Raw genomic sequence first — 54,267 nt, 5'->3', positions numbered from 1 at the left:
GACTTCCTACCCACCGCCGAGGAGATCGTGACCACCAATCTGCTGGGCCCGATCCGGCTGATCGCGGCCTTCATGGAGCACCTGCTGGCCCAGGAGTCGGCGACGATCATGACCGTCTCCTCGGGTCTCGCCTTCGTCCCCCTGCGTGTCACCCCGACCTACAACGCCACCAAGGCCGCGATCCACCTGCTCTCGGAGTCCCTGCGCCTGCAGCTCGCCGGCACCGGGGTCGACATCCTCGAGCTCGTCCCCCCGGCGGTGCGCACGGATCTCATGCCCGGCCAGGCCACCAGCGCGACGGCGATGCCGCTGGCGGAGTTCGTCGACGAGGTGATCGAGATCCTGGAGAACACCCCGGAGGCCGCGGAGATCCAGGTCCAGCGGGTCTCGGTCCTCCGCCATGCCGAGGCTCGCGGGGACTATCCCCAGGTGGTCGCGGCCCTGAACGGGAGCGAGCTCCACCACCGCTGAGAACCCTAGGATGAGTCGATGACCGCCGCGCTGACCGATCTCTCCTGGCCCGTCCGCACCGAGCGCCTCCAGGTGCGCCTCGGTCGGGCCGACGACGCCGCAGCGGTCTGGCCCTGGTATCGCCTGCCGGAGGTCCAGGAGTGGACCACCACCCTCAGCGATACCCTCGATGACCACCAGCAGTGGTGGGACCGAGGTCTCGGGGACTGCGTCGTCGGAGAGTTCGAGGGCCGGATCGTCGCCGCCGGGAAGGTGCAGCGGCAGGACCCCTGGTCCCAGACCGACATGGCCGAGCAGGCCCGCGGACGGCAGGCGGAGCTGGGCTGGGTGCTCGACCCCGGGGTCCAGGGCCGGGGCCTGGGCACCGAGTTCGCCGCGGCTCTGCTGGACATCGCCGTCGACGGTCTCGACGTGCGCCGCGTGGAGGCGCAATGCTTCGCCGACAACGTCGCCTCCCGACGGATCATGGAGAAGATCGGGCTGCGGTTGGAAGGCGTGTTCCTCGAGGAGTCCCTGCACCGCAGCGGGCGCTGGCTGGACGGGATGACCTGGGCTCTGCTGGCCCGTGAGCACCGGGCCCGACGCGAGCGGGACGAGCACCGCGCCTGAGCGCTCAGCCCCAGGCGGCGGCGTCGGTCAGGCAGAACGGATGCCCGGCGGGATCGCGCAGCACGACCCAGGTCTCGCCGGGCTGGGGATCCGCACGCTCGGCACCGAGCTCCACGCAGCGCGAGGCAGCGGCCTCGAGGTCGTCCACGGCCAGGTCGAAGTGGAACTGCTTGCGGCCGTCGTCCGGCCAGGCGGGGCGCTGATGGTCCGGGATCATCCCGATGCCCAGGGCATGTGAGGGGCCCTGCAGCATCGCGTACTCGGGCGTGAGGGCGAGGATCGGCCAGCCCAGCACGGCCGACCAGAACCGGGCGATCGGCTCGGTCTCGGTCGCGTCCAGGGTGATCATGGCCAAGCGGGCGATGGCGGTGGTCTCTGTCGAGGAGTGTGCGCTCTGAGTCATGAGGCCATACTCATCCCATGGTTCCGCCGGAGGATTGGACGAACGCGACAGCTCCCGCCGTCGAGCCCGGGCACCTGTACGGGCATGTGCTGCGGCCTGCGGAGTTCCTGCGGCACGCGGTCTACGACCATGCCGCCCCCGACCCCCGTCTGCGCCGCTGGATCGACCGCTACTGGTCGGTCACCTGGGACCTCGGCCCGGGCCGGATGCACCGCGTGGCCACGCTCGACGAGCCCTCGATCCACCTCACCCGGGAGTGGGGCCGGATCCGCCGTGCCGGGGTCGACGGGGCCGGCACCTGGATCACCGGGCCGGTCACCCGCGGGCGGTTCGACGTCACCCAGGTCGACGCCGGCGGGGTCCTCGGGGTGCGCTTCCATCTCGGCGGCACCACCGCTTTCACCCGTACGGACCTCGCCGCCCTCCGCGACCGCACGGTCTCGGCCGCCGGCTGGTTCGGTCCCGACCTCCCGCCACCGGAGCTCCCGTGCACGGCCACCGGCGCGGCACCCGCTCTCGACGCCTGGCTGCTGGCCCGCGAGCCCCGGGACGCTCCGGGCGCTGCCACGTTCCGGGAGATCCTGACGCTGCTGGAGGACCCCGAGGTCACCGGTGTCGCCGAGCTCGCGCGGCGCTCGGACCGCTCCATCCGTTCCCTGCAGCGGATGTTCCACCGATTCGTCGGCGTCGGCCCCAAGCGCATGGTGGTGCGCGCGCGGGTGATGGACGCCGTGGCCGCGATCGACAGAGGCGACGCGAGGTCGCTCACCGATCTCTCCCAGGGCCTCGGCTGGTTCGACCAGTCCCACTTCATCCGGGACTTCCGCACGGTGACGGGACAGACTCCCTCGTGCTACGCGGGCGGAGCTGGGATACTGGCCCGATGACCTCCATCACCGCTGCCTTCACCGTCGACCTGCGCCCCGGGGAGGACGTGCCCGGGGCGGCCGGCGGCTTCGAGCTGACCAAGACCTGGACCGGTGCCCTGGACGGCACGAGCGTCGGCACCATGCTCACCGCGGGCGATCCCGCCACCGGCGACGCGGGGTACATCGCGAGCGAGATCTTCGAGGGCACGCTCCAGGAGCGCTCCGGGACGGTCGCCCTCCAGCAGCTGGGCACCATGGCCGGCGGCGAGCCGGCCCTGGAGTACGTCCTGGTGCCCGGCTCCGGCACCGGAGCCCTCGCGGGGATCCGCGGCACCCTCACCATCGAGGGCATCGATGACGACGGCGTGCACCATGTCGGGATCTCGCTGTCCTGAGCCGCACTACAGTGGCGTCATGACCACCGTCGTCCTGCCCGGCTCGTTCGACCCCTTCACCCTGGGCCACCTCGACCTCACCCGTCGCGCCGTCGCCCTGGGCCACCACGTGATCATCGCCGTCTCCCACAACCCGTCCAAGCGCGGCCTCCTCGACCTCGAGACCCGCCAGGCGTCGATCCGCGCCGCGATCGTCACCGAGGGACTGGCCGACGACGTCGAGGTGGCCCCCCTGCCGGGAGGCCTGTTGGTCGACTTCTGCCGCGAGGTGGGCGCCGGGGCCGTCGTGCGCGGCCTGCGCTCCCAGCTCGACCTCGCCTACGAGGAGCCGATGTCGCGGATGAACCATCATCTCGCCGGGCTCGAGACGGTCTTTCTCCTGACCGACTCCGACTACGCCCACATCTCCTCGTCCCTGGTGCGTGAGGTGCACTCCCTCGGCGGTGACGTCTCCGACATGCTGCCGGTCCCCTCCCTGGACGCACTGCGCGCCGCCTCGCCGGTATCCTGACGGCATGTCCGCCGACACCCCGCCCGTCTCCCCGCTCGATACGGCCCTGCGCGTCGACGCCGTCGACCTCATCGGCCGCCCCGGCGCGCACCGGCATCTGACCCGCACCGTCCCCGCCCCTGCCCGCGAGGTGGGCGGGGCCGCGATGCAGGCGCCCGAAGGACAGCCGCTCGAGGTCGAGGTCGAGCTCGAGTCCGTGGTCGAGGGCATCTTCGTCCACGGCACCGTGAGCGCCCACCTCGACGGCGAGTGCTCCCGCTGCCTCGACCCGGTCGAGCAGGACGTCGTCGCGCGTCTCGACGAGCTGTTCATGTACCCCGAGAAGGTCAAGGCCGACGAGCGCGAGGACACCACGATGCTCAGCGACGACGCCGTCGGGCTGGGTTCCCTGGTCCGCGACGCGCTCGCCGAGGAGGCCGACGACCGGCCCCTGTGCCGCGAGGACTGCCCGGGGCTGTGCGCCCAGTGCGGCGTCCGCATGGAGGACGACCCCACGCACCACCACGACGTCATCGACGACCGCTTCGCCGCGCTGCAGGGCATGTTCGAGGACTCCGCCGATGCCGAGAACTCCGACGCAGAGGATCCCGACGGCGAGGACTCCGGGCCCCAGGGCCAGGACCGCTGATGGCGCGCAGGCGCCGCGCCACCGAGGCCGCCGATCCGACGCAGCTGCTCGAGGGCCTGCCGCTGGACGGCGCGCAGGCGGCCGACCTGCGGGAATCAGGTCTGCTCGATCTCTCCCTGACGCACCGTTCCTACTCCTACGAGCATGACGGGCTTCCGCACAACGAGCGCCTGGAGTTCCTCGGCGACGCGGTGCTGCAGCTGGCGGTCACCGAGCAGCTGTACGCCACCCATCCGACGCTGCCCGAGGGGGACCTGGCCCGGCGCCGCGCCGCGACCGTGAGCACCCGGGCCCTCGCCGTGATCGCCTCGAAGCTCGACCTGGGCGCGTACGTGAAGCTCGGCCGCGGGGAGGATCTCACCGGAGGCCGGGCCAAGTCCTCCATCCTCGCCGACACGACCGAGGCCGTGATCGGCGCGGTGCACCTCGCCCTGGGCCAGAGCGTCTCGCGCCGCTTCGTGCTCGACCTCATGGCCCCACTGCTGGACTCCGACGAGTTCCTCGAGACCAGCTACGACTTCAAGTCCCGGCTGCAGGAGATCGCCGCCGCCGCGGGAACGAGCCCCACCTACCGCCTCACCGAGGACGGCCTCGAGCACGCCAAGGTCTTCACCGCCTCCGTCAGCGTCGAGGGCGTCGTGGATGCGCAGGGCGAGGGGGCCTCCAAGAAGGACGCCGAGCTCGCCGCCGCCCAGTCCGCCGTGCGCACCGTCCTGGCCGAGCGCGGCGAATCCCTGATCCCGCGGGGCTGAGTCCGTGCCCGAGCTGCCCGAGGTCGAGGTCGTCCGTCGTGGCCTGGAACCCCGCACCGTCGGCCGTCGGATCGAGTCGGTCGAGGTGCTCGACCCCCGGATCCTGCGCCGCCAGAGCGGGGGAGCGGATCGCCTGCGCGGCGCCCTGGCCGGCACCCGGATGACCGCCGTGGTGCGCCGCGGGAAGTTCCTGTGGTGGCGCCTGGCCGACGAGACGGGTGAGGACACCGGCGAGGCGCTGATGGCGCATCTGGGCATGAGCGGGCAGCTGCGCGTGCGCGACGCCGGGGCGCTCACCGCCGCCTCCGGCGTTGCCGCCCCGTCCGAGGGCCCCGCCTCGGATCCGCTGCGCCACCGCCGACTGACCCTCCACCTCGACGACGGCACGGCGATCGACCTGATCGACCAGCGGATCTTCGGCGGGATCTGGGCCAGTCCCCTCGAACGCGCCGCCGACGGCGCCGCCGCCGGACTCGGCAGCCCGGACGCGCTGCTGCCGGCCGACGCCGCACGGATCGCCCGCGACCTGCTCGATCCCGCGGCCGATCTGCCCGCGATCGCCCGCACGATCCGTTCCCGACGCGCCGGGGTGAAGTCGCTGCTGCTCGGCCAGGACCTGGTCAGCGGCATCGGCAACATCTACGCCGACGAGGCGCTGTGGGAGGCCCGCACCCGCTACGACACCCCCGGCGCGGCACTGACCCAGCGCAGGGCGTTGGGGATCCTGCGCGCGGCCGGCGAGGTGATGGAGCGGGCGCTGGCCGTCGGCGGCACCAGCTTCGACGCGCTGTACGTCAACGTCGACGGACGCAGCGGCTACTTCGCACTGAGCCTCAATGTCTACGGGCGCGCTGGGCAGCCGTGCAGGCGTTGTGAATCCCCCATCGTGCGGGAGAAGTTCGCGAACCGTTCGAGCCACTTTTGCCCGTGCTGCCAGCGGATACGCTAGCTCGCCGCTTTGCTGATGGGACTGGTGCACGCTCAGGTGACAGCTGGGGTTAGGCCGCCAGGGAGACAGTCGGGTTCATGATGGTCTCGTACTCGATGGGGGTCAACTTGCCCAGCCGGACTTGCCGGCGGCGGCGGTGGTAGGTGCGTTCGATCCAGGTGATGATCGCGATCCGGAGCTCTTCGCGGGTGCGCCAACGCTTACGGTCCAGGACGTTCTTCTGCAGCAGCGCGAAGAAGGACTCCATCGCCGCGTTGTCGCCGGCAGCACCGACCTGACCCATCGAGCCGATGAGGTGGTTGCGGTCCAGGGCCCGCACGAACTTCCGGGATCGAAATTGAGATCCGCGGTCCGAGTGCACGACGCAGCCAGCAGTATCCCCACGCCGGATCATGGCGTTGTCCAGCGCGTTCACCGCGAGCCGGGCCTTCATCCGTCCGTCCATGGAGTAGCCGACGATCCGGTTCGAGAACACGTCCTTGAACGCGCAGAGGTAGAGCTTGCCCTCATCGGTGGGGTGCTCGGTGATGTCGGTCAGCCACAGCTCGTTGACGTCATCCGATGTGAAGTCACGCTGGACCAGGTCGTCGTGGACCGGCGGGCCGGGACGCTTCCCGTTCTTGGCGCGCTTCTTGCTGAATGCGGACCACCACTGGTTGTCCCGGCAGATCCTCCACGCGGTCCTGCCAGACATCACCTCGCCGTCGTCTGCGGCCTCGTCGGCCAGCAGCCGATACCCGAATGTGTCGTCATCACGATGGGCGTCGAACAGGGCGTTGACACGGTAGGCCTCGACCAGCCCGGCGTCGGTGACCTGCTGTTTCCGCCAGCGGTAGTAGGGCTGGCGGGAGAGCTTCAGGACCCGCAAGGACACCGCGACGGGAATGCCGTCGGCGGCGAGCTCGCTCACGAGCGGGTAGAACCTTTTCCCGGCAGATTCGCCTGGGACAGGTAGGCAGCAGCACGACGCAGGACCTCGTTCTCCTGCTCCAGCAGCCGGTTCCGGCGCCGCAGGTCGCGCAGCTCAGTGCTGTCCTCGCCGGTGGTTCCAGGACGTTTGCCGTCCTCGACGTCGGCCTGGCGCATCCAGTTCGTCAGGCAGGACTCGGAGATCCCGAAGTCCCGCGCGATCACCGATAGCTTCTGGCCGGATTCACGGTTGTTCGCGACGCGGACGACGTCCTCGCGGAACTCATGGGGGTAGGCAGCAGGCATGGTGCACATCCTTCCCTGCAGCACTCGATAGCACCACAGGTCGTGTGACCTATCCGCGCACCAGTCCCACGTCGGTGACGTGGAGACCCGTGCCCAGTGAGCAGCCCCATCACGGCTGGGGTGGCGACTACTTGTGTTGACCGCGTCGGCTGGGGAATCCGATGCTTTCGAGCACCGCTTCGACGTAGGCTCTCGGGTCGGCGTTCGTCGCGTGGTCGCCCCAGAGCAGCATTTTGTGGATGAGGGCTCCGGCGAGCAGATCCTGCATGATCTCCGGGTCGAGTGAGCGGTCGATCTGGCCGTCTGCTTGGGCTTCGCGGATCTTCGCGGAGAAGGCGTCTCGTCTGGGGGTGAACATCTCCGCGAGGTAGGTCTGTGTGATCGCGTCGCCGTCCGGCCCGAGGGCGACGAGCTGACGGATGAGGTCACGGGCGAATCCGTCATTCAGTGCGGCGGCGGCACGGCGGACGAACTGATCGAGGATCGCTAGCAACGGCCAGTTGGTCCAGTCCTCCAGTCCGGCTTCGGAATCCGCCCGGAACGAGCGCAAGGCGGAGGCGACCAGCGCCTCACGAGTGTCCCACCGGCGGTAGATCGCGGTGCGGCTGGTCTCGGCGCGCTTGGCCACGTGATCAAAGCTCACCGCGGCGCGTCCACCCTCGGCGAAGAGCGCCAGGGCGGCTCGCTCAAGTCGTCGATCGACGTCGGTGCTACGGGGTCTGCCAGCCATGAACCGATCGTCTCACGACTCTTTACGATTACGCTACACAACTGTACCGTAATGGGGGGGTGGTAGCAGCCCTCGTCCCCGATGCAAGGAGAACTCCGATGCAGACCGTTTCCGACACCACCGCATTCATCACCGGCGGAGCCAGTGGTATCGGCCTGGCCATGGCCCGCGCCTTCGCCGCCGAGGGCGCGAGACTGGCGCTGGTCGACCTCGATGGCGAGGGCCTTCGTGAGGCGAAACGTGAGCTGGAGGCAATCACCGAGGTGATCGCGATTTCCCTGGATGTCCGTGACCGTGAGGCGATGGCCGCGGCGGCCGACCGGACGGAGCGGGAACTCGGCCCTGTGCGCATCCTGTGCAACAACGCCGGAGTCGGTAGCGGGATGGGCGGGATGAATCTCGAGACGATGCGCTATGAGCACTGGGACCACACGCTCGGCGTCAATCTGGGCGGTGTCGTCAATGGCATCCAGACCTTCGTGCCGCGCATGGTCGAGCGGGGCGGACCGGCGCATGTCGTCAACACGTCCTCCGGTTCCGGGCTCGCAGTGATCGGCGGTGCCCAATTCATGTACTGCGCCTCAAAGTTTGCCGTGACCGGCTTGTCCGAAGCGATCGGCAGTCTGCTGAAGTTCCACGGGATCGGACTGACGCTGGTGAGCCCGGGCTTCGTGGACACTCGGATCGCTGAGACCACCCGGAAGCTCGACCCGGCTGCGGCTGAGGTCCATGAGATGGACCCGGAGTACAGGGAGAAGCTGGAGCGTTTCGAGGAGCTGTTCGACCCGTTGGGCCAAGACCCCGACGAGGTGGGCACGATGATCTTGGACGCCATCCATCACGGCCGGCTCTACTGTCAGCCCGACCGCCTCATGGCCGAACCCATCCAGGCTCGATGCCAGGCACTTCTCGAGGCCATGCCCCCGGAAACCGAGCGCGACCGCCAGATGGCCGAGATGATCGATAAGACCCGTCAGTAGCGTGCACGGAACCTTGGCCGTGCTCGGTCGCACGTGCCGCTGCCCGCTTCCGATCGGCCAGAAATCTCGATCGCCGGGCATATGGCTGCACATCGTCGCCCACACCGGAGTGGCAGCTGTTCAGTATCGTGACGTCTTCACCGACATTTTTCACAGCGAGTTCGTCGGGACTGATGCACGCTCAGGACACCTCTCCGTGCGGCAGTCCGAGCGATCATCGTGGCGTAGCTGGAGCGCAGCTCCGCGAGGGCAGCTTCCACTCGAAGAACGATTCCCCTCCACGCTCTCCCGCCCTGCGGCGCCTTCGTCGCTCACCGGGCGTCCGCCGTGGCGCTGGGGGTCGATCGGTCGTTACTTTCCCGCCTCGTCGAGTTCGGCCTTGAGGGGGAAGTACCAGTTCATGATCTCGCGCAGGTTGTCCGAGTCCGGTCGCGCCCAGTTGCGCATCAGCTCGCTGGCGAAGGCGATCGCGGTGATCGGGGTCGCACCCGCAGCGGTCATCCGCTCCACGGCCCACCGATGGGATTCCGGGCTGATGCCGCCCACCGCGTCGGTGACCGGATAGACCTCGAAACCCTCGGCACGCATGTCGAGCGTGGGGAACGTCAGGCACACCTCAGTCCAGAGACCGGCCATCACGATCTTGCGGCGACCGGTCGCTCGGATCGCTGCGCGGAAATCGGGATCCTCCCAGGCATTCACTCCGGTGCGGTCGATCTCCTTCACGTCCGGCAGCTCCGACGTGATCGCCTCGGCGGTCGGTTGGTTGACGCCGAGATCCACGCCGACGGTCGAAAGGACGACAGGGACCTGGTATTTCGTCGCGGCCTTCGCCACGGCGAGGACATTGAGGTCGATGCGCTCCTTCGTCGACGAACCGACCGTGCGGTACTGCTCGGGCTGGTAGTCGATCAGGGCGACCGCGCAGTTCTGCGGGGTGAGCAGCCGGTCTGATTCCGGATCGCGGACGAGTTCTTGCTGGGTCTTGGGCATGGCGCCTCCTGGGGACCTGGCCTCGGTCGAGACCTTCAGCCTGTTGCGTCAGCAACAGTTTCAGAGTTCGATGGTGGTGTCCAGACCCGGCGCGGCGACCGGTCGACGTCGACGCACTCCGCGCACCCGACGCACTCCGCGCACCCCGAGGAGGTCGTTCCATGCGCACGCCCGTTCCCGACTACCTCACCGAGATCCTCGAGTCATCGCGGGACGACGGCGAGGGCGCGGTCGCCGACTACATCCCGGTTCTCGAGTCCGCGGACCCGGATCGACTCGCCATCGCCCTGACGACCGTCGAGGGACGGACCTACGCCGCCGGTGACAGCGATGTCGAGTTCTCCATCCAGTCGATGTCGAAGCCCTTCGCCTACGCCGCCGCCCTGACTGACCGCGGCGAGGAACTGGTCGCGGGGAAGGTCGGCGTCGAGCCCTCGGGAGAAGCCTTCAATGAACTATCGCTCGAGACCGGGACCTTCCGCCCGAAGAATCCGATGATCAACGCCGGGGCGATCACCGTCCACCACCTCCTCATCGGGGCGAACGCATCGAGACAGCAGCGGGTGGACCGCGTGCTGGGTTTCTTCTCCACGTTGGCCGACCGGCAATTGTCGATCGACGAGGAGGTCTTCGAATCCGAGATGGCCACCGCCGAACGTAATCTCGCGATCGCCCACATGCTCGCGAACTACGGGATCATCGAGGACGAACCGCATGAGGTGGTCGCAGGCTATACCGCGCAATGCTCGATCAACGTCACCGTCCGGGATGTCGCGATGATGACGGCGACCCTGGCCGCGGGTGGGATTCAGCCGGTGAGCGGTGAGAGGGTCATCGAACGTGATGCAGCCCGCCAGACGTTGTCGGTCATGGCCGCAGCCGGTATGTACGACGCTGCTGGTTCATGGTTCACGGAGGTCGGCATCCCGGCGAAGAGCGGCGTGGCCGGTGGGCTGCTCGGTGCGCTGCCCGGTCAGGTCGGAATCGGATCGTTCTCTCCCCGGCTCGACGAACACGGCAACAGCGTGCGCGGAGTCAAACTCTTCCGTCGGCTCTCCACCGACATGGGCCTGCATCTCATGGAGACCGATCCGTTCAGGTCGATGGTGCTGCGCGGAACCCAGGTCACGGGAGCGACCACGGTCATCCACCTCCAGGGAACCATCGATTTCAGCGGTGCCGAGATCGTTCTGCACCACCTCGACGAATCGACCCCGGCGACCCCAGCCGTCGTCTTCGACATCAGCCGGGTCGACAGCTTCACCGATGTCGGCCGCCGCATGGTGCTCGAAGGTATGCGCCGGCTCAGGACCGACGGAGCGAGGATCGGACTGATCGATTCCGAGCAGAAGCTGCCGGACCCCGACATGGGAGACGGCACCTTCCCCTTCGACGCCGAACGAGCCGATGCGAAACCGATACGGGATCCCGCCCCGTGATCCGCTGCGCACACCGGTGGCGTCGGCGGGCTGGACGATGCCGACGCGATGGCGCAGAGATCGACCACGCTGCGCTCCCTGGCTCCTCGGGTCACTGCTGACGGTCCCCGAGCAGCGGGGTCCACGTCGTCCCGCGGCGCCAGCGCCCGCCGTCCCGGCGCGGACAGGAGGCGACGGATATGCTGAGGGCGGCCCCGACGCGGAAGGACGTCCCGTGACAGCTTCGCCCGAGCAGGTCCGCGTGATGCTGGTCGATGACCACGAGGTGGTCCGTCGCGGCATCGTCACGGTCATCGACGCCCAGGACGGGTTGAGCGTCGTGGGGGAGGCGTCCTCCGTCGCCGAGGCGACGCGGCGTCTGCCCGCGATCCGCCCCGACGTGCTGGTGGTCGACCTGCAGCTGCCCGACGGGACCGGTGTCGACGTGATGAAGGCCGCTCGCAGCGCCGACCCCGAACAGCGGATGCTCGTGCTGACCAGCTTCGACGACGACGCCGCGCTGCGGGAGTCGCGCTCGGCCGGCGCCGCCGGGCTGATGCTGAAGTCCGCGCGGTCCCTGGAGATCGCTGCGGCCATCCGTGCGGTGCACGAGGGGCGGGACGTGTGGCCCGCCGACCATGTCGCCGACGGCCCGGAGCTGTCCGAGTCCGACCAGCGCATCGTCGACCTGATCGGCGACGGGCACTCCAACCGCGAGATCGCCGACGAGCTCGGAATCGCCGAGAAGACCGTCAAGAACCGGGTCACAGTGATCCTGCAGACCTTGGGCATGCAGCGTCGCACCCAGGTCGCCGCGATGGTGGCCGCCCGCCGGCGCGTCGGGTGGAAGCAGGATCCCTCCTGAGCATCCCGGGCCCTGTCGCCCGGTGCTGATCACGCCGGCGGCAGGGTGACGCGCCAGGAGATCATCGTGCCCGGCTCGAGGGTGATCGCGTCGACCCATCCCGAATGACGCCGGGCGCGGCTGGACATGTTCGCCAGCCCGCTGCGCCGCTGGACCGTGGGGTCGATCCCGCGCCCGTTGTCGGAGACGTTGACCTGCACCACGCGGTCCACCCCCTCGCTGAACACGCTCACCGAGACCGCGACGGCGCTGGCGTGGGCGTGCCGTGCGGCGTTGGCCAAGCCCTCCCGCACCACCGCGACCACGTCCTCAGCGATCTCGGAGGGCAGCTCGGCGTCCATCTCCGCCGGATGCGGGGGCAGCCGGAGCGCCGGGACGAACCCCAGCCCGGCGGTGGCCAGCCCCACCTCGTGGCGCAGCTGCTCGGTCAGGGTCGCCTCGGGTCGCTGACGGCGCAGCGACTGCACGATCTGGCGGATCTGCGCGACCGCGTTCTCCACTCCCTGCACGGAGGCGGCGACGGAGGACCGGATCCGCGTGTTCGAGGGCGGCTCCCCGGGGGAGGCCAGGGCATCGGTGAGACCCTCCAGCTCCATCCCTACGGCGAACAGCTCCTGGATGGCGAGGTCGTGCAGGTCGCGGGCGATCCGCCCGCGTTCGTCGTCCAGGTCCCCGGAGACGCCCAGGGTCGGGGCGCGCAGGGTGAGGGCGAGGAGACCGGCCAGGACGTCGAGCCGTTCGCGGTCGGCCGGGGTGAACGGGGTCGAGGTGACGTCGGCGGCGCTGCGCAGCACGACCAGGACCCCCACGCCGTGCTCGGCGGCGTCGATCAGAGCCAGCAGTGCAGGGTGCTCCTGGCCGTCGATCGCGAGGCTGCCGATCTCCTCGAGCGCCGCGGCGTCGGCGTCCTCGAGGGCGCGCCCGGCGGGGGAGTCCGATGCGACGGGCTCCCCGAGCAGGGCCGGGGCATCGGGGCCGTCGACGATCTCGTGCGTCCACGTGCCGACGCCCAAGGGCAGGGCGAGGGCCGCGGTGCGGGCGTCGAGGTCCGTGCGGGCGGAGCGGACCAGCAGGTCCAGCAGGTCCTCGGTGTCGCCGCCGGCGAGCACGGCGCCGACGAGATCCTGGACCCGGGGGCGGTCGGGCCGGGGCGGCGGGATGGTCGTGCTCATCAGCTCTCCTCGAGGCGGGTGCTCGCATTCTCGCCGATGCGGAGCACCGGGACGCCCGCCGGGATCGCCTCGGGACGGTGGGTGACCACCACGACGGTGCTGGCGGCGGGCACGAGGGTCTCATCGGCCGCGTCGAGCAGGGCCCGCAGCAGGTCGTCCCCGCGGGCCGTGTCGAGATGCTCGGTCGGCTCGTCCAGCAGCAGGACAGGACCGCGGCGGATCACCGCCCGGGCCAGCAGCAGCCGGCGTCGTTCTCCCCCGGAGACCGTGGTGCCGTCCGGTCCCAGCAGGGTGTCCAGACCGCGGGGGAGGATCGCGACCCAGTCCGCGAGGCCGACGGCCTCCAGCGCGTCCCGGGCGGTCTCGTCCGTGAGGTCGCCGCGGACCACCTTGAGGTTCTCCCGCAGCGTCGTGGCGAAGACGTGCGCGTCCTCGGCGAACATCGTCACCGCCGAGCGCAGGGGAGCTCCGTCGGTGAGCTCGACGCGGCCGGCCAGCGGATCGAGCAGCCCTGCCAGCGTGGCCAGCAGGGTCGACTTCCCGCTGCCGGAGGGCCCCACCACGGCCAGGCGCGAGCCCGGCGGGAGCTCCAGGTCGAGGCCCGCCACCCGCGCCGCATCCTCGTTCCATCCGGCGCTGAGCCCGGTGGCCCGCAGCGTCGGGGTCGCCGGTTCCGCCCGGGCAGACATGTGGCCTGAGGCCCGATGCGAGGCGCCGTGTCGGTCGTGCGGGGACATGTCTGCGTCCGGTTCCGACCGGGAATGGGCCGGCCGCGGCCCGGCGGGTCCGACGATCTCGGCCAGGCGCTGGGCGGCGGCGCGGGAGCGAGCGTGCTGGGAGGCCGCGGCGGGCAGGGTCGTGGCCGCCTCGAAGGAGGACAGCGGCAGCAGCAGGAGCACCCCGATCTGGCCGGCCGAGGCACCGCCGTCGGTCCAGGCGGCCCCCGCGGCCAGCAGCGAACCGGCGACGGCCAGGACCATCGCCACCGGCACCGCCGCCGAGGCCACGGCGGCCGGCAGCGCGGCCCGGTCCAATGCCGCATCGTGCGCCTGCTGGCCCGAATCCAGCTCCGCCAGCGACTGCTCGAGCCGCCCGTCGACTCGCAGCGCGGTGGCGTCGTCGAGGATCTCCAGCGCCGAGGAGCCCACGGCCGAGCGGGTGGTGACCACGGCCCGTTCGGTGATCCGAGCGGCGCGATAGGCGGCGAGCGGGGCCAGCAGGCTCGCGACCACCAGCGCCACCAGCATGGTCATGGCCGCCAGCAGGGACATGGGGGCGATGGTGGCCACGACGACCACGCCCATGACCGCAGCGACCAGTGCCGGCACCCGTGCCGTGATGATGTGATCGCCGAGTTCCTGGGCGTCGTCGCCGAGGCGGGAGAGCAGATCACCGCGGCGCAGCCGGGTCAGGGCATCGTCGGTGCGAGCGGCCAGGGCTGTGAAGAGGTTCGTGCGCAGGGAGACCACTCCGCGCAGAGCGACGTCATGGATCAGCATGCGGTCCAGCCAACGGAACACGCCGCGGGCGATGCCCAGTGCCCGGACCATCACCACGGCGACCGTCAGGTCCAGCACCGGCGGCATGGTCCAGGCCCTCGTGACCAGGTAGGCGGAGACCGCGGCGAGAGCGAAGGCGGCCGCGAGGGTCGCGCAGGAGGCGAGCACGGCGGCCAGCAGGCGGGCTCGGGGGATCTCCAGGGCGCGTTCGGCGCGGCGCAGCGGGGTGGCGGGAACTCTCATCGGGGCACCTCCGCATCGGTCGGCCTCACCGCGGTGCTCCCCACGGTGGTCGACCCCACCGTGGTCATCCCCACGGCGGCGACGTCGTCGGCGACCTCCACCAGGGGTGAGCGGTGGGCGATCACCAGCACGGTGCGTCCCTGCGCGCGCAGGTCCCCGATCAGGTCGAGCACCACCTGCTCGGCGGCGCCGTCCAGGTGCGCCGTCGGCTCGTCGAGCACCACCAGCGGGGCGGGGGAGAGCAGCGCCCGGGCGAGAGCGAGGCGCTGGCGCTGGCCGAGGGACAGCCCGCTGCCGGCCCGCCCCAGCTGTGCCTCCCAGCCGCGCTCGGCGACCACCGCGTCCAGGCCGGTCGCCGCCGCGACGGCCGTGAGCTCGTCGTGGCCCGCCCCGGGCCGTGCGGCGGCGAGGACCTCGCGCAGCGAACCCGCCGGCAGCACCGGTCGTTGGGGGAGCAGCGCCACCTGGTCCCACAGCTCGCGCCGCCGCAGCGCCCGCACGTCGGTGGCCGTGCCCTCGGCGTCGATCACCTCGGCGCGTCCCTCGTCGGGCTCCAGCAGGCCCAGCAGCACGTGGGCCGCGGTGGTCTTGCCCGCTCCCGAGTGGCCGGTCAGCGCCAGCACGCGCCCGGGGCGGACGGTCAGCTCGGCTCCGGCGGGCGCGTGGCCGTCGCGGGAGCGCACGGAGACTCCGCGCAGGGCGAGGGTCGAGGTGCGCAGGTCCGGGGCGGGGACCGTCCCGTCGGCCATCGGCTGTTCGTCCAGCACCGCGAAGGAGGCGCTGACGGCGGCCAGCCCGTCGGTGGAGGCGTGGTACTGGGATCCGACGTTGCGCAGCGGCAGGTAGACCTCCGGGGCGAGGACGAGGACCGCGAGGGCGGGGGCGAGGTCCATATCGCCGTACACCAGGCGCATGCCGATGCTCACGGCGATCAGGGCGACGCACAGCATGGCCAGCAGTTCGAGCACCATGGAGGAGAGGAAGGCGAACTTCAGCGAGCCCATCGCGGAGGCGCGGTGGCGGTCGCCGAGGGCGTGCACCATCTTCTCCGGGCCCTGCTCCCGGCCCAGCGCCCGTAGCGTCGGCAGCCCGTCGACCAGATCCAGCAGCTGGGTCCACAGCGAGCGCATGTCCGTCAGCAGCTTCTCGGAGCGGCCCACGGTGAGCTTGCCGACCAGCACCATGAACAGCGGCACCAGCGGCAGGGTGATCGCGGCGATGAGCGCGCTGAGCGGGTCGAGGACCCCGATCGTCACCAGGCACAGCGGGGTGACGGTGACCGACAGCATGAGCTGGGGGACGTAGCCGACCAGGTAGGGCCGCAGCTGTTCGACGCCGGTGGTGGCCAGCGCCGTGAGGTCGGCTCCCCGGCCGGCACCTCCGCGCGGTCCCAGAGCCGCCGCATGCGCGACGATGCGGCCCCGCAGCTCCCCGATCGCCTCGGTCGCCGCCCGATGGGCGGTGCGCTGCTCGACCAGGACGGCCACGGCGCGCAGCGCGAGCGCTCCGAGCAGCACGGCCAACAGGCCTGGAGCATCCTGCGGCAGCTCGCGGTGGGTGAGCAGCTGCGCCCCGATCCGGGCGATCACCAGCGCCGTGACGATCACGCACGCGGTCTGGACCAGCCCCAGCAGCACGGTGCGCAGCACGTGGTGGCGGGCGGAGCGGACCTCCCGCACCAGGCGGGGGTCGAGCGGAGCGCGACGGGTGCTCACTCCTGGTCGAACGCCTCGCGGTAGCCCTGCTTCGCCCTCGCCAGCAGCTGGGAGCCGGGGGCGGGGCCCTGCTCGTCGGTGATGCGGTGGCGGAACACCCGGTAGGTCCACACGGTGTAGGCCAGCACGAGCGGGAGCAGGATGGCGGTGGCCACGAGCATCACGGTCAGGGTGTGCTCGCTGGAGGAGGCGTTCGCGACGGTGAGCGAGTTCGCGGGGTCACCGGTCGAGGGCAGCACGAAGGGATACAGCCCGCCGAACAGGGCGACGACCGCTCCGATGATCGCGGTGGCGGTCGCGGCGAAGGCGAGACCCTCCCGACGGCGGCGATTCAGCGGGACGACCGCCACCAGGGAGACGGCCGCGAGCAGCAGCGGCACCCAGGTCCAGCTCGCGTGCGCGTGCGCCAGCTGGTTCCACACGAGGAAGGCGGCGGCGGCCGCGATCGTCGGCCACACCAGGATCCCGGCGCGACGGTTGGCGACCTCCCGCAGCGCCCCGGTGACCTTCAGCGCGAGGTAGAGACTCCCGTGCAGCCAGAACAGCAGGACGAACGTCACCCCGCCGAGCAGCGCGAAGGGGGTCAGCAGGCCCAGCAGTGAGGTGGTCACCCAGTGGTTCTCGTCGATCTCGACGCCGGCGACGATGTTCGCCATCGCCACCCCCCACAGCAGGGCGGGGACGAAGCCGGCGAGCACGTGGACGATGTCCCAGGTGCTCGTCCAGCGGGGGTCGTCGACCTTGTCGCGCCACTTGAAGGCGCACACCCGCACGATCAGCACCAGCAGCAGCAGCAGGAGCGCGAGGTAGAAGCCGGAGAACAGCGTCGCGTACCACTCGGGGAAAGCGGCGAACAGGAGGGCGCCGCCGGTGATGAGGAAGACCTCGTTGCCGTCCCAGACGGGCCCGACGGTCTTCAGGATCGTGCCGCGGGTTCCGGGACCGCGCCGCCAGGAGGCGGCCACGTTCATCTGCACCCCGAAGTCGAATCCCTCCAGCACGAAGTAGCCGAGGAAGAAGAAGGCGACGAGGCCGAACCACAGGGTCTGCAGGGCCGTGGGGTCGATCAGCGAGTCCATGAGCTGCATCCGTCCCTTCTCAGTAGTCGAACGAGAGCGTCGGGGTGTCGAGCTCCTCGGTCTCCGGGTCCCGCTGCGGCAGGGGCACGCCCTTCAGGGCGGCTCTGCGCATCATGAGGAACCAGACCACGGCGAGCACGCCGTAGACGAGGGTGAAGGCCGACAGGGAGGTCGCGACCATCCAGGCCGGGTGGCTGGAGACGCCCTGCATCGTCATCAGCCGGACGGTCGGGTCGTCGGGGTTGGGGTGGACCACCCAGGGCTGGCGGCCCATCTCGGTGAACACCCAACCGGCGGAGTTCGCGAAGAACGGCATCGGGATCGACAGGACGGCGAACCACTGGAAGAGCTTCGATCCCGTGGTCCGCGCGTTCTCGCCCTTGCCGCGGGTCACCCACAGCGCCCAGAGGGCGAGGATCCCGCTGAAGGCCGCCAGGCCCATCATCAACCGGAACGACCAATAGGTGACGAACAGATTGGGGCGGTAGTCCGCGGCGACCTCGTTGCCGTGGATGTCGGTGACGGTCTCGCCGAACTGCTCCTTGTACTGGGCGTTGAGGTCGTTGACGCCCTGCAGCTCCGCATCGAAGGTGTGGGTGGCCAGGAAGGAGGTGACGTAGGGGACCTCGATGAGGTGGGTGACCTCGTCGCATTCGGTCGCGAAGGCGTCCGGGCCGCCGACCGTGAGGATCGAGAAGGAAGCGCCTGTCTCGGTCTCGCACAGCGCCTCGGCAGAGGCCATCTTCATCGGCTGCTGCTTGAACATGATCTGCGCCTGGAAGTCCCCGGAGATCACCAGCACCACGGCGGAGACGAACATCGCGACCACGCCGAAGCGCACGACGGGCCGGAACAGGTCCTTCGCCGCGTGATGGTGGTCGGTGCCCTCGGTGGTCCCCAGGCCGGACTCCCGGGCCTTCCGGTGATGGCGCACCATGTGCCAGGAGGCGATGCCGGTGACGAAGGCGGCCGCGACCAGCCAGGCGCCGGAGACGACGTGGGGGAACGCGGCCAGCGTGGTGACGTTGGTGAGCACCGCGAACAGGGACCCTTCGGACGGGTCGAGCTCGGCGCGTCCGGTCTCGGGATTCAGGCTCGCGCCGACGGGATGCTGCATGAAGGAGTTGGCGGCGACGATGAAGTACGCCGAGGCGGTGGTGCCGACGGCCACGGCCCAGATGGTCAGCAGGTGGATCTTCTCGGGCAGCTTGCCCCAGCCGAAGATCCACAGGCCCAGGAACACGGACTCGAGGAAGAAGGCGGCCAGTCCCTCCAGCGCGAGCGGCGCGCCGAACACGTCGCCGATGTAGCGGGCGTACTCGGACCAGTTCATGCCGAACTGGAACTCCTGGACGATGCCGGTGGCGATGCCGATGCCGAAGTTCACGATCAGCATCGAGCCGAAGAACTTCGTCATCCGCGTCCAGGCGTCCTTGCGCCCGGGGTCCTTCGAGAACACGGCGGTGGTCTGCATGACCGCCACCAGCAGGGACAGTCCGATGGTCAGCGGCACGAAGATGAAGTGGTACACGGTGGTGATGCCGAACTGCCACCGTGCGATGTCCAGGGCTTCCATGGATCCTCCTGGGGGTATGACACGCCGCGATACAACGTAGGCGGTCTCATCGGCGAGCCCCGGGGACCATGGTCCTCCCCGTGCCTGCACGGGTCGAGAGGAGTCCGGGATCCGAGGCCTCCGCGGTCGCAGGAGAGTGCTGTGCCATACTGACGGAGGCACTCTCCTGCCCCGTACCGGGTGGGGGAACCTCCCGGTGTCGCCGCGTCGGGAGCACCGGCAACGCGTGTCCGCGACCGCTGTGCTCCCGCGATCGACATCGCAGCGCTTCCGACCAGGGAGCTGCGCGACGGTGAGGGCCTCAGACTTCCGTCCCCAGGGACGATGACATGCGGGACCAGGGTGCGCTGGTTTCCCGGAAGGAGACGGCCCTATGGCTGACAGCACCCATCTTCCCGAGAACGACTCCTCGGAGCAGAGCCCCACCCCGCCCGTGCGACGTCGGCGACGCGCCGGCGCACCGGCCGGGGCCCCGGTCGCGGCCCCGCCGCCGCAGCCGAGCGAGGACACCGCGCCCGCGGCCCCGCGCACCGTCGTCGCCCCGCAGGGAGAGACCGCCCCCGAGTCCGCCCCGGCCCCCGCGCCCACGCGGGCCCGGCGCCGCGCCGGCGCTCCTGCGGGAGCGCCCGCTGCCGCTGCCGAGCCGTCGCCCCAGGACACCGTGACCGGCGAGGAGGACGTCACCGAGGACGCCCCGGCCGAGCAGACCGCCGAGCAGACCCCCGCCGAGGAGCCGACCGCCGCCGAGGACCAGGGATCCGCCGAAGAGGAGACCCCCGCCGAAGAGCAGACCCCCGCCGAAGAGCAGACCCCCGCCGAAGAGCAGATCGGCGCCGAGGAGCCGGCGCCCATCGAGGAGTCGGGGGAGGACGCCGACGGCAACCCTGTCGTCGATGATCTGCGCGCCCTCGCCTCCGCTCGTGGTGCGAGCGGGACCGACGGCGAGGCCGACGAGGACCGCAGCCGCCGTCGCGAGCAGGTCCAGATGGATTTCGCCTCGCTCCTGTTCCAGGCGCCCACGCCCGCGCCCCGGACCACCGTCGGGGCACACGACGCCCCGGTCGGCTCGGCCGAGCTCTCCTTCGAAGCCGGGGAGGATGCGGAGGACGAGACGTCCTCCGAGGGCTCCGGCAGCTCCGGGGACTCCGAGGAGTCCTCCCCCTCCCGGTCGCGCTCGCGCCGCCGCGGGTCGCGCCGCACCGGGCAGCGCGACCAGGACGACCAGGACCGCTCGGACGAGAGCGCCTCCGAGCTGGACGATGAGAACTCCTCCGATCAGGACGACGAGGACGACTCGGACCGTCCCTCCGGGGGCTCGGGCAGCTCCCGTCGTCGCCGGCGCCGCGGAGGCCGCGGCCGCCGTGGCCGCGGCCGCGGGGACGACGACGAGTCGGACTCCGAGGACGGTTCGGGCTCCGAGTCCGATGCCCGCGAGGGCCGCAGGGGCTCGCACGATGCGCGCCCCGACGGCGAGGACGGAGAGGACTCCGACGGCGAGGACTCCGCGGGCGGCTCCTCGGGCTCGTCCAGCTCCCGTCGTCGTCGCCGCCGCCGCCGCTCCGGGGGAGGCGGCGACAATTCCTCCTCCTCGACGGATGATCCGCCGAACACGGTGGTCAAGGTGCGTGAGGCGCGCGACGAGGTCAAGGCCGTCAAGGGCTCGACCCGGCTCGAGGCCAAGCGCCAGCGTCGACGCGAGGGGCGCGACAACGGCCGCAAGCGCAATGTGATCACCGAGTCGGAGTTCCTCGCTCGCCGCGAGTCCGTCAAGCGTTCGATGGTGGTGCGCGAGCGCCCCGGACGCACCCAGATCGGCGTCCTCGAGGACGACGTGCTGGTCGAGCACTACGTCGCCCAGAAGTCGCAGACCTCGATGGTCGGCAATGTCTACCTGGGCAAGGTCCAGAACGTGCTGCCGTCGATGGAGGCCGCCTTCATCGACATCGGCAAGGGGCGCAACGCCGTGCTGTACGCCGGCGAGGTCAACTGGGACGCCGTCGGCCTCGACGGCCAGCCCCGCCGCATCGAGCTCGCCCTCAAGAGCGGGGACCCGGTGCTGGTCCAGGTCACCAAGGACCCGATCGGCCACAAGGGCGCCCGCCTCACCAGCCAGATCTCCCTGCCGGGCCGGTACGTCGTGTTCGTGCCCGGCGGCTCCATGACCGGCATCTCCCGCAAGCTGCCGGACACCGAGCGCTCGCGTCTGAAGAAACTCATGCGCCAGCTCATCCCTGAGGACGCGGGCGTCATCGTGCGTACCGCCGCCGAGGGGGCGAGCGAGGCGGAGCTGACCCATGACGTCGAGCGCCTGCGCGGCCAGTGGGAGAAGATCCAGAAGGCGCAGAAGGCGAGGTCCGCGCCGGTGGCCCTCTCCCAGGAGCCGGACATCGCGATCAAGGTGGTGCGCGACGTCTTCAACGAGGACTTCACCTCCCTGATCGTCGAGGGCGGCAAGGTCTACGACGAGGTCCACTCCTACGTCGCCGACGTCGCCCCTGACCTGCTCGAGCGCGTCACAGCCCACGTGGGCGAGAAGGACGCGTTCGCCAAGCACCGCATCGACGAGCAGCTGCTGAAGGCGATGGACCGCAAGGTCTACCTGCCCTCGGGCGGCTCGCTGGTGATCGACCGCACCGAGGCCATGACCGTGGTCGACGTGAACACGGGCAAGTTCACCGGCTCCGGCGGCTCTCTCGAGGAGACCGTCACCAAGAACAACCTGGAGGCGGCCGAGGAGATCGTGCGCCAGCTGCGGCTGCGCGACATCGGTGGCATCATCGTCATCGACTTCATCGACATGGTGCTCGAGGCCAACCGGGACCTGGTGCTGCGTCGCCTGGTCGAGTGCCTGGGCCGGGACCGCACCAAGCACCAGGTCGCCGAGGTGACGTCGCTGGGACTGGTGCAGATGACCCGCAAGCGCGTCGGCCAGGGTCTGCTGGAGACCTTCTCCACCACCTGCGAGCACTGCAACGGGCGCGGTCACCACGTCGACATCGACGGGGACCACACGAGCGCAGGCGGCAACGGCGGCCAGGGCGGCGACGACTCCTCGAAGTCCTCGTCCTCCAAGCGCCGCAATCGCCGCTCGCGGGGCGGCGGGGGTGGGAGCAACGGCTCCGCCAAGGAGGGCTCGGACTCCGAGGAGAGCTCGACCGAGGACCCCGCCCAGGACGTCCACCGCCTCGAGGACGACGAGACCAGCCGGGCCCAGGCCCGCGCGACGATCGCGTCCATCGCGGCGGCCTCCGGCAGCCACACCCCCGCCGAGGAATCGGACTCCTCGAACCCGGCGTGATGCGTTCCACAGCATGTGACGGCGTTCTCGCAGGTCGGACCGCTTCTGCTGGTTGACCCGGGGTTCCGCGGACCGTAAGCTGTCCCTCGGCGCAGAACGCGTCGGCGTCGTGTCCCGGTGAGGATCGCGCGACCGCATCTCCCGCCTGCGCCCCCACGGGGGCGCGCAGGACAGGTTGACGGTCGCAGGTCCGCGGTCCCACCGCTGAGGGCGCATGACTCAAGGGCAGATCCGATTCACAAGATGGAGCAGTGACGTGGTGTACGCAATCGTCCGCGCAGGCGGTCGTCAGGAGAAGGTGTCGGTCGGTGACACCATCGTGATCAACCGCGTGGCAGGCGAGGCGGGCGACAGCGTCGATCTCGCTCCCGTGCTGCTGGTTGACGGCGACAAGATCACCTCGGCCCAGGCCGAGCTGGCCAAGGTGAAGGTCTCCGCCGAGAAGGTCGAGGACCTCCGCGGCGACAAGATCCGGATCCTCCGCTACAAGAACAAGACCGGGTACAAGAAGCGCCAGGGCCACCGCCAGGAGCTCACCCGACTGAAGATCACGGGCATCGCCTGAGCGATCCCTTCGAACACAGAGAAGGATTGATTCCAGATGGCATCAAAGAAGGGCGTCAGCTCCTCCAAGAACGGGCGTGACTCGAACGCCCAGCGTCTCGGCGTCAAGCGCTTCGGCGGCCAGGTCGTCGGCGCGGGCGAGATCCTCATCCGCCAGCGCGGCACCAAGGTCCACCCGGGCGACGGCGTGGGCCGCGGCAACGACGACACCCTGTTCGCGCTCACCGCGGGCACGGTCGAGTTCGGCCGCAAGCGCGATCGCCGCGTGGTCAGCGTCGTCGAGACGGTCTGAGCACTCGCCCCGGGCACCCGGGGCACCAGCTGCCTTCGAGGGGCGGAGCCGAACGCTCCGCCCCTCGACGCATATCCCTACTGTGTGGAGGACCCCATGGCCACGTTCGTCGACCGCGTCGAGCTGCAGGTCGCCGGTGGATCGGGCGGCCACGGCGCCGCCTCCATCCGGCGCGAGAAGTTCAAGCCGCTCGCCGGGCCCGACGGGGCCGACGGCGGCCGCGGCGGGGACGTGATCCTCGAGGTCGACGCCTCGACGACCACCTTGCTGACCTACCACCACCGGCCCCACCAACGGGCCACCAGCGGCGGTTTCGGCAAGGGCGACCTGCGCCATGGGGCCCGCGGCGAGGACCTGGTCCTGCGCGTGCCCGACGGCACCGTGGTCACGGACGAGGACGGCACCGTGCTGGCCGACCTGATCGGCATCGGCACCCGATACGTGGCAGCCCGCGGCGGCACCGGCGGTCTCGGCAACGCGGCACTGGCCACCACCAAGCGCAAGGCCCCCGGTTTCGCCCTGCTCGGCGAGCCCGGCCAGGAGCGCACTCTCGTCCTGGAGCTGAAGTCCGTGGCGGACGTCGCCCTGGTGGGTTACCCCAGCGCCGGCAAGTCGTCCCTGATCGCCGCGATGAGCGCCGCCCGGCCCAAGATCGCCGACTATCCCTTCACCACGCTGGTGCCGAATCTCGGTGTGGTCGAGGCGGGTCAGTTCCGCTACACGGTCGCCGATGTGCCGGGCCTGATCCCCGGCGCCAGCCAGGGCAAGGGTCTGGGCCTGGACTTCCTGCGCCACATCGAGCGCTGCCACGTCCTGGTCCATGTCCTGGATGCCGCGTCCCTGGAGTCCTCCCGCGACCCGTTGACCGATCTGGAGACGATCGAGCAGGAGCTGGCCACCTATGCCGGCAGCCTGGACGAGGAGGCCGGGGCGAGGGTGCCGCTGATGGAGCGGCCCACCGTGATCGTGCTGAACAAGACCGATCTGCCCGACGGCACCGACATGGCCGAGATGGTCCGCGAGCGCCTCGCAGAGCGCGAGGTGCCGGTGCTGGAGGTCTCCGCGATCTCCCACAAGGGGCTGCGCGACCTCTCCTTCGTCCTCGGCGAGCTGGTCGATACGGCGCGCACCGAGCTGCCCGAGCCCGAGGTCGCGCCCATCGTGCTGACCCCGGCCGCGGTCGACGCGGAGCAGTTCCGCGTCGTCACCGAGCAGTTCGACGGGGCCACGGCCTACCGAGTCCAGGGTGACAAGCCCGAGCGCTGGGTGCGCCAGACCGACTTCGCCAATGACGAAGCGGTCGGCTTCCTCGCGGACCGCCTGGCGAAGCTGGGGGTGGAGGACCAGCTGCTGAAGGCCGGTGCCGTCGCGGGCTCGACCGTGCTGATCGGGCCGGGCGACGACGCGGTCGTCTTCGACTGGGAGCCGACGATGGTCGGCGGCGCCGAACTGCTGGGCATCCGAGGCACCGATCGGCGGATGGAGGACCACCACCGCCCCACCCGCGACGAGAAGCGCGAGCTGCAGCGGCAGCGCACCGCGGCCCGCATGAACCGAGTCGCCGCGATGGAGGCGGAACGCCGCGCCGGCCATTGGTCGGATCCCTCCCGGGACGACGAGACCCGCGGATCGTGAGCGGCTCCGGCAGCACGGGCGGTGCGGGTCCCCGCCAGCCCTCCCGCATCGCCGCCCGCGGCTCCCTCGCCGGGGCCGCGCGGGTCGTGGTGAAGATCGGCTCCTCGAGCCTGACCGACGACCGGGGTCGACTGGACCAGTCCCGGGTCGCCGACATCGCGGCGACCGCGGCTTCGCTCGCCGCCGGCGGCTCCGAGGTCGTCATCGTCTCCTCGGGGGCGATCGCTGCGGCGCTGGGCCCACTGGGCCTGCCCGAGCGGCCCACCTCCGTGCCACTGCAGCAGGCGGCCGCGAGCGTCGGCCAGGCGCTGCTGGCGACGGCATGGTCGAGCGCCTTCGGCGACCACGGGCGCCGCACCGGTCAGGTGCTGCTGACCGAGTCCGACGTCATCCGCCCCCAGACCTACCGCAACGTGCGCAGCGCCCTGGAGTCGCTGCTGGATCTCGCGGCGATCCCGGTGGTCAACGAGAACGACACCACCGCGACCCACGAGATCCGCTTCGGCGACAACGATCGTCTGGCGGCCCTGGTCGCCCAGCTGCTCGGCGCCGATGCGCTGTTCCTGCTGACCGACGTCGACGCGCTGTACACGGCACCGCCCACGGAGCCGGGCGCCGAGCGGATCGGCCTGGTCGAGGACCCGGCGCGCCTGACCGGGGTGAGCATCGGCTCGGTCGGCTCGAAGGTGGGCACCGGCGGCATGGTCACCAAGCTCTCGGCCGCCCAGCTCGCCTCGACCACCGGCACCGCCGCCCTGCTGACCTCGGCCGGGCAGTTCGCCGCCGCGGCGGCGGGCGAGGACGTCGGCACCTTCTTCCCCGGACAGGAGGGCCGCCGCCGCTCCCGTCTGGTGTGGCTGCGCTTCGCCACCCGCGGCGCCGGCACCCTCACCCTGGACGAAGGGGCGGCCGAGGCCGTGGCCACCCGTCGCCGCTCGCTGCTCGCCGTCGGCATCACCGCCGTGGCGGGCACCTTCCCCGACGGGGTCCCGGTGGACATCGCCCGGCCGGACGGCGCGGTGATCGCCCGCGGTCTGACCTCCTTCAGCAGCGACGAGCTGCGGGCCATGGCGGGCCGCGGCACGCACGAGCTGCGCGAGGTGCTGGGGGAGCGGTTCCGCCGTCCCGCCGTGCACCGTGACCAGCTGGTCGTGCTCTGAGCGGTCGTGCTCTGAGCGGAGTGGTCGTGCTCTGAGCGCTCAGCGGGACCCGAGCAGCTCGCGCTCCGCGGAGGGCTCGGAGCGCGAGGCGCCACGACGCTCCCGGGCGATGCGCACCTTCTCGATCGCCGTGCTGATCACCAGGGCGAGACCCACCCCGAGGAGAACGCCCAGCAGCGGCTGCTCCCGGAAGAGGTAACCTCCGGCCATGCCGATGCCGATGTTGTACAGCGCCCACGCGGTCGCGGCCAGCAGGGCGAAGCCGAGGAACCGCGGTCGGGGATAGCGGATCATGCCCGAGGTGAGTGAGGTGGCCGTGCGGCCACCGGGGATGAAGCGGGCAGTGACGATGATCGCCCCGCCCCGGGTGTGCAGGCCGTTCTCCGCCCAGGTGAGGAGGCGGTCGCCCGCGCGACTGCGGCGGATCCTCCGGGCGATCGGCCCCGCTCCGCGGCCGAGGTGATGCGCCGAGAGATCCCCGGCGACGGCGGCGAGGATCGTCACCGGCACCAGGATCCACGCGCTGGGCGCGTCCTGCACGACGGCATACGCGCCCGCGGTGATCACCACCGTCTCGCCCGGGAAGATCGGCAGCACGGAGGCCCCGGCGACCACCGCGAACAGGAGCACGTACAGCCACGGCGATGACATGACCACCTCGACCAGGTGCAGCACGGATTCCATGGGCGCTCACAGTACGCAGTCAACCCGGGCGACTGCTGGGCGGACGCCCCGGGCCGGCTGGACGTGCTCCTCGTAGACTCGGCGCCATGAACTCATCCGTGTCCGCCGCCGTGCTCGCCGCCACCCGCGCCGCGAAGGACGCGCAGCCGGTGCTCGCCCGCCTGCACCGCGAGGCCAAGGACGACCTGCTGCTGGCGATGGCCGAGGCCCTGGTCGAACGGGCCGGCGAGATCGTCGACGCCAACGTCCGGGATCTCGAGGCCGCCGATGCCGCGGGCATCGAGCCGGGCCTGCGCGACCGCCTCGTCCTGGATCCCGAGCGGGTCGCGGCGATCGCCCAGCAGCTGCGCGACGCCGCCGCCCTGCCCGACCCGGTCGGCGAGGTGATCCGCGGCTCGGTGCTGTCCAACGGCCTGGAGCTGCGTCAGGTCCGCGTCCCGCTCGGCGTGATCGGCATGGTCTACGAGGCTCGTCCGAACGTGACGGTCGACGCCGCAGGGCTCGCCGTGAAATCCGGCAATGCGGTGGTGCTGCGCGGCGGCTCCGCGGCCCTGCACTCCAACACCGCGCTCATCGCGGTGCTGCGCTCGGTGCTCGCGGATCAGGGGCTGCCCGAGGACCTGATCGTCGGCATCGACGAGCACGGGCGCGAGGGCGTGGACGCCCTGATGCGAGCCCGCGGGGCGGTCGACGTGCTGATCCCGCGCGGCGGCGCCGGCCTCATCCGCCGCATCGTCGAGAACTCCCTGGTCCCGGTGATCGAGACCGGCACCGGGACCACGCACGTCCTGATCGATGCGAGCGCGGACCTCGAACAGGCCGAGGGGATCGTCGTGAACTCCAAGACCCAACGAGTGGGGGTCTGCAACGCCCTGGAGACCCTGCTGGTCCACCGCGAGATCGCCGACCGGGCCCTGCCCCGGATCGCCGCCCGCCTAACCGGGGCCGGGGTGCGCCTGCACACCGATGCGGCCGCGCAGGAGATCCTCGAGGGGGCCGGGACCCCCGCCGAGGTGATCGCGGCCACCGCCGAGGACTGGGACGCGGAGTACCTCGCCCTCGAGCTGGCGGTGGCGGTCGTCGACGATCTCGATGCGGCGCTGGAGCACATCCGCGCCCACTCCAGCGGGCACACCGAATCCATCCTCACCCGGGACCTGCTCTCCCAGCAGCGGTTCCTGGCCGAGGTCGACTCCGCCGTGGTCATGGCCAACGCCTCCACGCGCTTCTCCGACGGCGGGGAGTTCGGCTTCGGCGCGGAGATCGGCATCTCCACCCAGAAGCTCCATGCCCGCGGACCCATGGGACTGACGGAGCTGACCTCCGCCAAGTGGTTGGTGGTGGGCCAGGGCCATGTCCGTCCGTGACTGCGTCCGTCCGTGACTGCGCTCCCCATCACGGCCGGGGGTCCGTGACCTCGGCCCCTGCTGTGGGATGATGGGACGGTCACTCGAGGAAAGGCCCCCACGAACATGATCGACCAGCTCATGATCCTCGCCGAGACCGGCGAACACGCCACCGGCGGCGTCACCCCGCCCATGGTCGGCATCGGCATCTTCATCATCCTGATGATCCTGCTCGGCTTCACCTACCTCACCGGGGGGACGCACCAGCGCAAGCAGGGGAAGTCCGACAAGCACGGCGACGACTGATCGGCGTGGAGCAGCAGCGACGCCGGATCGGCGTGATGGGCGGGACCTTCGATCCCATCCACCACGGCCACCTCGTCGCCGCCAGCGAGGTCCAGAGCGTCTTCGGCCTGGACGAGGTGGTGTTCGTGCCCACCGGGCGTCCGTGGCAGAAGGCCTCTCGCGAGATCTCCGACCCGGAGCACCGGTACCTGATGACCGTGGTGGCCACCGCCGCGAACCCGGTGTTCACCGTCTCGCGCGTCGACGTCGACCGGCCGGGCTCCACCTATACGATCGACACGCTCCGGGACCTGCACGAGCAGCAGCCCGCCGCGGACCTGTTCTTCATCACCGGCGCCGACGCCCTGCAGTCCATCCTGACCTGGAAGGACTCCGAGGAGATCTTCTCCCTTGCGCACTTCGTGGGCGTCACCCGTCCCGGGCACGAGCTGGACACCTCCGGTCTGCCGGCCGACGGGGTCACCCTCATCGAGGTCCCCGCCATGGCGATCAGCTCCACCGACTGCCGGGTACGGGTCGCCGCCGGTGAACCCGTCTGGTACCTGGTGCCCGACGGCGTGGTCCAATACATCAACAAGTACGCCCTCTACACAGGAGGTGACGGCGATGACTGAGCCCGACACCACCCCACGGCGCGGCCGGCGTGCCCGAGCGCTGAGCCCCGAGGAGAGTGCCGCTCTGGACGAGACCCGCACCGCGGAACCGGCCGTGCGGGGCGCCGTGGCCCCGCCGTCGGCCGACGCCCCCGTGCCCACCCTGCGCAAGTTCGGCCGCCGCGCTCGCATCATCGAGCTCAGCGAGGACCCGACGAGCACCGCCCCGGGCGGTGAGTCGGCCACGGAGAGGACGACGGAGCTGAGCGGCGCCTCGAACGCCGAACCGACCACGACCCCGGACACGACACGCACCGCGGGCGACCGCGACCACGACGGCGTCGAGCTGGGGGAGCTGGCGGTCACCGACGCCCCCGAGCCCCGCCCGGCCCCGCGCTTCGACGGCAAGGTGCTGCATCGGCCCGAGCGGTCCGGCAGCCGCCCGTTGCTGTGGACCGTGTGGGCGCTGATCGCCGTGGCCCTGATCGTGCTGGTCATCCTGCTGCTGACCGGCGTGCTCGGCCCCGATGCGGCCTCCGCCCTGGGGGCGGGCGCCCCCGACCTGTTCGTCGACCACCCCCTGCTGGAGGAACCGATCGCGTGAGTGCTCCCGAAGAATCCCTCGACCTCGCCCGTGTGGCCGGCCAGGCGGCCGCCGACACTCTCGCCGAGGAGGTGATCGGCCTCGACGTCTCCGAACAGGTGGTGATCACCGACGTGTTCCTGGTCTGCAGCGGGGACTCCGAGCGCCAGGTCTCGGCCATCGTCGACGGCGTCGAGAAGGCGCTGCTGACCGAGCGCCGGCGCAAGCCGCTGCGCCGGGAGGGCGAGCGGGACGCCCGCTGGGTGCTGCTGGACTACGGCGACATCGTCGTGCACGTCCAGCATGCCGAGGATCGTGCCTTCTACGCGCTCGAGCGGCTCTGGCGGGACGCCCCGGTCCTGGACCTGCAGATCGACGAGGGCACCCCGGCGTGAGGTCCTCGCACGCCCCGGGCGGCCACGTGCGCACCCGGCTGATCCTGGTGCGCCACGGGCAGACGGAGTACAACCGCCAGGGGAGGCTCCAGGGCCAGGTCGACATCCCCTTGAACGAGGCCGGGACCCGGCAGGCCGCGGTGCTCGCCGCCACGGTCGCCGAGAACCCGCCGGACCTGATCGTCTCCTCGCCGCTGGAGCGGGCCCACGACACCGCGCAGATCCTGGCGGAGGTCTGCGGTCTCGACGTGGGGACCGATGCGGCCTTCCTCGAGCGCGGATTCGGGCAGTGGGAGGGACTGCGCGGCGAGGAGATCCGACGCCACTGGCCGGCGGAGCACGCCGACTGGCGCGCCCACCGCCCCGTGACGGGACTGGGCGTCGAGGCCCGGCCCGCCGTCGGCGAACGGGTCGCCACCGCCTGCCGTCAGCTGGTCGCCGAGAACATCGGCGGGACCGTGATGGTGGTCGCCCACGGCGCCGCGATCACCCTCGGGATCACCACCCTGCTGGGACTGGACGCCGACGATTTCCGCGGCATCGCGGGCCTGGAGAACTGTCACCGCTCGGTGCTCGAGCCCCTGACCTCGGACACCACGGGACATCTCATGAGGTTGGTGTCACACAACCTCGCCCCGGATTTCCTCTGACCCGGGCCTCGATGTAATATCGACGAGTCGCCTGCTGAGGGGCGGCACCCGGTACGGGGCTATGGCGCAGTTGGTAGCGCGCTTCCATGGCATGGAAGAGGTCAGGGGTTCGAATCCCCTTAGCTCCACTCGAGAAACCGTGAGACAGTGACTCGTCAGAAGGGCCCCGCCGCGAGGCGGGGCCCTTCTGCTGTCACGGGTCAGCGTCCCCGCACCAGGAACAGCGGTGCGGCGAGGGCGAGCACCACGCCCCCGACGGCGATCGCGAGTGCGGTGGAGACCCCGGTGGCGAGCACCCCGAGCACCACCGATCCCAGCGATCCGGCCGGCTGCATCGCCATCGAGGCCAAGGACAGCACCGTGGCGCGGTGCGGGCCGGCGACCGGACGATGCAGCAGCGACTCGTGGGCCACCCCGGCGGCCCTGTGCACCAGGGCCCGCAGCACCCGGGAACCCGTGAGCAGGCCGATCCCCTCTCGCACCGCGACCGCGGTGTCCCGCACGGGGGAGAGGGGACGACAGCGGTTCCGCAGCGGCTCGTGCATGAACAGCCCCGTCGCCACGATCTGTGCGACTGAAGGCGAGGTACGAGGACAGGGCGAGAGTCGCCGCGAGCGCGAACAGCGGCCGTCGGCCGAGGGTGTCGGCGAGTCCACCCGTCGGCAGCTCGAGCGACAGCACCACGATGCCCTGGACGGCGAGGGCGGCTCCCATCTCGGCGACCGTCATACCGCGATGCAGCGGCAGCAGGGCCATCACCGGGATCACGAGGCCCGTGGGCAGCCACCGCAGCACGGTCAGCAGCAGGGATCGCCGGCGCAGGCTCACCGGGAGCGGGGCATGGGCAGCGCCAGCACGTGCAGCGACGTCGCCGCGCCGTCGCTGCGCAGCATCTCGAGCAGTCGCAGGCGGATCGGGACGGGGGGGAGAGGCTTGAGGGTCTCGACGTCGTCGACGACGCGGTGGGTCATGGGCATGCGAGCACCCCACGACCGCAAAGAACCATTGCAGTGGAGTCTTTGCGGTCGTGGGGATGAGGGGCCGAGACGGCCGTTCAGCCCTCGCTGTCCAGCTGGGTCATGGCCTCGGCGGGGTAGCGGTCGCCGCGGGCCGCGCCGACGGGCAGGGCCGCATCGATCCGGGCCAGGTCCGTCTCGGTCAGATGCACGTCGGTGCTGGCGAGCATCGAGGTCACCTGGTCGACGCGGCGGGAGCCCACGATCGGCACGATGTCCTCTCCGCGCGCGGCCACCCAGGCGATCGCGAGCTGCGCCATGGTCGCGCCCTGCGCGGCGGCTATGCCCTGGATCTGCTCCAGCAGTGCGCGATTGCGCTCGAGGTTCTCCCCCTGGAAGCGGGGGAAGGCCTGCCGGGCGCCGCCGGTGCGACCGGCGACCAGACCATGGGCCAGCACGCCGTAGGCGGTCATGCCGATCCCCAGCTCGCGGCAGGTGGCCAGGATCCCGCTGTCCTCGATGTCGCGGGTCAGCAGGGAGTACTCGATCTGCAGGTCGCTGATCGGGGCGATGGCCGCGGCCCGACGGATGGTCGCGGGGCCCACCTCGCTGAGGCCGATGTGGCGCACGTAGCCCGCCTCGACGAGCTCCTGGACGGCGCCGATGGTCTCCTCGATCGGCACCTCCGGGTCCAGGCGTGCGGGCCGGTAGATGTCGAGGTGGTCCACGCCGAGACGGCGCAGCGAATAGGCGAGGGAGGACTTCACGTGCTCGGGACGGGTGTCGAATCCGGCGGGCATGCCCTCGGGGGTGACGGTGGCGCCGAACTTCACCGAGAGCACGGCGTCGTCCCGGGAGCGCTCGCGCAGGGCGCGGCCGATGAGCATCTCGTTGTGGCCGGCCCCGTAGAAGTCCCCGGTGTCGATGAGGGTGCCGCCGGCGTCGAGATAGGCGTGCAGCACGCGGAGGCTCTCGGCGTCGTCGGTGGGGCCGTAGACCCCGGACAGGCTCATGGCCCCCAGTCCCGGGGAGGTGACGATCGGCCCGGTCGTCCCGAGGCGGCGGGTGGTGGGTCGGTGCGTGGACTGTTCTGTGGTGGTCATGGCGACCAGCCTGCGCGCCGAGCGGCGACGGGACGAGGCCCGGAGCATCGGGGGAGAGCCTCTCCCTGGATGCGGCGGGCGCGGGGGAGCAGGATGGGGTCATGTCTGCCCGCCAGGAGCTCCACGACCTCGCCGACTTCCTCCGCCGCCGCCGCGCCCTGCTGCGTCCGGTCGACGCCGGACTGCCGGAGGGCACCCGCCGACGCACGCCCGGACTGCGCCGCGAGGAGGTCGCGATGCTGGCCGGCGTCTCGGTCGACTACTACACGCGGCTCGAGCAGGCGCGCAGCTCGACGCCATCCGTCGGGGTGATCACCGGCATCGCGCAGGCCCTGCAATGCGATCAGGACGAGCGCGATCACCTGTTCCGCCTGACGGGGCACCCGACGCCGCCGCGCCGTGCCGGACGGCATGTGCGCCCCGGGCTGATCGCCCTGGGCAATCGCCTCACGGATCTCCCGGTGGTGATCACCACCGATCTCGGCGAGGTGCTCTGGGCCAATCCGCTGGGCCAGGCCCTGCTGGGTGATCAGCTGGAGGGGACGCCGCGAGAGCGCAACATCATCCTGCGCTGGTTCACCGACCCGTCGAGCCGCACTCTCGCCGAGGACCAGTGGGAGCGGATATCCGCCGCCCATGTCGCCGACCTGCGCGCCGCCTTCACCCGCCGCGGCGGCGATCGGGAGGTCATCGCCCTGGTCCAGGAGCTGCAGGCGGCCAGCTCCGAGTTCGCGCGCCTGTGGGACCTCCACGACGTCGGCGTGCGCCGCTCGGACCGCAAGACGATCATCCACGGCGAGGTGGGAGCGATCGAGATGCGATGCGAGGTGCTGCTGACCCCCGACGAGGACGTCGCGATGCACGCCTTCTTCCCCCTGGAGGGCACCGACGCCCAGGAGAAGCTGGACCTCCTCGCCGTCATCGGCACCCAGGTGATGCGCAGCAGCTAGAGGCTCGGGCCCTCCCACCGGAATCCGTCGGGGTCGGTGAGCTCGCCGAGGTCGCCCACGATCGCGAGCCGATGGGAGCCGCTGCCTTCGGAGGGCACCCCGGCCGCCTTGGCCAGGCCGCTGCGCTTGAGCAGGGCGAGCGAGATCGGCCCGGTCGCGAAGCTGGCGTACTTGCGACCATAGCTCTGGGCGACCTCGGTGCCGCGGTCCACGTAGAACTCCTTGCTGGGAGCGACGGCGGTCACGCCGAGCTGCACCACGAGCTCGTCGATCGTGCCGGGGGCGGCACCGGTGGCCTTCTTCGAGGAGGTGGCGAGGGTGACCACCGTCCCGTCGGGCGCCTCGAGCGTGCCGCCGTACCCGAAGAAGCTCCTGGAGGCGGGCTTCACGGTGCGCGCTCCGGCGGCGGTGCCGGCGGCCATGAAGCCGTCGACGACGCCCGGGTCGGGCACGACCAGGGACACCGTCGCGCCGCGGAAGCCCGTGCTGGGCTCCTCGGTGCCGCGGGTGCGGATCCTGTCGCCGAGGCCGAGCGCCTCGGCGTAGAAGCGGGCGGCCGACTCGGGGTCGTCGGTCTCGAGGAGGAGCTGTGTGATCGTCGTCATGCTCGTCAGACTAGTGCGGGCCCGAGTACGGTGCTTCTCGATTCCTGACCGGCTGGCGCAGGATCGTGCGCAGCTTCTCGGGCGCGGCGCGGCGGGGGTCGCCGAGGTAGATCTCGTGATGCGTGCCGCGCAGGGCGAGCCCTCGGGCGGGGATCTCCTCGTGGTGCATCGTCTCGAGCACGGGGCCCTCCTGCTCGTAGGGGCCGACATGGAGGGTCTGGATGCAGTGTCCCTCCCCGAACTCCTCCCATCGCACGTCGCCGGAGGTCTCGACCAGATCGCCCTCGATCCACGGCGGGGTCATCAGCAGCAGGCGCCAGTGCCAACGGCTCTTGTCCCGGGCGGAGGTGAAGGCTTCCATGTCCTCGGCCCACCACAGCCCTTCCAGCGGCGGGACCACGTAGTCACGTCCCAGCTCGCGCTTGCTGCGGAACTTCACGGAGTACGCCAGGGGGTAGAGCTGCGAGAGCGCCGCCTCGTACTCCGGGGAGGTGTTCGGGTCGCCCTCGCCGTCGATCATCAGGAAGCGCCTCGCGGGGACTTCGAGGGTCCGGAACCGTCCGCGTCGGGCGCGGTAGCTGTCGAGCTCCTTCTTCACGTCGTACGTCGCCGGATCACTCATCCGCGCCCCTCCGCCTCGATCCTGATCAGCGCCTCGTCCATGTGGTGCAGCACCCGCAGCGTCGCGGTGAGCTCCTGTGCGGTCAGATTCCCGCCCACGCTCCCCAGCAGCGCCTGCTCGCGGTCGGTGACCGCGGTGATGGCCTCGTGCCCCTGCGGCGTGATCCGCACCAGGTGGGAGCGCCGATGGGAGGGATTGTCCACGAGCTCGACCTGTCCGGCGCGCCGCGCCTCGTGGACCATGCGCTGGACGAACTGGCGGCTGAGGTCCTGGGACCGGGCGAGCTGGGGGACGGTGCGCTCGCCGTCCCGCCGCAGCTGGTCCAGCACATTGCGCACGCCGACGGACAATCCGCTGACTGCTTCGTCGTGCTCGACGATCCGGGAGACCCGGCGGTAGACGGGGCCGAGAGCCACATAGACCTCGGCGAGACGATCGGCCAGGGCGCCGGGTGGCAGCGGGGAGCTCATCCGCCCAGTATGACACCTGGGTTGTCAAGAAGGCGAGAATGTGACACCTTAGGTGTCATGAAACGCACCGTGCAACTCTCCGACCAGCGCATCGCCTACCTCGACGTCGGGCCCGAGGACCCGACGGGCCCGCCTCTGCTGCTCCTGCACGGCGGCGCGGTCGACTCCCGCATGTGGCATCCGCAGCTCGACGCCTTCCCGGACCACCGCGTGCTCGTCCCCGACGCCCGCGGTCACGGGGGCTCCTCGGACGCGGAGGGCCCGTACCGCCTCGTCGACGATGTCGTGGCGCTGCTCGACGCCCTGGGCGTCGAGCAGGTCGTGGCCATCGGCATCTCCATGGGCGGCGGCACCGCCTGCGACCTCGCGCTCGAGCACCCGGAGCGGGTCGTCGGGATCCTGGTCAGCGGCACCGGCACCAGCGAGCCCGTGTTCGAGGATCCCTGGGCGCTGCAGGCCTTCGCCGATTGGAAGGCCGCTGAGCAGCGGACTGACCTGCAGGAATGGGTCGACGTCCTCCAGCGCTTCACCGCCGGCCCTCATCGCACTCTCGACGAGGTCGATCCGGCAGTCCGGGACCTCGTCGACACCATGGCCCGCGACACCGTCCAGAACCACCTGCGCACCGACGCGGACGGCACCCCGGTCCCACCGCCCCCTCCGGTCCCGGTGACGGAGACCTGGCAACGACTGGAGCGGATCGACGTGCCCGTTCTCGCCCTGTGCGGCGCCCTCGACGGCGACGACCACCGCCGCAACGGCCGCCGGCTGGCCGACGCCGCCCCCGACGGCCGGTACGTCGAGCTCGCCGGCGCGGCGCACTACCCAAACCTCGAGGCGCCCGAGGACTTCGACCAGGAGGTGCGTGAGCTGATCAGGCGGACTTCCCGTGTTCGACGATGAGCCCGTGCAGCTCGGCGAGTTCTGCCGCTGTCAGCTCCGCCGCCTCGAGCGCGGGGGTGATCGCCCGCCGGAACGCCCGATATGAGGCGGGCACCTCCATGCCCCGCTCCCGGAACAGCCGTCTCGCGTACTCGTCGCAGACGAAGACGGGGCGGGAGAAGCAGTAGAGACTGATCGCGTCGGCCGTCTCCTCGCCGATGCCCTCCACGCCGAGCAGCTCGACCCTCAGGGGCGGGTCCTCGAGCTCGCGGGCGTGGGCGGCGCGGTCTCGGACCCAGCGCGCGAGCGCCTGGACCCGACGCGGCTTCGACCGCGGGAGACCCGAGCCGCGCACCAGCTCCCGCACCCTGTCCTCCTCGGCCGCCGCGAGAGCCCGGGGCTCGAGCAGGCCCGCCGCGCGCAGGGCGTCGATCGACAGCGCGGCCTGCTCCCACCGGCTGCGCTGAACCAGAACCGCCCCGAGCGCGATCTCGAAGGGCTCCTCGCCGGGCCACCACCAGCCCTGCGGTCCGTGCCGTGCCAGCAGCTCCTGGTGGAGAGCACGCAGATCCACTGCGGCGAGCGCGGTCACGATGCGCGCGCGGGGTAGATGCTCACGTCCTCCGCCTCGAGCCGGAAGCAGACCTCGGCGCCGGCTCTCAGGTCGCGGCCCGCCAGCTGCTGCGGCGTGAGGTCCGCGGCGATCCCGGCGGCTCGCACGCGGACCAGGTCGCCGACGGGCTCCAGACTCGACATGGTCCCCGGCAGCACCGTCGCCGTCGGCGGCGCCTCGGTCCCGTCCACCACCCGGATCCGGGACGGGCGCACCGTCGCGCGCACCGGTGTGCCGACGGACAGCGGACCCACCGGCTCTCCCCGCAGCATGCCCTGCTCGCCGTCGTCGCCGAGGCGCATCGCGCGGCCGTCCCAGACACCGCTGAGCAGGTTCACCCCGGCCAGACGCGCGGTGAAGGCGGCTTGCGGACGCCTGAGCACCTCCGCGGCGGGGCCGGTCTCGAGGATCCGACCGGCCTCGATCACCGCCACCCGGTCGGCGAGCGTCACCGCGTCCAGCACGTCATGGCTGACCACGATCGCGGAGCGCTCGGCCAGCACCCGGCGCAGCAGCTCTCGCAGCGCGGGTGCGACATCGACGTCCAAGGCCGCCATCGGCTCGTCCAGCAGCAGCAGGTCCGGCTGTGCCGCCAGGGCGCGGGCGACCGCGATCCGCTGCGCCTGCCCTCCCGAGAGCTGCGCGGGCCGACGGTCCGCGAGCTCCGGAACCCCGATCTCCTCCAGCCACCGCTCGGCCTCCTGCCGGGCGCGTCGCTGCCGCATCCCCTGAGCGCGCAGACCGAACATGATGTTGGCCCGCACGCTCAGGTGCGGGAAGAGCACGGGGTCCTGGGCGAGGGTGGTGACGGCGCGGTCGTGCGGTGGTACCCAGATCCCCGGGCCGCTCAGCAGCCGGTCCTGAAGAGCGATGGTGCCTGACGCGGGGCGCAGGGTCCCGGCGATCAGGGACAGGATCGTCGACTTCCCGGCACCGTTGGGACCGACCAGGGCCAGGGTCTCCCCGTCGGCGAGAGCGAGCTCGACGTCGAGTCCGCGTTCGGGGACCGTGGCACGCAGGGCGAGCGTCATGGCGCGGCCCGCCTGCCGGTGAGGGCGATGATCGCCACTGCCACGATCATGAGCAGGAAGGACAGGGCGACCGCCGCCTGCGGATCGGTCTCGCGCTGGAGGTAGATCTCCAGCGGCAGGGTGCGGGTGGTGCCCTGGAGGCTGCCGGCGAAGGTGATGGTCGCCCCGAACTCGCCGAGCGCCCGCGCGAAGGACAGCACGGTGCCCGAGGCGAGGGCGGGCAGCGCCAGCGGCAGCGTCACCTGCATCAGCACCCGGGTCGGGTGGGCACCCAGCGAGGCGGCGGCCGCCTCGTAGCGGGTGCCCGCGGTGCGCAGCGCCCCTTCGAGGCTGATCACCAGGAAGGGCAGCGCCACGAAGGTCTGCGCGAGCACCACCGCCGTGGTGGAGAAGGCGATCTGCACCCCCAGCAGCTCGAGCTGCCGGCCGATCAGCCCCTGCCGGCCGAAGGTGTACAGCAGGGCGATGCCCCCGACCACCGGCGGCAGCACCAGGGGGATCAGCATCAGCGACCTCAGGACGGACAGGCCGCGGAAGCTCGAGCGGGCCAGCAGCAGCGACATCGGCACCCCCAGCAGCACGCAGCAGGCGGCGCTGGTGGCGGAGGTCTGCAGGCTCAACCGCAGCGCGGCGAGGGAGGAGTCGCTGGTCAGCAGTGCGCCGAGATCGCCCCAGTGGACCCGCGTCGCCATGGCCACCAGTGGAAGCAGCACGAACAGCCCGCCCAGCAGGGCGGGGACCAGGACCCAGCGGGGCAGCGACCTCACGCCGACGACCTCATGCCCCGGCGAATCCGTACTCGGCCAGAACCCCCTGGCCGTCGGCGCCGGTGACGAGGGCGACGAAATCATCGCCCAGCGCGGTGTTCTCGCTGCCGGCCACCGTCGTGATCGGGTAGGTGTTCACGACGCTGTCGGACTCGGGGAAGGCGATGCCCTCCACCTCGTCGCCGGCTCTGCGCACATCGGTGACGTAGACCAGCCCTGCGTCGGCCTGGCCGCTGGTGACCTTCCCCAGAACGTCCGTGACGGACTGCTCCTCGCTGACGGGGGAGAAGTCGAGCCCCGCAGATCCCTCGACGGTCTCGGTCGCGCTCCCGCACGGCACCGCCGGCGCGCAGACGACGAGGTCCAGCCCCTCCTCGGTGAGCGAGGCGAGATCGGTGACCCCGGCCGGATTGCCGGCGGGCACGGCGATCATCAGCGTGTTGGTCGCGAAGTCCACCGGCTCGGCGCCCTGCAGCTGCGCGTCGACCAGCTTGTCCATGTTCTGGGTGTCGGCCGAGGCGAAGACGTCGGCCGGGGCGCCTGCCTGGATCTGGGCTACCAGGGTCGAGGAGCCGGCGAAGCTGAACTGCACGTCGACCCCGTCGTGGGTGGCCTCGAACTGCTCGCCGAGCTCCTCGAAGGGCTCCTGCAGCGAGGCGGCGGCGTAGACGACGAGGGTCTCGGAGGCGGACGACGAGCCGGAGCAACCCCCGGCGCCGAGAGCCAGGGTCAGGGCAGCGGTCGCGACTCCCACGCGAAGGACGGCTCTCATGAGTGCGCTGCCGGGGCGGGTGCCGGGGCGGGCTCGGCCTCGATGACGACCTGGGTCGCCTTCACGACGGCACTGGCGACCGTTCCTGGCTCGAGGCCGAGTTCCCGGGCGGCCTCGCTGCTCATCAGGGAGACCACGCGGAAGGGGCCGCACTGAAGTTCGACCTGCGCCATGACGGTGTCCAGGACGACGTCGGTGACGAGCCCGACGAAGCGGTTGCGCGCCGAGGACCTCGAGCTGCCGATCGGCTCGGGGGTCACGGCGAGCTCCCGGGCCATCCGGGCGACCTCCGTCCCCTCCAGGACCGTGCGCCCGGACGCGTCGGCCGTCGCCTCGAGTGCCCCCTTCTCGATCCAGCGGCGCACGGTGTCGTCGCTGACTCCGAGGAAGGTTGCCGCGTCTCGGACCCGTATCTGCGTCACGAAAGTCAGTGTAGCGGCGCAGACGCGGATCCGAGAGGGCCTCAGGCGACGAGCATCACCCCGGCCAGTGCTGTCGAGGCCACCAGGACGGTCGAGGCAGCCGCGAGGGCGAAGGGGCGTGCTCCGACCCGCAGCAGGGCGCGGACCTCCACGCCGGTGCCGAGGGCGAACATCGCTGCTCCGAGCAGGGTCGTCTGCAGCACCGCCCCGGCCTCCACCACCGCGTCGGGCAGCGGAAGGAACGAGCGCAGCAGCACCATCGCCAGGAAGCCGAGCACGAACAGCGGCACCAGGGGCGGGCGCGCCCCGTCGGCCCCGCCGCGGCGTCGCTCCCGGGTGCTGAGCACGGCCATCACCGGGGCCAGCATGAGGATGCGGGCGAGCTTGACGACGACCGCGACCGCGAGCGCCCCGCCGCCGAGCACGCCCCCGGCGGCGACCACCTGGGCGATCTCGTGGATCGATCCGCCCGCCCAGAGCCCGGCAGTGCCCGGAGCGAGCCCCAGCAGGGCGGAGGCGGCCGGGATCAGGGCGATCATCGCTGTCCCGCAGAGCACGACGAGGGCGACGGCGGTGACCGTGTCCTGCTCGTGCTGGTCCTCGGGGTCGGTGACCCCGGCGGCCGCGGCCACGGCGGCTGCCCCGCAGATCGAGAAGCCGCAGGCGATCAGGAGCGAGAGCCGCGGCGCGACGCCCAGCAGTCGGCCCAGCGCCACGGTGCCGAGGATCCCACCGCCCACGATCGCCACCACCACCAGGAGCATGGGGGCACCGAGCGCGAGGATGTCGCCGAGCACCAGCTGCAGCCCCAGCAGCACGATCCCCGCCCGCAGCAGCTTCTTCGCCGAGAAGTCCGTCCCGGCGGCGACGGCGGCGGGCAGCCCCGTGGTGTTGGCGATGAGGATCCCCGCGATGATCGCGATGATCAGGGCGCTCACGCCCGGGATGGCCGGGGCGATCAGCTGCGCCAGCACCGCGACGGCGAGACACAGCAGCAGGCCGGGGGGCAGCCCGCGGCGAGCCGGGGGAGCTGTGGTGGTGGCGGTCTGGGAGTCGGCGAGCGGTTGGGGCATGAAGGGAACCCTGTCACCGAGGGTCCTGGCCCGGTAGACGGCAGATTCGGACCAGGGCATATCATTCCTATATGCCTGATGAGCTTCCGAACCTGTCGGCGCTCGCCCTGTTCGTCGCGGTCGTCGACGAGGGCGGGCTCGGGGCCGGTGCGCGTCGTCTGGGCAGGTACCAGCCGAACGCGAGCCGCATGATCGCGCAGCTGGAGGCCCAGGCGGGGATAGCCCTGCTGGATCGTCATCCGCGCGGAGCGCGCCCGACCTCGGCCGGCCTGCTCTATGCTGCCCACGCCCGTGAGCTGCTGGAAGCCGCTGGCGACTTCACCGGCTGGCTGCGCCACAGCCGTGACGAGGACACGCTCGAGCTGCAGGTCGGGGCGAGCATGACGATCGCGGAGCACCTCATGCCGGCCTGGCTCACCGAGCTGCGGCGCACCAGTGCGCGGGTGCGGGTGGATCTGCGGGTGCTGAATTCGACCCAGGTCCTCGAGCAGGTCCGCAGCGGGCAGCTGCAGCTGGGATTCATCGAGACTCCGCATGTGCCGCGCTGGGTGCATGCCGGTGACCTGCGCGAGGACGAGCTTGTGGTGGTGGTCGCCCCGCACCATCCCTGGGCGAGCCGTGAGGAGCCGATCGGCCTCGAGGAGCTGGCCGCGACGCCTCTGGTGGTGCGGGAGGGCGGGTCGGGGACGCGGGACGCCTTCGAGGAGCTGGTGCCGTCGGCCGCCCGCACCGCGCCGGTCCAGGAGCTCGGCAGCAACGCGGCGGTACGGGTGGCGGTCAGCTCCGGGGCGGGCCCCGCCGTGCTGAGCATGCTGGTCGTCCGATCCCTGCTGGAGACGGGGCAGCTGTACCGGGTGCCGGTCCAGGGGGAGCGGCTGCGTCGGCCCCTGACCGCGGTGTGGACGGGGCCGCGGCGCCTCACCGGGCCGGCCGCGGAGCTCGTCGCCGTGGCGACAGCGCCCACGCGACCAGCCCCGTGAGCGCGCCGAGGACGGTGCCCGTCACCAGGCTCGAGATCACGGCGAAGGAGCGCGTGATCACCGCCTGCACGACGGGCGAGAGGTCCGCGAGATTCCCGCCGAGACGGGGAGGTGAGTCCCCGAACGAGACGGTCCACAGCAGCTGATGCGTCACGGCGAGCAGGATTCCATGGATCACCCCGACGGCGAGGAGGGTCAGGAAGGGGCGGGGCGGTCGGCGCCACACCACGACCCCGATCCAGACCAGCAGCGGGACGGCGACGAACACGGCGTTGAGGCCGGTGCCCTCGTGGATGAGATCGAGATCGTGCAGCACCACCCGGGGAACGCCGAGCAGGGCGAGGGCGAGGAGGGCGAGGAGGGGCAGAGGCTTCGTGGTCATGTCCCTGACGCTAGGAGTCCGAGGGGTGCTGCCACATCGGACCGGGGTCTCGGAGCGGGTACGTTCGGAGGCGACATCGAGACCCGGGAGCCGACGACATGCCTGTCCTGACCAACACCTCCGACCTGCCCGAGCAGCCGCGTCGCGGTGCCGTGTGGTCCATCGCGGAGCCGGAGCGCGAGCTGGATTCGAACCTGATCCGCCTGCCCGCCGGGGACGAGATCGATCCCCATGTCGGCGCCGAGGTGGACACGCTGATCCATGTGGTCCGCGGTGGCGGGACCCTGGTGACCGAGGGCGCCGAGGAACCCCTGCGGTCCGGGGACGTCGCGCTCCTGCCCCGTCGCACGGTGCGCGGATTCCGCGCCGGGGAATCGGGGCTCGAGTACCTTACGGTGCACCGCCGCCGCCGATCGCTGCAGATCCAGCGCCGCTGACACCCCCGTGCCCCGGAGCGCGCAGGAGCGCCCCGGGGTCGGGTGGCATCGATCAGAACGGAGGGGGGATCATCCGGGTCCCACGGCCCGGAAGGGCAGGACGGCGCCGGTGCCGGGATCGGTGAGCACGCGGTACCAGGTGTTCTCGGCGCCCGCGAGGGAGCGTGCCATCCGCGGCGGGACCGGGGATCCACCTGCGACCATGCCCGACGCACCCGCACCACCGCCCGGTCCGACACCCGCACCACCGGCGCTCTGTCATCACGTCCGCTCGCGGGGGCAGACTGGTGCCATGGCTGAACCCACCGATCCCCGCGTCGCCGTCTACCTCGACTTCGACAACATCGTCATGTCCTGGTACGACCGCGTGCACGGACGAAACGCCTACAGCCGGGACCGCCAGAAGATCACCGACGACCCATCGGCCCCCGGGGTCGCCGAACGCCTCGCCGCCGCGACGGTCGACGTCGGCGCGGTGATCGACTACGCCGCCTCCTTCGGGTCCCTCATGCTCACCCGCGCCTACGCCGACTGGTCCGCGCCCGTCAACGCCGACTACCGCTCGCAGCTCGTCGCCCGCGCCGTGGACCTGGTCCAGCTCTTCCCCGCCGCCGCCTACGCGAAGAACGGGGCGGACATCCGCCTGGCCGTCGACACCGTCGAAGACATGTTCCGCATCCCCGACCTCACCCACGTGGTGATCGTCGGCGGGGACTCCGACTACGTGCCGCTCGCCCAACGCTGCCGACGCCTGGGTCGCTACGTGATCGGCATCGGGGTCGCGGGCTCGACGGCGAAGTCCCTGGCCGCGGCCTGCGACGAGTTCGAGTCCTATGACAACCTCCCCGGCATCGAGCGCCCCGAGCCGGCAGCAGCCACCCGGTCCCGGCGCGTGCAGGGCACGGAGGACTCGGACGGTCGCCGGCGGGGCAGAGGCTCACGCTCCAGTGGCGGAGGGTCCGGGCCCTCCGACGTCACCGAGAACGCCGACGAGGCGGCCGACGAGACGCTCGACGTAGCCGACGACGAAGAGATCGCCGAGGATCCCGGGGAGGCGGCCACCCGACTGCTCCAGCGCGCTCTGCAGCTGGGCGGGCGCGGCGACAGCGAGTGGTTGCACAGCTCCGCCGTGAAGTCGCACATGCGCCGCATGGACCCCTCGTTCAGCGAGAAGGCCCTGGGGTTCCGCACCTTCTCCGCCTTCCTCAAGGCCCACTCCGATATCGCGGAGCTGGAGGAGTCGGGCCACGACCGCCTGGTGCGTCCGACGGACTGACCCCTCCGCCCGTCCCTGAGACGTCAGGTCACAGGATGGTCACGGCGACGTCGTGGCCTGGGGGATCCTGGGCGCCCATCCTAGGTTGGCGACGCTCCCGCAGCTCGATCGCGGGACCTGTCGGATCCCCGAGACCCCAGGAGTGCCCATGTCCTACGTCAAGCCCGCTGACCTCGTCACGCGGATGATCGACGCCGGAGCCGGCAAGCTCGGGCTGTCCGCCCGGGACGCCGTGCTCCGCGCAGCGATGGGCGGTGCGCTGCTCACTCTCGGGGCGGCGTTCGCGGTCACCGTCACCGTCCAGACCGGGGAGGCACTGCTCGGCGCGGTGCTCTTCCCGATCGGATTCATCCTGCTGTACCTGCTCGGGTACGACCTGCTCACGGGCGTGTTCACCCTGGCTCCGCTGGCGCTGATCGCCCGTCGGCCGGGCGCGAGCATCCGTCGCATCCTGCGCCTGTGGGCGCTGGTGTTCCTCGGCAACCTCCTCGGGGCCGTCGCCGTCGCCCTGGTGATGACAGTGTGCTTCACCTACGCCTTCAGCGCCGAGCCCAGCGCCGTCGGACTCGAGATCCGCGAGATCGGGCACGGTCGCACGGTCGGCTACGCCGAGCACGGCGCCGCCGGCATGCTGACGCTGTTCGTCCGGGCCGTGCTGTGCAACGTGATGGTCTCCACCGGGGTCATCGCCGCGATGATGTCCGACAACCTGCTCGGCAAGGCCGTCGCCATGTGGATGCCGGTGACGCTCTTCTTCTACATGGGCTTCGAGCACTCCGTGGTGAACATGTTCCTGTTCCCCGCCGGCCTGCTGCTCGGCGCGGATTTCACGCTGACGGACTACCTGCTGTGGAACGAGATCCCGACCGTGCTCGGCAATCTCGTCGGCGGGATCGTCTTCGTGGGGCTGGCCCTGTACATCACCCACCACCGACCGGCCCCGTCGACCGGTCCGGCTCCCCCGACCGGCCCCGCCACCACGCCGGAGCCGGTCGCCGCGTCCGAGTCCCTGGTGGCCGTGCGATGAGCGTCCGACGGATCGTGGTGGTCGGTGCCGGAATGGTCGCCCACCGTTTTGCCGAGTCCCTGCTGGCCCGCACCGGGGCCGAGCTCCACCTGACCGTCCTGGGGGAGGAGGGCTGTCACCCCTACGACCGTGTCGGACTCAGCCGCTTCTTCGACGGCGGTGATTCCGAGGCGATGACCCTTCAGCGCGGCGTCCTCGAGGACCCGCGGGTGCGCTTCTCCCCGGCCGACGGCGCGGCCGGCATCGACCGGGACAGGAGGCAGGTCCTCACCCACAGCGGTGAACGGATCGACTACGACCACCTGGTGCTCGCGACCGGCTCCTCCGCGAGTCGCCCTCCGCTCGAGGGCGCCGACCTCCCCGGGGCTTTCGTGTACCGCACTCTCGAGGACGTCCGGCGCCTGCGGGGCCACCTCGAGAGCGCCGGGCACGGTGGGCCACCGCGGGCGTACGTCATCGGCGGCGGGCTGCTCGGGCTCGAGGCGGCCGGCGCCCTGCAGAAGCTGGGGGCCGAGGTCACCGTCGTCCAGTCGGGGGACCGGCTCATGTCCGCCCAGCTCGACCTGCCGGCGGGCCAGGCCCTCCGCCGCCTCATCGAGCAACGCGGCCTCACGGTCCGCACCGGCACCCTCACCTCCCGCCTCACCGCCGGGGATGACGGGGCGGTCGCCGGCATCGAGTTCGCCGACGGCACCGGCGCGCCCGCCGACCTGGTCGTCTTCACCGTCGGCGTGCGGCCCCGCGACGAGCTCGCCCGCGCCGCCGACCTTCCCTGCGCCGCACGGGGAGGGGTCGAGATCGACGCCGGCTGTCGCACCGTCGATCCGGCGATCAGTGCCATCGGCGAGGTCGCGAGCTTCGCGGGACGCTGCGTAGGACTGGTCGCCCCCGGGTACGCCATGGCCGAGGTCGTCACGGATCGACTCCTGGACGGCGGGGCGACCTTCTCCGGCTACGACCTCTCCACACAGCTCAAGCTCTCCGGGGTGGAGGTGGCCAGCTTCGGGGACGCCTTCGCCACGACCGAGGACGCCCTCGACGTCGTCTACGCCGATCCCGTGGCCGGTGTGCACAAGAAGCTCGTTCTCTCCGACGACGCCGGCACCCTGCTGGGCGGCATGCTCGTGGGCGACACCTCCGCCTACGGGTCGCTGCGCCCGCTGATCGGGCGTCCCCTCGGGGCGGACCCCGCCGCCTACCTGCTGCCCGAGGGCGTCACGGGGGCACCGGGCGGAGACCTACCCGACGAGGCGATCGTCTGCTCCTGCGCGGGGGTGAGCGCCGGACGCATCCGGCAGGCCGTCCACGAGGAGGGCTGTGAGGACGCCGCCGGGGTCACCGCCTGCACCCGGGCAGGCGCCACCTGCGGCTCCTGCGTCGAGGCGCTGACGACGATGGTCGGCGCGGAGCTCATGGGGATGGGTCGTCCCGTCTCGACCGGACTGTGCGAGCACTTCGACCTCTCGCGCCGTCAGCTCTACGACGCGGTTCTGGTCTCGGGGCTGACCACCTTCAGCGCGGTCATCGAGCGCTTCGGCAGCGGGCGCGGCTGCAACACCTGCAAACCCGTGCTCGCCAGCATCCTGGCCACCCTCGCCCCCGCCCATGTGCTGGACGGGGAGAACGCGACGCTGCAGGACACCAACGACCACGTGATGGCGAACATGCAGAAGGACGGCACCTACTCGGTGGTCCCGCGGATGCCCGGTGGCGAAGTCACCCCCGAGGGTCTCATCGTGATCGGGGAGATCGCCCGTGATTTCGGGCTCTACTCGAAGCTCACCGGTGGCCAGCGCATCGACCTGTTCGGCGCCCGGCTCGAGGAGCTTCCGGTGATCTGGCAGCGACTGGTGGACGCCGGCTTCGAGTCCGGACAGGCCTACGGCAAGTCACTGCGGACCGTGAAGTCCTGCGTGGGGAAGGCCTGGTGCCGTTACGGCGTGCTCGACTCGACCGCCATGGCCGTCCGGCTCGAGCTGCGCTACCGAGGGCTGCGTGCCCCGCACAAGCTCAAGCTCGGGGTCTCCGGTTGCGCCCGCGAATGCGCGGAGGCCCGCAGCAAGGACGCCGGCATCATCGCCACCGCCCAGGGCTGGAACCTGTACATCGGCGGCAATGGCGGAGCGACCCCGCGCCATGGGCAGCTCTTCGCCGAGGGACTCGACGACGAAGCGTTGGTGCGCACCATCGACCGCTTCTTCCTGTACTACATCCGCACCGCCGACGCGCTCCAGCGCACCGCGCCCTGGCTGGAGGCCCTCGACGGCGGCATCGACGGGCTGCGCGAGGTGGTGCTCGAGGACTCCCTGGGGCTGTGCGCCGACCTCGACGCCGCCATGGAACGGCACGTGGCCGACTACGAGGACGAATGGGCGGCGACCCTCGCGGATCCCGAGAAGCTGCGACGGTTCCACTCCTTCGTCAACGCTCCCGACACCCCTGACCCCTCGCTCGCCTACACCCTCGAGCGCGGACAGCCCCGGCCGGCCAGCAGCGAGGAAAGACGCTCGGGGGAGGTCCTGATCGCAGGCACCCGACTGGAGGTTCGACGATGACCACGCAGGCGCTCGAGTCGACGACGAGCCCCCGTCTGAGCTGGCGGAGCGTGTGCACGCTCCACGACCTCGAGGTCGAGCGGGGACGGGCGGCCCTCGTCGATCGCGCGCAGATCGCCCTGTTCCTGCTCGCCGACGGCACCATCCGCGCGACCTGCAACAGGGATCCCTACAGCGACGCCTACGTGCTCTCCCGCGGCATCGTCGGCAGTCGCGGGGACGTCCCGACTCTCTCCTCCCCGATGCACAAGCAGGTCTTCGACCTGCGCACCGGCACCTGCCTCGACACGCGGGGCAAGGAACCCGCCCGACTGCGCACCTGGCAGGCCCGCGCCGTCGACGGTCAGGTGCAGCTGCTGTGGGGGAGGCCGTCATGAGCGGCCCGCGTCCCGGTGCCGTGGCGCTCGTCGGGGGCGGACCCGGCCCGCTCGACCTTCTCACGGTGCGCGCCGAACGCCTGCTGCGCGAGGCCGACGTGGTGGTCGCCGATCGGCTCGGCCCCGGTGCCGAGGCGCTCGCCGAACTCTGCTGGTGCGCCGACGTGATCGACGTGGGCAAGCAGCCCGGCCACCATCCGGTCCCGCAGCAGGAGATCACCGCTGCGCTGATCGACCATGCCCTCGCCGGGCGGAGGGTGGTGCGGCTCAAGGGCGGGGACCCGGTCGTGTTCGGTCGCGGCGGCGAGGAGTACGCGGCCTGCGTCGCCGCCGGGATCCCGGTCGAGATCGTTCCCGGGGTCACCAGCGCCGTCGCCGTTCCGGAGGCCGCGGGCATCCCCCTGACCCATCGCGGCACGGCGGCCTCGGTGCACGTGGTGCACGGGCAGGGCGAGCCGACGGCCGCGACCCTCGCCGCGCTCGTCGACGACACCACGACCACGGTGGTGCTGATGGGGGTCGGCGGCCTGCCGCGCCTGGTGGCCGCGGCCCTGACCCACGGGGTCCCGCCGTCGCGACCGACGGCGATCATCGAGAACGGGCACAGCGACCGGCAGCGCACCACGCGATCCACCCTCGGGCAGCTGGTCGGGGCCGCCCGGACCGCGGGTGTCCGCAGCCCGGCAGTCATCGTGCTCGGGGAGGTCGCCCGCCCGGGTCTGCTGCTGTCCGCCCCGGTACGGGAGGAGGTGCTCCCATGATCGCCTCGTCACGCCTGTCCGACGCGCTCCTCGGCCGCACCATCGTGATCACCCCCGAGCGACGGGCCGACGAGCTCGCGGCAGCCTTCGAGCGCCATGGCGCCCTGGTCCGGCGCGCGCCTGCACTCTCCACCGCATCGAACCCGGACGATGCGCAGCTGCTCGCACGGACCCGGGACCTCATCGCTCGCCCGCCCCAGGATCTCGTCGTCCTGACCGGCATCGGACTGCGCGGCTGGCTGCAGGCGGCCGACGCGGCCGGGCTGGGGGAGGAGCTGCACGCCGCGCTGGCCGCCGCCCGGATCGTCGCCCGCGGAGCGAAGGCCCGGGGTGCCGTGCAGGGCGCGGGGCTGGAGACCGCCTGGGTGGCTCCCTCGGAGACATCGGCGGAGGTGGGGGAGCATCTGGTGGCTCGGGGGATCGACGGGCGGCGAATCGCCGTCCAGCATCACGGCACGGGCGCCGACGGGCTCGACGAGCGCCTGATCGAGTACGGGGCGGACGTGGTGGGACTGACGGTGTACCGCTCAAGGCCGACCCGCGACCCCGCGGCGCTGCGGAGCTCGGTGCGAGGTGCCGTGGAGGGGTCCCTCGACGCCGTGGTGTTCACGTCCGCCCCGGCGGCGGCCGCCTGGCTCGAGGAGGTCGTCGCGGCAGGGCTCCTTCTGGGCCTGCAGGTCCGGGCCGCAGCGGGAGACGTGGTGCTGGCTTGCGTCGGACCTGTCACGGCGCGCCCGCTCTCGGACCGGGGACTGCCCGTGCTGCTCGCCGCGAGGGGCCGCACGGGGTCGCTCGTCCGCTCGGTCGTGGACCATTTCGAGGAGGCCGGATGACCGCGCTGATCGCCTGTTCCCACGGGACGCGCTCCCGCGCGGGTCGCGCCACCGTGCGCGACGTGCTCGAGGCCCTCGCGGGCGCGCTGCCCGGCGTTCTCGTCGTGCAGGCTTTCGTGGACGTCGAGCGGCCCACGGTGGCCGATGTCGCCGCCCGCCGTGCGGCGGAAGGCCCCGCCGTGGTCGTGCCGCTGCTGCTGTCCACCGGCCATCACGTCCGCGGCGACATCGGCGACGCCGTCGCCCCGCATCCCCACGTCACCGCCGCCGACCCGCTGGGGCCGGACCCGCTGCTCGCCGAGGCGATGCTGCGGCGCCTGGCGGAGCTGCCCGGCGGCGATGCCGGCCACCGCGACGGCGACCATGTGGTGCTCGCGGCCGCCGGCTCCACGGATCCTCTGGCCGCGCGCTCCGTCGGGCGGATGGGCATCCTCCTGCAGGAGAGGCTCCCCGTGCCGGTCACCGTCGGGTACGGCGCGGGAGCGAGTCCCTCGCTGGGTGAGGCGGTCTCGGCAGCGCGCGCCGCCGGAGCCCGTCGGGTGGTCGCGGCCAGCTACTTGCTGGCCCCGGGTCATTTCGCAAGACGTGTGGCCGCCTCCGGGGTCGATGCGCTGGCCGCACCGCTGGGCGATGATCCGGCGGTGATCACGCTCCTGGCCGCACGATTCCGTGAGGCCGCAGGCGCGTTCGTGTGACAGAGCGCGCCGTGACGAGAGATACTCGAGATCCCGATGAAGGAGGCGCTGTCATGAACATGCTCCTGTGGATCCTCGCCGTCGTGCTCGCCGCGGTGTTCGCCGGGTCGGGTGCCGCGAAGCTCCTGACCGCGCGAGACCAGCAGATCGAGCGCACTCCGTACGTCGAGGACTTCCCGCACAGCGTGATCCTCGGGATCGGCGTGCTGGAGATCCTCGGCGCCTTCGGCCTGATCCTGCCTGCCGTCACCGGTGTCATGCCGGTCCTGGTGGCGCTGGCCGCTGCGGGCCTCGCGATCACCATGGTCTTCGCAGCCCTCGTGCACATCCGCCGCGGCGACGGATTCGCCAAGGCGCTGCCCTCGATCGTGCTCGCGATCGTCTCCGTCTTCGTGGCCTGGTCCCGCTTCGGCCCGGTCCCGCTCTGATCAGCGGTTGAAGAGGTCTCCGAGTCCGATGTCGGAGAGCTTCTCACCGATTCCGGAGACCCTGTCCCCGGCATCCGAGATGCCGCCGCCGACGCCGTCCGCAAGACCCTCGACGCCCTCAAAGCCCTCGGCGCCCGCGAAGCCCTCGAACCCTTCGGTCAGGCCGCCCAGGTCCGCCTCCATGCCGGCGGTGAGGGAGTCGACGTCGATGCCGGAGGCGACGGCATCCTGCAGCAGGGAGCCTCCGATCCCGGTGGCGATCGCCCCACCGGCCACGACGCCGAGCAGTCCGCCGGCTGCGCCGACCGCCCCGACGCCGAGTGCCCCGGCCCCGGCCCTGGAGGTGCCGGAGCGTCCCAGCAGACGCGTGAGGCGGCGGGGATCCATCGCGCCGAGCCGGGTCGCAGAGCGAGCGAGGTCGTCCGGGGCGTCCGAGCGGGGCCGCTCGGACTCGGGCAGCTCGGAACGCATCGAGGCTGTCAACTGGGTGCGCTGCTGCGGGGTCAGACGTTCGAAGGCCTCGCGGTGGACGCGCTCGAGCTGGTCGGGCTCCGTGGTGCGCACCAGGTAGTCGTAGCGGGCGATCGCGCGACGGTCCGCCTCGGACGGTGACGCCGCCGCCGATGCCGACGTCGATGCCGACGCGGGTGTTCCCGCCGACGGAGCGGGGCCGGGCCGCCGGTCGTCCTCGCCCGTGATCGCGTCGGAGGCGCGGCGGACCATCGAGCGCCAGTCGGAGCCCCCGCCGGATCCTGCCCCTGATCGTGCGCCCGGTCCCGTTCCCGCGTCGCGGGAGGGAGTCGTCCTGGAGTCGAGGGCCTTGCGGGCCATGCCGGCCAAACGGTCGAAGGTGCTCACGTCGGTCCTTCCGGTCGTGGTCGTCCCCGGAGCGCCGGGTACGGGACGATCCTGACGGATGGACCTCCGCGTCGCCCGAGAACATCGTGACAGCTCTCCGGACGCGATGCGAGGATCACTCCATGGCACCGCCCACCGACGTCATCTCCTGGCTGCTGGACACCGACCCCGCGCTGCGCTGGCAGGTCGAGCGCGACCTGCTCGACGCCCCGACCGACCGGTGGGAGGCCACCCGTGCCCGGATCCCCCGGGAGGGGTTCGGAGCCGCCCTCCTGGAGCGGCAGGATCCCGACGGGCAGTGGGCGGGCGGCGCGTTCTTCCCGGCCGGATTCCTCGAGGACCCCGAGAGTCGCACGCTGCCCGGTCAGCCCTGGACCGCGACCACCTGGACGCTGACCACCCTGCGTGAATGGGGGATGGACGCCGCGCCGCTGATCGAGCGGGACACCGCTGGGCTGCTGGCGGAGAACTCCCACTGGGAGTACGACCGCAGCCTCCCGTACTGGGGCGGCGAGGTCGACTGCTGCATCAATGCGATGACACTGGCCAACGGGCTCTGGCTCGGGGCCGACGTCGAGGACCTCGCGACCTGGTTCGTCGAGCATCTGCAGCCCGACGGCGGCTGGAACTGCGAGTGGACCGACGGCTCGGTGCGCTCCAGCGTCCACTCCACGCTCAACGCCCTGCGCGCCCTGCTGGTGCACGAGCTGGCCACCGGCGGAACCGAGGCCACCCGTGCGGCGCGCGCGTCGGGGGAGGAGTACCTCCTCGAGCGGCATCTGACCCGGCGTCTGAGCACCGGGGAGCTCCTCGGGCCCTGGGTCGACCACTTCCTGTACCCGCCGCGCCACATCTACTCCGCGCTGCGGGCGCTGGACCACTTCCGCCTCGCGGGCCGACGGGATCCGCGGATGGCCGAGGCTGTCGAGATCGTCCGCCAGGCGCAGCAGAGCGACGGCACCTGGCTCCAGCAGAAGGTGCTCCCCGGCCAGGTGTGGTTCGAGATCGACGTCCCGCTGGGCGAGCCCTCGCCCTGGCTCACCCTGCAGGCGCTGCGGGTGCTGCGATGGTGGAACGAGTCGCCGAGCTGATCATCGCTGCCCGTTCGTAAAGCCTCTACAGCGCGTTGCCGAAAATACAGCTGTTATGTGCTGTCATGAGCGGGCGAGGGTCACGGCATCCCGCGTCGTGGTCCGGATCCGGTACAGGCTCGTGCTCGCGACGACGTAGAGCGTGCGCCCGTCGTCGCCGCCGAAGCACAGGTTCGCCGTCTTCTCCGGCACCGGAAGGTCCAGCAGGCGCTCGCCGGTGGGGGCGAAGACCTGAACCCCGGACAGGCTCGAGCTCCAGATCCTGCCCTCGACGTCCACCCGGATCCCGTCGGGCAGCCCGGGGGAGACCTCCGTGAGGATGCGGCCGTTCTTCGCGTGCCGGCCCTCGACGACGTCGTACACGTGGATCGCGTGGCCATGGGGGCGGTCCGGGAACGGATCGGACTCGTCGGCGGGCGAGAGCGAGGAGTCGGCGACGTACAGCAGGGACTCGTCGGGGGAGAAGGCGAGACCGTTGGGTGCCTCCACGTCGATCACCACCGGGGTGAGGATTCCGGAGGCCTCGTCGTAGCGGAACACCCAGCGGTCGCCGTACTCCTCCTCACCGGCGTGCCCCTCGACGGGGCGCTTGATGCCGTAGGCGGGGTCGGTGAACCAGATCGCCCCGTCGGAGGCGACGACCACATCGTTGGGGGAGTTCAGGCGGTGCGGGCCGAGGTGGTCCACGAGAGTGGTCGGTGCAGGTGCCTCCCCGGGGCCGACGGCGGTATCTCGCTGGACCGCGCGGCGGCCGTGGGAGCACTCCACGACGTTCCCGGCGAGGTCCAGGGTGCGTCCGTTGGTGTACTCGGCGGGAGCGCTGAACACTGTCAGCTCCCCGGTCTCCTCGGAGAACTCCAGGATGCGGTCGTTGTGGATGTCGCTGAAGCGCACCGCCCGGCGACCCGGGATCCAGACGGGGCCCTCGGCCCAGGTGGCACCGGTCGCCACCTGTACGAGCGCGGCATCGTCGACCAGCAAGCTGGAGCGGAGGTCGGTCATGGGGTCTCCTCGGAAGGTCTTCGGGTGGTCTTCGGGTGGGGCCCCCGGGCGGTCATCGGGTGGCCCCCGGGGAGGTTTCTGGTGGCCGCCGGGCGGTCCCCGGGTCGTCTATCGCCCGCCGCGGGTCATCATGCAGGGCTTCCCACGTCGTCGACGACTCGTGTCGGTTCGCCCATTCTCCCGATCCGTCACGTCTGCGCAACGGATCGGGGGAACCGGCATGCCGGGTCCGGCGTGTCGGGCGGGTGGGGGTGGCCCGGCGCGTCGGGCTGGTCGAAGTAGCCCGCCGCCCCGCCGCTGCGGCGCTCCGCTGCTTCGCCGCTGCGCCGCTCCGCCACCCCACTGCATCGCCGCCCACTACTTCGCCGCTCCACTGCCTCGCCGCTCCGCCGACGCGCCACCGCCCCGCCTGCTGCCCACCCGAGCGGTCGGATAACGTTTCCGTCACGGGTCAGCTGATCCGCTCCAGGGATTCGGCGCTCGTGCGTGTCACTGCTACGTTTCAGGGCACACGCACCGGTGCGTCACGTCACAAGCAGCCGCCGGCGCCTCACAGAGCCGTGATCCCGCGGACCGCTTCACCCCTGGAGGAACCCATGTTCGATGCCGCTTTCACCCCGAGGCGACGGGCAGTGCTGCTGTCCCTGGCCGGGGTCCCCGTCCTCCTGTCCGCCTGTGCGAAGACCGCGGACGACGGCGGCGGCAGCGGTGGCGGCGACGG

General features: G+C 71.5%; 61 protein-coding genes and 1 tRNA gene (2 of these 62 only partly in view). 37 read left to right on the top strand and 25 right to left on the bottom strand.

Annotation, left to right across the window (positions count from 1 at the left end; genetic code table 11):
* Positions 1-471: the 3' portion of an SDR family oxidoreductase gene (locus tag BH708_RS05220; RefSeq protein ID WP_076807159.1), read on the top strand. Its footprint begins 294 nt before the window's first position; 471 of the gene's 765 nt are visible here — the last part of the coding sequence; its start codon lies beyond the left edge, outside the window; the stop codon is at positions 469-471.
* Between the two features lie 18 nt (positions 472-489).
* Positions 490-1,080: a GNAT family N-acetyltransferase gene (locus tag BH708_RS05215; RefSeq protein WP_076807157.1), complete on the top strand. Its 591-nt coding sequence runs from the start codon at positions 490-492 to the stop codon at positions 1,078-1,080.
* A gap of 4 nt (positions 1,081-1,084) precedes the next feature.
* Here the strand turns inward: BH708_RS05215 and BH708_RS05210 are convergent, their stop codons facing one another.
* Positions 1,085-1,483 carry a VOC family protein gene (locus BH708_RS05210; RefSeq protein WP_076807155.1) on the bottom strand — a complete coding sequence of 133 codons (399 nt, stop codon included), beginning with the start codon at positions 1,481-1,483 and terminating at the stop codon, positions 1,085-1,087.
* A gap of 17 nt (positions 1,484-1,500) precedes the next feature.
* Between BH708_RS05210 and BH708_RS05205 the strand changes: the two genes are divergently transcribed.
* From BH708_RS05205 to mutM, 6 genes are read left to right on the top strand one after another with little or no spacing between them, the layout of a single operon-like run.
* Positions 1,501-2,370 (top strand): AraC family transcriptional regulator, encoded by an 870-nt coding sequence (locus BH708_RS05205; RefSeq protein ID WP_253705482.1) that lies wholly within the window; start codon positions 1,501-1,503, stop codon positions 2,368-2,370.
* Positions 2,367-2,747, top strand: coding sequence for a DUF3224 domain-containing protein (locus BH708_RS05200; RefSeq protein WP_076807153.1), 381 nt, complete (start codon positions 2,367-2,369; stop codon positions 2,745-2,747). Before BH708_RS05205 ends, BH708_RS05200 begins: the two co-directional genes overlap by 4 nt.
* Positions 2,748-2,766: 19 nt before the next feature.
* Positions 2,767-3,258, top strand: a complete 492-nt coding sequence (gene coaD / locus BH708_RS05195) for a pantetheine-phosphate adenylyltransferase (RefSeq protein WP_076807151.1) — start codon at positions 2,767-2,769, stop codon at positions 3,256-3,258.
* A 4-nt stretch (positions 3,259-3,262) separates the two neighbouring features.
* Complete coding sequence (locus BH708_RS05190) at positions 3,263-3,886, top strand: DUF177 domain-containing protein (protein WP_076807149.1); 624 nt, start codon at positions 3,263-3,265, stop codon at positions 3,884-3,886.
* Positions 3,886-4,638: a ribonuclease III gene (rnc, locus tag BH708_RS05185; RefSeq protein WP_076807148.1), complete on the top strand. Its 753-nt coding sequence runs from the start codon at positions 3,886-3,888 to the stop codon at positions 4,636-4,638. The genes BH708_RS05190 and rnc overlap by 1 nt, the downstream gene beginning before the upstream one ends.
* A 4-nt stretch (positions 4,639-4,642) precedes the next feature.
* On the top strand, positions 4,643-5,587 hold the full coding sequence (gene mutM / locus BH708_RS05180) for a bifunctional DNA-formamidopyrimidine glycosylase/DNA-(apurinic or apyrimidinic site) lyase (RefSeq protein WP_076807146.1): 945 nt from the start codon (positions 4,643-4,645) through the stop codon (positions 5,585-5,587).
* A 49-nt stretch (positions 5,588-5,636) separates the two neighbouring features.
* Here the strand turns inward: mutM and BH708_RS05175 are convergent.
* Positions 5,637-6,802 (bottom strand): IS3 family transposase gene (locus BH708_RS05175; RefSeq protein WP_253705481.1). Its coding sequence is split into 2 segments (ribosomal slippage): positions 5,637-6,515 and positions 6,518-6,802, totalling 1,164 coding nucleotides; the frame shifts between segments, so codons are not numbered across the junction.
* A 127-nt stretch (positions 6,803-6,929) separates the two neighbouring features.
* Entirely contained in the window at positions 6,930-7,532 is a 603-nt protein-coding gene (locus BH708_RS05165; protein ID WP_076807141.1) for a TetR/AcrR family transcriptional regulator, read from the bottom strand.
* Positions 7,533-7,630: 98 nt separating this feature from the next.
* On the opposite strand from BH708_RS05165, the gene BH708_RS05160 reads away from it, so the two are divergent.
* On the top strand, positions 7,631-8,512 hold the full coding sequence (locus BH708_RS05160) for an SDR family oxidoreductase (RefSeq protein WP_076807139.1): 882 nt from the start codon (positions 7,631-7,633) through the stop codon (positions 8,510-8,512).
* Between the two features lie 351 nt (positions 8,513-8,863).
* Here BH708_RS05160 and BH708_RS05155 read toward each other — a convergent pair whose 3' ends face one another.
* Positions 8,864-9,505 carry an isochorismatase family protein gene (locus BH708_RS05155; RefSeq protein ID WP_076807138.1) on the bottom strand — a complete coding sequence of 214 codons (642 nt, stop codon included), beginning with the start codon at positions 9,503-9,505 and terminating at the stop codon, positions 8,864-8,866.
* Positions 9,506-9,666: 161 nt separating this feature from the next.
* Here BH708_RS05155 and BH708_RS05150 point away from each other — a divergent pair, with 161 nt between their 5' ends.
* Positions 9,667-10,944, top strand: coding sequence for a glutaminase (locus BH708_RS05150; protein ID WP_076807137.1), 1,278 nt, complete (start codon positions 9,667-9,669; stop codon positions 10,942-10,944).
* 244 nt (positions 10,945-11,188) lie between these two features.
* A complete protein-coding gene (locus BH708_RS05145) occupies positions 11,189-11,788 on the top strand; it encodes a response regulator transcription factor (RefSeq protein ID WP_076810830.1) in 600 nt (199 codons plus the stop codon).
* Between the two features lie 29 nt (positions 11,789-11,817).
* Here the strand turns inward: BH708_RS05145 and BH708_RS05140 are convergent, their stop codons facing one another.
* From BH708_RS05140 to BH708_RS05120, 5 genes are read right to left on the bottom strand one after another with little or no spacing between them, the layout of a single operon-like run.
* Positions 11,818-12,960, bottom strand: coding sequence for a sensor histidine kinase (locus BH708_RS05140; RefSeq protein ID WP_076807135.1), 1,143 nt, complete (start codon positions 12,958-12,960; stop codon positions 11,818-11,820).
* A complete protein-coding gene (gene cydC, locus BH708_RS05135) occupies positions 12,960-14,702 on the bottom strand; it encodes a thiol reductant ABC exporter subunit CydC (RefSeq protein ID WP_076807133.1) in 1,743 nt (580 codons plus the stop codon). The genes BH708_RS05140 and cydC overlap by 1 nt, the downstream gene beginning before the upstream one ends.
* The gene (cydD, locus tag BH708_RS05130; RefSeq protein WP_157235762.1) at positions 14,699-16,417 is read right to left on the bottom strand and encodes a thiol reductant ABC exporter subunit CydD; all 1,719 of its coding nucleotides are present in this window, start codon (positions 16,415-16,417) and stop codon (positions 14,699-14,701) included. Before cydD ends, cydC begins: the two co-directional genes overlap by 4 nt.
* Positions 16,414-17,496 (bottom strand): cytochrome d ubiquinol oxidase subunit II, encoded by a 1,083-nt coding sequence (gene cydB, locus BH708_RS05125; RefSeq protein WP_076810828.1) that lies wholly within the window; start codon positions 17,494-17,496, stop codon positions 16,414-16,416. The genes cydD and cydB overlap by 4 nt, the downstream gene beginning before the upstream one ends.
* A gap of 19 nt (positions 17,497-17,515) precedes the next feature.
* Positions 17,516-19,072: a cytochrome ubiquinol oxidase subunit I gene (locus BH708_RS05120; protein ID WP_076807131.1), complete on the bottom strand. Its 1,557-nt coding sequence runs from the start codon at positions 19,070-19,072 to the stop codon at positions 17,516-17,518.
* A 373-nt stretch (positions 19,073-19,445) separates the two neighbouring features.
* Between BH708_RS05120 and BH708_RS05115 the strand changes: the two genes are divergently transcribed.
* The 5 genes from BH708_RS05115 to proB all read left to right on the top strand — a co-directional run bounded on the left by BH708_RS05115 (position 19,446) and on the right by proB (position 26,021).
* A complete protein-coding gene (locus BH708_RS05115) occupies positions 19,446-22,370 on the top strand; it encodes an Rne/Rng family ribonuclease (protein ID WP_076807130.1) in 2,925 nt (974 codons plus the stop codon).
* A gap of 256 nt (positions 22,371-22,626) precedes the next feature.
* Positions 22,627-22,935, top strand: a complete 309-nt coding sequence (gene rplU / locus BH708_RS05110) for a 50S ribosomal protein L21 (RefSeq protein WP_172805741.1) — start codon at positions 22,627-22,629, stop codon at positions 22,933-22,935.
* Between the two features lie 36 nt (positions 22,936-22,971).
* The gene (gene rpmA, locus BH708_RS05105) at positions 22,972-23,226 is read left to right on the top strand and encodes a 50S ribosomal protein L27 (RefSeq protein WP_076807126.1); all 255 of its coding nucleotides are present in this window, start codon (positions 22,972-22,974) and stop codon (positions 23,224-23,226) included.
* 96 nt (positions 23,227-23,322) lie between these two features.
* A complete protein-coding gene (obgE, locus tag BH708_RS05100) occupies positions 23,323-24,861 on the top strand; it encodes a GTPase ObgE (protein WP_076807124.1) in 1,539 nt (512 codons plus the stop codon).
* Complete coding sequence (proB, locus tag BH708_RS05095; RefSeq protein WP_083713301.1) at positions 24,858-26,021, top strand: glutamate 5-kinase; 1,164 nt, start codon at positions 24,858-24,860, stop codon at positions 26,019-26,021. The genes obgE and proB overlap by 4 nt, the downstream gene beginning before the upstream one ends.
* Positions 26,022-26,060: 39 nt before the next feature.
* On the opposite strand, the gene BH708_RS05090 is transcribed toward proB, so the two are convergent.
* Complete coding sequence (locus BH708_RS05090) at positions 26,061-26,705, bottom strand: DedA family protein (RefSeq protein ID WP_076807123.1); 645 nt, start codon at positions 26,703-26,705, stop codon at positions 26,061-26,063.
* Between the two features lie 86 nt (positions 26,706-26,791).
* On the opposite strand from BH708_RS05090, the gene BH708_RS05085 reads away from it, so the two are divergent.
* From BH708_RS05085 to BH708_RS05055, 7 genes are all read left to right on the top strand, one after another.
* Positions 26,792-28,072 carry a glutamate-5-semialdehyde dehydrogenase gene (locus BH708_RS05085; RefSeq protein ID WP_076807121.1) on the top strand — a complete coding sequence of 427 codons (1,281 nt, stop codon included), beginning with the start codon at positions 26,792-26,794 and terminating at the stop codon, positions 28,070-28,072.
* 105 nt (positions 28,073-28,177) lie between these two features.
* Positions 28,178-28,357 carry a hypothetical protein gene (locus BH708_RS05080; RefSeq protein WP_076807119.1) on the top strand — a complete coding sequence of 60 codons (180 nt, stop codon included), beginning with the start codon at positions 28,178-28,180 and terminating at the stop codon, positions 28,355-28,357.
* 5 nt (positions 28,358-28,362) lie between these two features.
* Entirely contained in the window at positions 28,363-28,971 is a 609-nt protein-coding gene (gene nadD, locus BH708_RS05075) for a nicotinate-nucleotide adenylyltransferase (RefSeq protein ID WP_076807118.1), read from the top strand.
* Positions 28,964-29,554 carry a hypothetical protein gene (locus BH708_RS05070; RefSeq protein ID WP_076807116.1) on the top strand — a complete coding sequence of 197 codons (591 nt, stop codon included), beginning with the start codon at positions 28,964-28,966 and terminating at the stop codon, positions 29,552-29,554. The genes nadD and BH708_RS05070 overlap by 8 nt, the downstream gene beginning before the upstream one ends.
* Positions 29,551-29,928 carry a ribosome silencing factor gene (rsfS, locus tag BH708_RS05065; RefSeq protein ID WP_076807114.1) on the top strand — a complete coding sequence of 126 codons (378 nt, stop codon included), beginning with the start codon at positions 29,551-29,553 and terminating at the stop codon, positions 29,926-29,928. Before BH708_RS05070 ends, rsfS begins: the two co-directional genes overlap by 4 nt.
* Positions 29,925-30,578 carry a histidine phosphatase family protein gene (locus tag BH708_RS05060; protein ID WP_083713300.1) on the top strand — a complete coding sequence of 218 codons (654 nt, stop codon included), beginning with the start codon at positions 29,925-29,927 and terminating at the stop codon, positions 30,576-30,578. Before rsfS ends, BH708_RS05060 begins: the two co-directional genes overlap by 4 nt.
* 55 nt (positions 30,579-30,633) lie before the next feature.
* Positions 30,634-30,706 (top strand) — tRNA-Ala (locus tag BH708_RS05055).
* Positions 30,707-30,778: 72 nt separating this feature from the next.
* On the opposite strand, the gene BH708_RS05050 is transcribed toward BH708_RS05055, so the two are convergent.
* The 3 genes from BH708_RS05050 to BH708_RS05045 form a co-directional block, all read right to left on the bottom strand.
* Positions 30,779-31,081: a hypothetical protein gene (locus BH708_RS05050; RefSeq protein WP_076807113.1), complete on the bottom strand. Its 303-nt coding sequence runs from the start codon at positions 31,079-31,081 to the stop codon at positions 30,779-30,781.
* 321 nt (positions 31,082-31,402) lie between these two features.
* Positions 31,403-31,555 (bottom strand): hypothetical protein, encoded by a 153-nt coding sequence (locus tag BH708_RS19750; protein WP_157235759.1) that lies wholly within the window; start codon positions 31,553-31,555, stop codon positions 31,403-31,405.
* Between the two features lie 77 nt (positions 31,556-31,632).
* A complete protein-coding gene (locus tag BH708_RS05045) occupies positions 31,633-32,637 on the bottom strand; it encodes an aldo/keto reductase (protein WP_076810823.1) in 1,005 nt (334 codons plus the stop codon).
* 101 nt (positions 32,638-32,738) lie between these two features.
* On the opposite strand from BH708_RS05045, the gene BH708_RS05040 reads away from it, so the two are divergent.
* Entirely contained in the window at positions 32,739-33,587 is an 849-nt protein-coding gene (locus tag BH708_RS05040; protein WP_076807111.1) for a helix-turn-helix transcriptional regulator, read from the top strand.
* On the opposite strand, the gene BH708_RS05035 is transcribed toward BH708_RS05040, so the two are convergent.
* Genes BH708_RS05035 through BH708_RS05025 form a run of 3 tightly spaced genes read right to left on the bottom strand, consistent with a single transcriptional unit; the run spans position 33,584 to position 35,284 of the window.
* Positions 33,584-34,192 carry a glyoxalase gene (locus BH708_RS05035; protein ID WP_076807109.1) on the bottom strand — a complete coding sequence of 203 codons (609 nt, stop codon included), beginning with the start codon at positions 34,190-34,192 and terminating at the stop codon, positions 33,584-33,586. The two genes, BH708_RS05040 and BH708_RS05035, sit on opposite strands and share 4 nt — an antisense overlap.
* Before the next feature lie 10 nt (positions 34,193-34,202).
* On the bottom strand, positions 34,203-34,814 hold the full coding sequence (locus BH708_RS05030) for a GyrI-like domain-containing protein (protein WP_076807108.1): 612 nt from the start codon (positions 34,812-34,814) through the stop codon (positions 34,203-34,205).
* Positions 34,811-35,284 carry a MarR family winged helix-turn-helix transcriptional regulator gene (locus BH708_RS05025; protein ID WP_076807106.1) on the bottom strand — a complete coding sequence of 158 codons (474 nt, stop codon included), beginning with the start codon at positions 35,282-35,284 and terminating at the stop codon, positions 34,811-34,813. Before BH708_RS05025 ends, BH708_RS05030 begins: the two co-directional genes overlap by 4 nt.
* A gap of 57 nt (positions 35,285-35,341) precedes the next feature.
* Between BH708_RS05025 and BH708_RS05020 the strand changes: the two genes are divergently transcribed.
* Entirely contained in the window at positions 35,342-36,187 is an 846-nt protein-coding gene (locus BH708_RS05020) for an alpha/beta fold hydrolase (protein ID WP_076807104.1), read from the top strand.
* Here the strand turns inward: BH708_RS05020 and BH708_RS05015 are convergent.
* Genes BH708_RS05015 through BH708_RS04990 form a run of 6 tightly spaced genes read right to left on the bottom strand, consistent with a single transcriptional unit; the run spans position 36,159 to position 40,844 of the window.
* Positions 36,159-36,758, bottom strand: a complete 600-nt coding sequence (locus BH708_RS05015) for an endonuclease III domain-containing protein (protein WP_076807102.1) — start codon at positions 36,756-36,758, stop codon at positions 36,159-36,161. The two genes, BH708_RS05020 and BH708_RS05015, sit on opposite strands and share 29 nt — an antisense overlap.
* Complete coding sequence (locus BH708_RS05010; RefSeq protein ID WP_076807100.1) at positions 36,755-37,810, bottom strand: sulfate/molybdate ABC transporter ATP-binding protein; 1,056 nt, start codon at positions 37,808-37,810, stop codon at positions 36,755-36,757. The genes BH708_RS05015 and BH708_RS05010 overlap by 4 nt, the downstream gene beginning before the upstream one ends.
* Positions 37,807-38,577, bottom strand: a complete 771-nt coding sequence (locus BH708_RS05005) for an ABC transporter permease (RefSeq protein WP_076807099.1) — start codon at positions 38,575-38,577, stop codon at positions 37,807-37,809. The genes BH708_RS05010 and BH708_RS05005 overlap by 4 nt, the downstream gene beginning before the upstream one ends.
* A 10-nt stretch (positions 38,578-38,587) precedes the next feature.
* Positions 38,588-39,349 (bottom strand): molybdate ABC transporter substrate-binding protein, encoded by a 762-nt coding sequence (modA, locus tag BH708_RS05000; RefSeq protein WP_076807097.1) that lies wholly within the window; start codon positions 39,347-39,349, stop codon positions 38,588-38,590.
* Positions 39,346-39,771, bottom strand: a complete 426-nt coding sequence (locus tag BH708_RS04995) for a molybdopterin-binding protein (RefSeq protein ID WP_076807096.1) — start codon at positions 39,769-39,771, stop codon at positions 39,346-39,348. Before BH708_RS04995 ends, modA begins: the two co-directional genes overlap by 4 nt.
* Before the next feature lie 41 nt (positions 39,772-39,812).
* The gene (locus BH708_RS04990; RefSeq protein WP_076807094.1) at positions 39,813-40,844 is read right to left on the bottom strand and encodes a YeiH family protein; all 1,032 of its coding nucleotides are present in this window, start codon (positions 40,842-40,844) and stop codon (positions 39,813-39,815) included.
* A 71-nt stretch (positions 40,845-40,915) separates the two neighbouring features.
* On the opposite strand from BH708_RS04990, the gene BH708_RS04985 reads away from it, so the two are divergent.
* Positions 40,916-41,824: a LysR family transcriptional regulator gene (locus BH708_RS04985; protein ID WP_076807092.1), complete on the top strand. Its 909-nt coding sequence runs from the start codon at positions 40,916-40,918 to the stop codon at positions 41,822-41,824.
* On the opposite strand, the gene BH708_RS04980 is transcribed toward BH708_RS04985, so the two are convergent.
* Complete coding sequence (locus tag BH708_RS04980; RefSeq protein ID WP_076807090.1) at positions 41,763-42,206, bottom strand: hypothetical protein; 444 nt, start codon at positions 42,204-42,206, stop codon at positions 41,763-41,765. The genes BH708_RS04985 and BH708_RS04980 overlap by 62 nt on opposite strands.
* Before the next feature lie 98 nt (positions 42,207-42,304).
* Between BH708_RS04980 and BH708_RS04975 the strand changes: the two genes are divergently transcribed.
* From BH708_RS04975 to BH708_RS04935, 9 genes are all read left to right on the top strand, one after another.
* Positions 42,305-42,643, top strand: coding sequence for a cupin domain-containing protein (locus BH708_RS04975; protein ID WP_076807088.1), 339 nt, complete (start codon positions 42,305-42,307; stop codon positions 42,641-42,643).
* 292 nt (positions 42,644-42,935) lie between these two features.
* Complete coding sequence (locus tag BH708_RS04970) at positions 42,936-43,919, top strand: NYN domain-containing protein (RefSeq protein WP_076807086.1); 984 nt, start codon at positions 42,936-42,938, stop codon at positions 43,917-43,919.
* A gap of 148 nt (positions 43,920-44,067) precedes the next feature.
* Positions 44,068-44,946 (top strand): formate/nitrite transporter family protein, encoded by an 879-nt coding sequence (locus BH708_RS04965; RefSeq protein WP_076807085.1) that lies wholly within the window; start codon positions 44,068-44,070, stop codon positions 44,944-44,946.
* The gene (gene nirB, locus BH708_RS04960) at positions 44,943-47,501 is read left to right on the top strand and encodes a nitrite reductase large subunit NirB (RefSeq protein WP_172805740.1); all 2,559 of its coding nucleotides are present in this window, start codon (positions 44,943-44,945) and stop codon (positions 47,499-47,501) included. The genes BH708_RS04965 and nirB overlap by 4 nt, the downstream gene beginning before the upstream one ends.
* Positions 47,498-47,878 carry a nitrite reductase small subunit NirD gene (gene nirD / locus BH708_RS04955; protein WP_076807083.1) on the top strand — a complete coding sequence of 127 codons (381 nt, stop codon included), beginning with the start codon at positions 47,498-47,500 and terminating at the stop codon, positions 47,876-47,878. Before nirB ends, nirD begins: the two co-directional genes overlap by 4 nt.
* A complete protein-coding gene (cobA, locus tag BH708_RS04950) occupies positions 47,875-48,639 on the top strand; it encodes a uroporphyrinogen-III C-methyltransferase (RefSeq protein ID WP_076810819.1) in 765 nt (254 codons plus the stop codon). Before nirD ends, cobA begins: the two co-directional genes overlap by 4 nt.
* Entirely contained in the window at positions 48,636-49,472 is an 837-nt protein-coding gene (locus tag BH708_RS04945; protein ID WP_076807081.1) for a uroporphyrinogen-III synthase, read from the top strand. The genes cobA and BH708_RS04945 overlap by 4 nt, the downstream gene beginning before the upstream one ends.
* The gene (locus tag BH708_RS04940; RefSeq protein ID WP_076807079.1) at positions 49,469-50,167 is read left to right on the top strand and encodes a sirohydrochlorin chelatase; all 699 of its coding nucleotides are present in this window, start codon (positions 49,469-49,471) and stop codon (positions 50,165-50,167) included. The genes BH708_RS04945 and BH708_RS04940 overlap by 4 nt, the downstream gene beginning before the upstream one ends.
* 53 nt (positions 50,168-50,220) lie before the next feature.
* Positions 50,221-50,595 carry a DoxX family protein gene (locus BH708_RS04935; protein WP_076807078.1) on the top strand — a complete coding sequence of 125 codons (375 nt, stop codon included), beginning with the start codon at positions 50,221-50,223 and terminating at the stop codon, positions 50,593-50,595.
* Here the strand turns inward: BH708_RS04935 and BH708_RS04930 are convergent, their stop codons facing one another.
* On the bottom strand, positions 50,596-51,453 hold the full coding sequence (locus BH708_RS04930) for a hypothetical protein (protein ID WP_076807076.1): 858 nt from the start codon (positions 51,451-51,453) through the stop codon (positions 50,596-50,598).
* Positions 51,454-51,575: 122 nt separating this feature from the next.
* On the opposite strand from BH708_RS04930, the gene BH708_RS04925 reads away from it, so the two are divergent.
* Positions 51,576-52,544: a squalene cyclase gene (locus tag BH708_RS04925; RefSeq protein WP_076807074.1), complete on the top strand. Its 969-nt coding sequence runs from the start codon at positions 51,576-51,578 to the stop codon at positions 52,542-52,544.
* A gap of 63 nt (positions 52,545-52,607) precedes the next feature.
* On the opposite strand, the gene BH708_RS04920 is transcribed toward BH708_RS04925, so the two are convergent.
* On the bottom strand, positions 52,608-53,546 hold the full coding sequence (locus tag BH708_RS04920; protein WP_076807072.1) for an SMP-30/gluconolactonase/LRE family protein: 939 nt from the start codon (positions 53,544-53,546) through the stop codon (positions 52,608-52,610).
* Between the two features lie 596 nt (positions 53,547-54,142).
* On the opposite strand from BH708_RS04920, the gene BH708_RS04915 reads away from it, so the two are divergent.
* Positions 54,143-54,267, top strand: partial view of an ABC transporter substrate-binding protein gene (locus BH708_RS04915; protein ID WP_076807070.1) — the start only. It continues 1,516 nt past the right edge of the window; 125 of the gene's 1,641 nt are visible here — the first part of the coding sequence; the start codon lies at positions 54,143-54,145; its stop codon lies beyond the right edge, outside the window.

The sequence above is a fragment of the Brachybacterium sp. P6-10-X1 genome (assembly GCF_001969445.1).
GTDB lineage: Bacteria > Actinomycetota > Actinomycetes > Actinomycetales > Dermabacteraceae > Brachybacterium.
Note: the sequence above shows the minus strand (reverse complement) of the source record. Positions and strands in the feature narration are given on the sequence as shown.

Excerpts from the sequence above, each read along its gene's own strand:
- BH708_RS05215 (WP_076807157.1), top strand. The coding sequence starts at position 490 with ATGACCGCCGCGCTGACCGATCTCTCCTGGCCCGTCCGCACCGAGCGC.
- BH708_RS05210 (WP_076807155.1), bottom strand. The coding sequence starts at position 1,483 with ATGACTCAGAGCGCACACTCCTCGACAGAGACCACCGCCATCGCCCGC.
- BH708_RS05205 (WP_253705482.1), top strand. The coding sequence starts at position 1,501 with ATGGTTCCGCCGGAGGATTGGACGAACGCGACAGCTCCCGCCGTCGAG.
- BH708_RS05200 (WP_076807153.1), top strand. The coding sequence starts at position 2,367 with ATGACCTCCATCACCGCTGCCTTCACCGTCGACCTGCGCCCCGGGGAG.
- coaD (WP_076807151.1), top strand. The coding sequence starts at position 2,767 with ATGACCACCGTCGTCCTGCCCGGCTCGTTCGACCCCTTCACCCTGGGC.
- BH708_RS05190 (WP_076807149.1), top strand. The coding sequence starts at position 3,263 with ATGTCCGCCGACACCCCGCCCGTCTCCCCGCTCGATACGGCCCTGCGC.
- rnc (WP_076807148.1), top strand. The coding sequence starts at position 3,886 with ATGGCGCGCAGGCGCCGCGCCACCGAGGCCGCCGATCCGACGCAGCTG.
- BH708_RS05165 (WP_076807141.1), bottom strand. The coding sequence starts at position 7,532 with ATGGCTGGCAGACCCCGTAGCACCGACGTCGATCGACGACTTGAGCGA.
- BH708_RS05160 (WP_076807139.1), top strand. The coding sequence starts at position 7,631 with ATGCAGACCGTTTCCGACACCACCGCATTCATCACCGGCGGAGCCAGT.
- BH708_RS05155 (WP_076807138.1), bottom strand. The coding sequence starts at position 9,505 with ATGCCCAAGACCCAGCAAGAACTCGTCCGCGATCCGGAATCAGACCGG.
- BH708_RS05150 (WP_076807137.1), top strand. The coding sequence starts at position 9,667 with ATGCGCACGCCCGTTCCCGACTACCTCACCGAGATCCTCGAGTCATCG.
- BH708_RS05145 (WP_076810830.1), top strand. The coding sequence starts at position 11,189 with ATGCTGGTCGATGACCACGAGGTGGTCCGTCGCGGCATCGTCACGGTC.
- BH708_RS05140 (WP_076807135.1), bottom strand. The coding sequence starts at position 12,960 with ATGAGCACGACCATCCCGCCGCCCCGGCCCGACCGCCCCCGGGTCCAG.
- cydC (WP_076807133.1), bottom strand. The coding sequence starts at position 14,702 with ATGAGAGTTCCCGCCACCCCGCTGCGCCGCGCCGAACGCGCCCTGGAG.
- cydB (WP_076810828.1), bottom strand. The coding sequence starts at position 17,496 with ATGGACTCGCTGATCGACCCCACGGCCCTGCAGACCCTGTGGTTCGGC.
- BH708_RS05120 (WP_076807131.1), bottom strand. The coding sequence starts at position 19,072 with ATGGAAGCCCTGGACATCGCACGGTGGCAGTTCGGCATCACCACCGTG.
- BH708_RS05115 (WP_076807130.1), top strand. The coding sequence starts at position 19,446 with ATGGCTGACAGCACCCATCTTCCCGAGAACGACTCCTCGGAGCAGAGC.
- rpmA (WP_076807126.1), top strand. The coding sequence starts at position 22,972 with ATGGCATCAAAGAAGGGCGTCAGCTCCTCCAAGAACGGGCGTGACTCG.
- obgE (WP_076807124.1), top strand. The coding sequence starts at position 23,323 with ATGGCCACGTTCGTCGACCGCGTCGAGCTGCAGGTCGCCGGTGGATCG.
- BH708_RS05090 (WP_076807123.1), bottom strand. The coding sequence starts at position 26,705 with ATGGAATCCGTGCTGCACCTGGTCGAGGTGGTCATGTCATCGCCGTGG.
- BH708_RS05085 (WP_076807121.1), top strand. The coding sequence starts at position 26,792 with ATGAACTCATCCGTGTCCGCCGCCGTGCTCGCCGCCACCCGCGCCGCG.
- BH708_RS05080 (WP_076807119.1), top strand. The coding sequence starts at position 28,178 with ATGATCGACCAGCTCATGATCCTCGCCGAGACCGGCGAACACGCCACC.
- BH708_RS05070 (WP_076807116.1), top strand. The coding sequence starts at position 28,964 with ATGACTGAGCCCGACACCACCCCACGGCGCGGCCGGCGTGCCCGAGCG.
- BH708_RS19750 (WP_157235759.1), bottom strand. The coding sequence starts at position 31,555 with ATGCCCATGACCCACCGCGTCGTCGACGACGTCGAGACCCTCAAGCCT.
- BH708_RS05045 (WP_076810823.1), bottom strand. The coding sequence starts at position 32,637 with ATGACCACCACAGAACAGTCCACGCACCGACCCACCACCCGCCGCCTC.
- BH708_RS05040 (WP_076807111.1), top strand. The coding sequence starts at position 32,739 with ATGTCTGCCCGCCAGGAGCTCCACGACCTCGCCGACTTCCTCCGCCGC.
- BH708_RS05035 (WP_076807109.1), bottom strand. The coding sequence starts at position 34,192 with ATGACGACGATCACACAGCTCCTCCTCGAGACCGACGACCCCGAGTCG.
- BH708_RS05030 (WP_076807108.1), bottom strand. The coding sequence starts at position 34,814 with ATGAGTGATCCGGCGACGTACGACGTGAAGAAGGAGCTCGACAGCTAC.
- BH708_RS05025 (WP_076807106.1), bottom strand. The coding sequence starts at position 35,284 with ATGAGCTCCCCGCTGCCACCCGGCGCCCTGGCCGATCGTCTCGCCGAG.
- BH708_RS05020 (WP_076807104.1), top strand. The coding sequence starts at position 35,342 with ATGAAACGCACCGTGCAACTCTCCGACCAGCGCATCGCCTACCTCGAC.
- BH708_RS05010 (WP_076807100.1), bottom strand. The coding sequence starts at position 37,810 with ATGACGCTCGCCCTGCGTGCCACGGTCCCCGAACGCGGACTCGACGTC.
- modA (WP_076807097.1), bottom strand. The coding sequence starts at position 39,349 with ATGAGAGCCGTCCTTCGCGTGGGAGTCGCGACCGCTGCCCTGACCCTG.
- BH708_RS04990 (WP_076807094.1), bottom strand. The coding sequence starts at position 40,844 with ATGCCCCAACCGCTCGCCGACTCCCAGACCGCCACCACCACAGCTCCC.
- BH708_RS04985 (WP_076807092.1), top strand. The coding sequence starts at position 40,916 with ATGCCTGATGAGCTTCCGAACCTGTCGGCGCTCGCCCTGTTCGTCGCG.
- BH708_RS04980 (WP_076807090.1), bottom strand. The coding sequence starts at position 42,206 with ATGACCACGAAGCCTCTGCCCCTCCTCGCCCTCCTCGCCCTCGCCCTG.
- BH708_RS04975 (WP_076807088.1), top strand. The coding sequence starts at position 42,305 with ATGCCTGTCCTGACCAACACCTCCGACCTGCCCGAGCAGCCGCGTCGC.
- BH708_RS04970 (WP_076807086.1), top strand. The coding sequence starts at position 42,936 with ATGGCTGAACCCACCGATCCCCGCGTCGCCGTCTACCTCGACTTCGAC.
- BH708_RS04965 (WP_076807085.1), top strand. The coding sequence starts at position 44,068 with ATGTCCTACGTCAAGCCCGCTGACCTCGTCACGCGGATGATCGACGCC.
- nirB (WP_172805740.1), top strand. The coding sequence starts at position 44,943 with ATGAGCGTCCGACGGATCGTGGTGGTCGGTGCCGGAATGGTCGCCCAC.
- nirD (WP_076807083.1), top strand. The coding sequence starts at position 47,498 with ATGACCACGCAGGCGCTCGAGTCGACGACGAGCCCCCGTCTGAGCTGG.
- cobA (WP_076810819.1), top strand. The coding sequence starts at position 47,875 with ATGAGCGGCCCGCGTCCCGGTGCCGTGGCGCTCGTCGGGGGCGGACCC.
- BH708_RS04945 (WP_076807081.1), top strand. The coding sequence starts at position 48,636 with ATGATCGCCTCGTCACGCCTGTCCGACGCGCTCCTCGGCCGCACCATC.
- BH708_RS04940 (WP_076807079.1), top strand. The coding sequence starts at position 49,469 with ATGACCGCGCTGATCGCCTGTTCCCACGGGACGCGCTCCCGCGCGGGT.
- BH708_RS04935 (WP_076807078.1), top strand. The coding sequence starts at position 50,221 with ATGAACATGCTCCTGTGGATCCTCGCCGTCGTGCTCGCCGCGGTGTTC.
- BH708_RS04925 (WP_076807074.1), top strand. The coding sequence starts at position 51,576 with ATGGCACCGCCCACCGACGTCATCTCCTGGCTGCTGGACACCGACCCC.
- BH708_RS04920 (WP_076807072.1), bottom strand. The coding sequence starts at position 53,546 with ATGACCGACCTCCGCTCCAGCTTGCTGGTCGACGATGCCGCGCTCGTA.